Source organism: Oceanobacter sp. 5_MG-2023 (assembly GCF_030548165.1).
Lineage (GTDB): Bacteria > Pseudomonadota > Gammaproteobacteria > Pseudomonadales > Oceanobacteraceae > Oceanobacter.
The window spans coordinates 1-56,666 of record NZ_JAUORS010000018.1; the positions used below are offsets into that span (position 1 = coordinate 1).

At 55.5% G+C, this 56,666-nt stretch carries 56 protein-coding genes (1 of these 56 running past the window's edge); 28 read left to right on the forward strand and 28 right to left on the reverse strand.

Annotated elements, in window-relative coordinates; all coding sequences use genetic code 11:
• Positions 1–87 precede the first annotated feature (87 nt).
• A complete protein-coding gene (locus Q4551_RS12190; protein ID WP_303434192.1) occupies positions 88–702 on the forward strand; it encodes a hybrid sensor histidine kinase/response regulator in 615 nt (204 codons plus the stop codon).
• A gap of 58 nt (positions 703–760) precedes the next feature.
• On the opposite strand, the gene Q4551_RS12195 is transcribed toward Q4551_RS12190, so the two are convergent.
• Entirely contained in the window at positions 761–1,375 is a 615-nt protein-coding gene (locus tag Q4551_RS12195; RefSeq protein ID WP_303434119.1) for a response regulator transcription factor, read from the reverse strand.
• A 439-nt stretch (positions 1,376–1,814) separates the two neighbouring features.
• Here Q4551_RS12195 and Q4551_RS12200 point away from each other — a divergent pair, with 439 nt between their 5' ends.
• The gene (locus Q4551_RS12200) at positions 1,815–2,909 is read left to right on the forward strand and encodes a DcaP family trimeric outer membrane transporter (RefSeq protein WP_303434120.1); all 1,095 of its coding nucleotides are present in this window, start codon (positions 1,815–1,817) and stop codon (positions 2,907–2,909) included.
• A 111-nt stretch (positions 2,910–3,020) separates the two neighbouring features.
• Here the strand turns inward: Q4551_RS12200 and Q4551_RS12205 are convergent, their stop codons facing one another.
• A complete protein-coding gene (locus tag Q4551_RS12205; protein WP_303434121.1) occupies positions 3,021–4,466 on the reverse strand; it encodes a gamma-aminobutyraldehyde dehydrogenase in 1,446 nt (481 codons plus the stop codon).
• 21 nt (positions 4,467–4,487) lie between these two features.
• Positions 4,488–5,405 (reverse strand): LysR family transcriptional regulator, encoded by a 918-nt coding sequence (locus Q4551_RS12210; protein ID WP_303434122.1) that lies wholly within the window; start codon positions 5,403–5,405, stop codon positions 4,488–4,490.
• 432 nt (positions 5,406–5,837) lie between these two features.
• Here Q4551_RS12210 and Q4551_RS12215 point away from each other — a divergent pair, with 432 nt between their 5' ends.
• The 5 genes from Q4551_RS12215 to Q4551_RS12235 all read left to right on the forward strand — a co-directional run bounded on the left by Q4551_RS12215 (position 5,838) and on the right by Q4551_RS12235 (position 11,398).
• On the forward strand, positions 5,838–6,971 hold the full coding sequence (locus Q4551_RS12215) for an ABC transporter substrate-binding protein (RefSeq protein ID WP_303434123.1): 1,134 nt from the start codon (positions 5,838–5,840) through the stop codon (positions 6,969–6,971).
• A gap of 87 nt (positions 6,972–7,058) precedes the next feature.
• A complete protein-coding gene (locus tag Q4551_RS12220) occupies positions 7,059–8,108 on the forward strand; it encodes an ABC transporter ATP-binding protein (RefSeq protein ID WP_303434124.1) in 1,050 nt (349 codons plus the stop codon).
• 1 nt (position 8,109) lies between these two features.
• Complete coding sequence (locus tag Q4551_RS12225; RefSeq protein WP_303434193.1) at positions 8,110–9,078, forward strand: ABC transporter permease; 969 nt, start codon at positions 8,110–8,112, stop codon at positions 9,076–9,078.
• A complete protein-coding gene (locus Q4551_RS12230; RefSeq protein ID WP_303434125.1) occupies positions 9,068–9,877 on the forward strand; it encodes an ABC transporter permease in 810 nt (269 codons plus the stop codon). The genes Q4551_RS12225 and Q4551_RS12230 overlap by 11 nt, the downstream gene beginning before the upstream one ends.
• Before the next feature lie 84 nt (positions 9,878–9,961).
• The gene (locus Q4551_RS12235; RefSeq protein ID WP_303434126.1) at positions 9,962–11,398 is read left to right on the forward strand and encodes a gamma-aminobutyraldehyde dehydrogenase; all 1,437 of its coding nucleotides are present in this window, start codon (positions 9,962–9,964) and stop codon (positions 11,396–11,398) included.
• 129 nt (positions 11,399–11,527) lie between these two features.
• Here Q4551_RS12235 and Q4551_RS12240 read toward each other — a convergent pair whose 3' ends face one another.
• The gene (locus Q4551_RS12240) at positions 11,528–11,758 is read right to left on the reverse strand and encodes a hypothetical protein (protein WP_303434127.1); all 231 of its coding nucleotides are present in this window, start codon (positions 11,756–11,758) and stop codon (positions 11,528–11,530) included.
• Between the two features lie 19 nt (positions 11,759–11,777).
• Between Q4551_RS12240 and Q4551_RS12245 the strand changes: the two genes are divergently transcribed.
• The 4 genes from Q4551_RS12245 (at position 11,778) to Q4551_RS12260 (ending at position 14,015) form a co-directional block, all read left to right on the forward strand.
• Entirely contained in the window at positions 11,778–12,425 is a 648-nt protein-coding gene (locus Q4551_RS12245; protein WP_303434128.1) for a cysteine hydrolase family protein, read from the forward strand.
• 45 nt (positions 12,426–12,470) lie between these two features.
• Complete coding sequence (gene rarD / locus Q4551_RS12250) at positions 12,471–13,373, forward strand: EamA family transporter RarD (RefSeq protein WP_303434129.1); 903 nt, start codon at positions 12,471–12,473, stop codon at positions 13,371–13,373.
• A 131-nt stretch (positions 13,374–13,504) separates the two neighbouring features.
• Positions 13,505–13,759: a type II toxin-antitoxin system Phd/YefM family antitoxin gene (locus Q4551_RS12255; RefSeq protein WP_303434130.1), complete on the forward strand. Its 255-nt coding sequence runs from the start codon at positions 13,505–13,507 to the stop codon at positions 13,757–13,759.
• A complete protein-coding gene (locus Q4551_RS12260) occupies positions 13,752–14,015 on the forward strand; it encodes a Txe/YoeB family addiction module toxin (RefSeq protein WP_303434131.1) in 264 nt (87 codons plus the stop codon). Before Q4551_RS12255 ends, Q4551_RS12260 begins: the two co-directional genes overlap by 8 nt.
• 156 nt (positions 14,016–14,171) lie before the next feature.
• Here the strand turns inward: Q4551_RS12260 and Q4551_RS12265 are convergent, their stop codons facing one another.
• Both Q4551_RS12265 and Q4551_RS12270 read right to left on the reverse strand, forming a co-directional pair.
• Positions 14,172–15,509, reverse strand: coding sequence for an aminotransferase (locus tag Q4551_RS12265; protein ID WP_303434132.1), 1,338 nt, complete (start codon positions 15,507–15,509; stop codon positions 14,172–14,174).
• 200 nt (positions 15,510–15,709) lie between these two features.
• Positions 15,710–17,170 (reverse strand): NAD-dependent succinate-semialdehyde dehydrogenase, encoded by a 1,461-nt coding sequence (locus Q4551_RS12270; RefSeq protein WP_303434133.1) that lies wholly within the window; start codon positions 17,168–17,170, stop codon positions 15,710–15,712.
• Positions 17,171–17,470: 300 nt separating this feature from the next.
• On the opposite strand from Q4551_RS12270, the gene Q4551_RS12275 reads away from it, so the two are divergent.
• Positions 17,471–18,751, forward strand: a complete 1,281-nt coding sequence (locus tag Q4551_RS12275; protein WP_303434134.1) for an FAD-binding oxidoreductase — start codon at positions 17,471–17,473, stop codon at positions 18,749–18,751.
• A gap of 48 nt (positions 18,752–18,799) precedes the next feature.
• On the opposite strand, the gene Q4551_RS12280 is transcribed toward Q4551_RS12275, so the two are convergent.
• Positions 18,800–19,021, reverse strand: a complete 222-nt coding sequence (locus Q4551_RS12280) for a hypothetical protein (RefSeq protein ID WP_303434135.1) — start codon at positions 19,019–19,021, stop codon at positions 18,800–18,802.
• 296 nt (positions 19,022–19,317) lie between these two features.
• Here Q4551_RS12280 and Q4551_RS12285 point away from each other — a divergent pair, with 296 nt between their 5' ends.
• From Q4551_RS12285 to Q4551_RS12300, 4 genes are all read left to right on the forward strand, one after another.
• A complete protein-coding gene (locus Q4551_RS12285; protein WP_303434136.1) occupies positions 19,318–20,697 on the forward strand; it encodes an NAD(P)-binding domain-containing protein in 1,380 nt (459 codons plus the stop codon).
• Between the two features lie 113 nt (positions 20,698–20,810).
• Complete coding sequence (locus tag Q4551_RS12290) at positions 20,811–21,158, forward strand: cupin domain-containing protein (protein WP_303434137.1); 348 nt, start codon at positions 20,811–20,813, stop codon at positions 21,156–21,158.
• Positions 21,159–21,608: 450 nt separating this feature from the next.
• The gene (locus tag Q4551_RS12295) at positions 21,609–22,646 is read left to right on the forward strand and encodes a BMP family ABC transporter substrate-binding protein (protein ID WP_303434194.1); all 1,038 of its coding nucleotides are present in this window, start codon (positions 21,609–21,611) and stop codon (positions 22,644–22,646) included.
• Positions 22,647–22,793: 147 nt separating this feature from the next.
• The gene (locus Q4551_RS12300; RefSeq protein ID WP_303434138.1) at positions 22,794–23,753 is read left to right on the forward strand and encodes an isopenicillin N synthase family oxygenase; all 960 of its coding nucleotides are present in this window, start codon (positions 22,794–22,796) and stop codon (positions 23,751–23,753) included.
• Between the two features lie 72 nt (positions 23,754–23,825).
• Here the strand turns inward: Q4551_RS12300 and alc are convergent, their stop codons facing one another.
• Together alc and puuE are read right to left on the reverse strand one after the other, a co-directional pair.
• Positions 23,826–24,815 (reverse strand): allantoicase, encoded by a 990-nt coding sequence (gene alc / locus Q4551_RS12305; RefSeq protein ID WP_303434139.1) that lies wholly within the window; start codon positions 24,813–24,815, stop codon positions 23,826–23,828.
• A gap of 11 nt (positions 24,816–24,826) precedes the next feature.
• Complete coding sequence (puuE, locus tag Q4551_RS12310) at positions 24,827–25,741, reverse strand: allantoinase PuuE (RefSeq protein ID WP_303434140.1); 915 nt, start codon at positions 25,739–25,741, stop codon at positions 24,827–24,829.
• A 245-nt stretch (positions 25,742–25,986) separates the two neighbouring features.
• Here puuE and Q4551_RS12315 point away from each other — a divergent pair, with 245 nt between their 5' ends.
• Together Q4551_RS12315 and Q4551_RS12320 are read left to right on the forward strand one after the other, a co-directional pair.
• Positions 25,987–26,709, forward strand: coding sequence for a GntR family transcriptional regulator (locus Q4551_RS12315; protein ID WP_303434141.1), 723 nt, complete (start codon positions 25,987–25,989; stop codon positions 26,707–26,709).
• Between the two features lie 33 nt (positions 26,710–26,742).
• Complete coding sequence (locus Q4551_RS12320; protein ID WP_303434142.1) at positions 26,743–27,240, forward strand: ureidoglycolate lyase; 498 nt, start codon at positions 26,743–26,745, stop codon at positions 27,238–27,240.
• A 111-nt stretch (positions 27,241–27,351) separates the two neighbouring features.
• Here the strand turns inward: Q4551_RS12320 and Q4551_RS12325 are convergent, their stop codons facing one another.
• A complete protein-coding gene (locus Q4551_RS12325; protein ID WP_303434143.1) occupies positions 27,352–27,927 on the reverse strand; it encodes a HugZ family protein in 576 nt (191 codons plus the stop codon).
• A 128-nt stretch (positions 27,928–28,055) separates the two neighbouring features.
• Here Q4551_RS12325 and Q4551_RS12330 point away from each other — a divergent pair, with 128 nt between their 5' ends.
• Complete coding sequence (locus Q4551_RS12330) at positions 28,056–28,220, forward strand: hypothetical protein (RefSeq protein WP_303434144.1); 165 nt, start codon at positions 28,056–28,058, stop codon at positions 28,218–28,220.
• 5 nt (positions 28,221–28,225) lie between these two features.
• Here Q4551_RS12330 and Q4551_RS12335 read toward each other — a convergent pair whose 3' ends face one another.
• Together Q4551_RS12335 and pip are read right to left on the reverse strand one after the other, a co-directional pair.
• Positions 28,226–28,384, reverse strand: coding sequence for a hypothetical protein (locus Q4551_RS12335; RefSeq protein WP_303434145.1), 159 nt, complete (start codon positions 28,382–28,384; stop codon positions 28,226–28,228).
• 72 nt (positions 28,385–28,456) lie between these two features.
• Complete coding sequence (gene pip / locus Q4551_RS12340) at positions 28,457–29,425, reverse strand: prolyl aminopeptidase (protein WP_303434146.1); 969 nt, start codon at positions 29,423–29,425, stop codon at positions 28,457–28,459.
• Positions 29,426–29,898: 473 nt separating this feature from the next.
• Between pip and Q4551_RS12345 the strand changes: the two genes are divergently transcribed.
• Both Q4551_RS12345 and Q4551_RS12350 read left to right on the forward strand, forming a co-directional pair.
• Positions 29,899–31,296 (forward strand): uracil-xanthine permease family protein, encoded by a 1,398-nt coding sequence (locus Q4551_RS12345; protein WP_303434147.1) that lies wholly within the window; start codon positions 29,899–29,901, stop codon positions 31,294–31,296.
• Between the two features lie 115 nt (positions 31,297–31,411).
• On the forward strand, positions 31,412–32,146 hold the full coding sequence (locus Q4551_RS12350; RefSeq protein WP_303434148.1) for a TetR/AcrR family transcriptional regulator: 735 nt from the start codon (positions 31,412–31,414) through the stop codon (positions 32,144–32,146).
• Here the strand turns inward: Q4551_RS12350 and Q4551_RS12355 are convergent.
• The 9 genes from Q4551_RS12355 to xdhA form a co-directional block, all read right to left on the reverse strand.
• Complete coding sequence (locus tag Q4551_RS12355) at positions 32,088–33,908, reverse strand: hybrid sensor histidine kinase/response regulator (protein ID WP_303434149.1); 1,821 nt, start codon at positions 33,906–33,908, stop codon at positions 32,088–32,090. The genes Q4551_RS12350 and Q4551_RS12355 overlap by 59 nt on opposite strands.
• A 2-nt stretch (positions 33,909–33,910) precedes the next feature.
• Complete coding sequence (locus Q4551_RS12360; RefSeq protein WP_303434150.1) at positions 33,911–34,543, reverse strand: response regulator transcription factor; 633 nt, start codon at positions 34,541–34,543, stop codon at positions 33,911–33,913.
• Positions 34,544–34,767: 224 nt separating this feature from the next.
• On the reverse strand, positions 34,768–35,955 hold the full coding sequence (locus Q4551_RS12365; protein WP_303434151.1) for a urate hydroxylase PuuD: 1,188 nt from the start codon (positions 35,953–35,955) through the stop codon (positions 34,768–34,770).
• 1 nt (position 35,956) lies between these two features.
• On the reverse strand, positions 35,957–37,282 hold the full coding sequence (gene guaD / locus Q4551_RS12370) for a guanine deaminase (protein WP_303434152.1): 1,326 nt from the start codon (positions 37,280–37,282) through the stop codon (positions 35,957–35,959).
• Position 37,283: 1 nt separating this feature from the next.
• Positions 37,284–37,619, reverse strand: a complete 336-nt coding sequence (uraH, locus tag Q4551_RS12375) for a hydroxyisourate hydrolase (protein ID WP_303434153.1) — start codon at positions 37,617–37,619, stop codon at positions 37,284–37,286.
• Positions 37,620–37,646: 27 nt separating this feature from the next.
• Complete coding sequence (gene uraD / locus Q4551_RS12380) at positions 37,647–38,171, reverse strand: 2-oxo-4-hydroxy-4-carboxy-5-ureidoimidazoline decarboxylase (RefSeq protein ID WP_303434154.1); 525 nt, start codon at positions 38,169–38,171, stop codon at positions 37,647–37,649.
• On the reverse strand, positions 38,168–39,079 hold the full coding sequence (gene xdhC / locus Q4551_RS12385) for a xanthine dehydrogenase accessory protein XdhC (protein WP_303434155.1): 912 nt from the start codon (positions 39,077–39,079) through the stop codon (positions 38,168–38,170). The genes uraD and xdhC overlap by 4 nt, the downstream gene beginning before the upstream one ends.
• The gene (xdhB, locus tag Q4551_RS12390; RefSeq protein WP_303434156.1) at positions 39,076–41,475 is read right to left on the reverse strand and encodes a xanthine dehydrogenase molybdopterin binding subunit; all 2,400 of its coding nucleotides are present in this window, start codon (positions 41,473–41,475) and stop codon (positions 39,076–39,078) included. The genes xdhC and xdhB overlap by 4 nt, the downstream gene beginning before the upstream one ends.
• Entirely contained in the window at positions 41,468–43,021 is a 1,554-nt protein-coding gene (gene xdhA / locus Q4551_RS12395; protein WP_303434157.1) for a xanthine dehydrogenase small subunit, read from the reverse strand. Before xdhA ends, xdhB begins: the two co-directional genes overlap by 8 nt.
• Before the next feature lie 441 nt (positions 43,022–43,462).
• On the opposite strand from xdhA, the gene Q4551_RS12400 reads away from it, so the two are divergent.
• The 4 genes from Q4551_RS12400 to Q4551_RS12415 are packed head-to-tail and all read left to right on the forward strand — an operon-like array spanning position 43,463 to position 48,434.
• The gene (locus Q4551_RS12400) at positions 43,463–45,028 is read left to right on the forward strand and encodes an ABC transporter ATP-binding protein (protein ID WP_303434158.1); all 1,566 of its coding nucleotides are present in this window, start codon (positions 43,463–43,465) and stop codon (positions 45,026–45,028) included.
• Complete coding sequence (locus Q4551_RS12405; RefSeq protein ID WP_303434159.1) at positions 45,025–46,128, forward strand: ABC transporter permease; 1,104 nt, start codon at positions 45,025–45,027, stop codon at positions 46,126–46,128. The genes Q4551_RS12400 and Q4551_RS12405 overlap by 4 nt, the downstream gene beginning before the upstream one ends.
• Before the next feature lie 4 nt (positions 46,129–46,132).
• Positions 46,133–47,059, forward strand: a complete 927-nt coding sequence (locus tag Q4551_RS12410) for an ABC transporter permease (RefSeq protein WP_303434160.1) — start codon at positions 46,133–46,135, stop codon at positions 47,057–47,059.
• 7 nt (positions 47,060–47,066) lie between these two features.
• On the forward strand, positions 47,067–48,434 hold the full coding sequence (locus Q4551_RS12415; protein ID WP_303434161.1) for an 8-oxoguanine deaminase: 1,368 nt from the start codon (positions 47,067–47,069) through the stop codon (positions 48,432–48,434).
• A 126-nt stretch (positions 48,435–48,560) separates the two neighbouring features.
• On the opposite strand, the gene Q4551_RS12420 is transcribed toward Q4551_RS12415, so the two are convergent.
• On the reverse strand, positions 48,561–48,734 hold the full coding sequence (locus Q4551_RS12420) for a hypothetical protein (RefSeq protein ID WP_303434162.1): 174 nt from the start codon (positions 48,732–48,734) through the stop codon (positions 48,561–48,563).
• On the opposite strand from Q4551_RS12420, the gene Q4551_RS12425 reads away from it, so the two are divergent.
• On the forward strand, positions 48,733–49,029 hold the full coding sequence (locus tag Q4551_RS12425; protein ID WP_303434163.1) for a hypothetical protein: 297 nt from the start codon (positions 48,733–48,735) through the stop codon (positions 49,027–49,029). The two genes, Q4551_RS12420 and Q4551_RS12425, sit on opposite strands and share 2 nt — an antisense overlap.
• A gap of 210 nt (positions 49,030–49,239) precedes the next feature.
• On the forward strand, positions 49,240–50,853 hold the full coding sequence (locus Q4551_RS12430) for a BCCT family transporter (protein WP_303434164.1): 1,614 nt from the start codon (positions 49,240–49,242) through the stop codon (positions 50,851–50,853).
• Between the two features lie 163 nt (positions 50,854–51,016).
• Here the strand turns inward: Q4551_RS12430 and Q4551_RS12435 are convergent, their stop codons facing one another.
• A complete protein-coding gene (locus tag Q4551_RS12435; RefSeq protein ID WP_303434165.1) occupies positions 51,017–51,307 on the reverse strand; it encodes a DUF1330 domain-containing protein in 291 nt (96 codons plus the stop codon).
• An 89-nt stretch (positions 51,308–51,396) separates the two neighbouring features.
• On the opposite strand from Q4551_RS12435, the gene ribBA reads away from it, so the two are divergent.
• A complete protein-coding gene (gene ribBA / locus Q4551_RS12440; protein WP_303434166.1) occupies positions 51,397–52,503 on the forward strand; it encodes a bifunctional 3,4-dihydroxy-2-butanone-4-phosphate synthase/GTP cyclohydrolase II in 1,107 nt (368 codons plus the stop codon).
• 69 nt (positions 52,504–52,572) lie between these two features.
• On the opposite strand, the gene Q4551_RS12445 is transcribed toward ribBA, so the two are convergent.
• The 5 genes from Q4551_RS12445 to Q4551_RS12465 all read right to left on the reverse strand — a co-directional run.
• Positions 52,573–53,307 carry a GntR family transcriptional regulator gene (locus Q4551_RS12445; protein WP_303434167.1) on the reverse strand — a complete coding sequence of 245 codons (735 nt, stop codon included), beginning with the start codon at positions 53,305–53,307 and terminating at the stop codon, positions 52,573–52,575.
• Positions 53,308–53,383: 76 nt separating this feature from the next.
• On the reverse strand, positions 53,384–53,803 hold the full coding sequence (gene pcaC / locus Q4551_RS12450) for a 4-carboxymuconolactone decarboxylase (RefSeq protein WP_303434168.1): 420 nt from the start codon (positions 53,801–53,803) through the stop codon (positions 53,384–53,386).
• A 70-nt stretch (positions 53,804–53,873) separates the two neighbouring features.
• Positions 53,874–55,322 carry an NAD-dependent succinate-semialdehyde dehydrogenase gene (locus tag Q4551_RS12455; RefSeq protein WP_303434169.1) on the reverse strand — a complete coding sequence of 483 codons (1,449 nt, stop codon included), beginning with the start codon at positions 55,320–55,322 and terminating at the stop codon, positions 53,874–53,876.
• Entirely contained in the window at positions 55,322–55,828 is a 507-nt protein-coding gene (locus Q4551_RS12460; protein ID WP_303434170.1) for a flavin reductase family protein, read from the reverse strand. Before Q4551_RS12460 ends, Q4551_RS12455 begins: the two co-directional genes overlap by 1 nt.
• Before the next feature lie 11 nt (positions 55,829–55,839).
• Positions 55,840–56,666, reverse strand: partial view of an aldehyde dehydrogenase gene (locus Q4551_RS12465; RefSeq protein ID WP_303434171.1) — the 3' portion only. It continues 652 nt past the right edge of the window; 827 of the gene's 1,479 nt are visible here — the last part of the coding sequence; its start codon lies off the right edge, out of view; its stop codon occupies positions 55,840–55,842.

The window sequence follows — 56,666 nt, forward strand, 5'->3', positions numbered from 1 at the left end:
AGGCCGGATTCTGGTCGGCAGTCGTCGCCGGCAACAGCAGGTATTAATACAGGTGTTAGATACTGGCATTGGTATCCGGCCCATGAACTGGATATGATTTTTGAGGAATTTCACCGGTTGGCAGCCGAACGCACAGGTGCAGACACCGACATACACACCCCCGCCAACACCAAAGGGCTAGGGCTGGGGCTATCGATTGTACGGCGTTTGTGTTTACTGCTGGATCATCCGATACAGGTTATCTCAGAACCGGGCCGAGGCAGCTGTTTCAGCGTATCCATTCCGACAACCATCGCCCCATTGGCATCCATCACACCAGAAGAAAACACCCAGAATACCCGTGGCTCCGGATTGATACTGTGTGTCGATAACGAGCAGCAAATCATCGACGGCATGGCAATGCTACTGGGAGACTGGGGCTATCAGGTGGTTACAGCCAGTAGCTTTAACAGAGCACGCAAAGCGTTAGCCGGGGAAATCCCGGATCTGGTGATTATCGATTACCACCTGGACCAGGGAGTGACCGGGCTGGACGTGATGGCCGGTTTCAGCCAGGTATGGCAGCAACCAGTACCCTGTCTGGTTATTACTGCCGACTATACCGATGAGGTAAAACAGGGCATTGAGGAGCTGGGCTTTATGCTATTGCGAAAACCGGTAAAACCAATGGCATTACGGGCCTTGTTACATAAAATGTTGTAGCAGACCGTGACTTTATGGTTATGGCTTATTGCCAGAACCCGTTTGCTGTCGATCTCGATCAGTCTGGTATTTCCAGCTGCTGTACAATAAGTGCTGCCTGGGTGCGATTATTGATATTAAGCTTTCGAAATATATCGCTGATATGAGATTTGACAGTTGTTTCCTTGATATTAAGAGTGTAGCCAATTTGTTTGTTTAATGCCCCCTCAGCAATCAGTTGTAATACGCGCAGCTGCTGTGGTGTCATTTGGCTCAGGCGGGCCGTTGTATCATCTTGCGGTTGACCGGTAAATTCCGGAAAACTCAGTTTACCTTCCATAACCTGTGCCAGCGCCTGGCTGATACCGGCGATGGTTGACGACTTCTGGATATAACCCAGTGCCCCCAGCTGGCGTACCTGCTCGATCACCATCCGGTCCTCGCTGGCACTGACAATCACAATCGCCAGTTGTGGAAACTCCGCCCGCAGCCGCATCAAGCCCATCAGACCGGTATTTCCCGGCATTCGCAGATCCAGCAACAGAAGGTCAATGGCTTGCTGCCCTACGGTCTGCAGCACCTGGTAAAAGTCCTCGCATTCACTGCTGCTACAGGCAATGCCGGTTTCATCCAGAGCATCGCTCAGCGCTCGACGGAAGAGCGGGTGATCATCGGCAATCAGAACCTGATACATGGGTTTATCCCTGTTTTTATCGTTATGCGCTCGAATCTACTCCCGGCTTTCCAGATCAAGCAAGTGTTTACCGCCTCAAAGTGCCCCTTCACCTACTAAAGTAGGGCGACTATAGCAGGACGACCATTGCAGGATAAACTCAGAAACTATTCATATTAACAAATCAACCACCGGGCTATTAATAAACAAAACCAAACAATATACCAGCAATCAGTACTTTGGCAGGGGATTTGATTATCCAGCACCCGCCATCGCAGCCACTATCGCAACCACCAATACAAACAGATCATATTCCTGGTTTTATTCCTACTATTTTACGGGATACCCATTGCAAGCCCTTGGATATAGTTTTTTAACCCTTGTAGCGCTGGCATGGCCAGAACGACCAATATCTGCAACGGCAATAAAAAATATAAAATAACCAACAGCAGGACATATCATGCACAAACACAACAAGAGTGGATGGCTCCCGGTAACCGTCTTGGCCACAGCCGCCATGGCAGTATCACCCCTGACTCAGGCTGATATCGACAGTAGCAACAGTTTCAGCGGCTATGTCAAAACCGATATTTTGTTTGATGCCGAAAACGATGCGTCTGCCAGCCACACCCGTAACCAATCACTGATTACCCTGAACGAAAACGAGGCAGAAAACGAAGAAGGCGACCTGAATATGTCATCGCTGGAATCCCGCCTCAAATTTGCCCACACCAGCACAGGTACTCCCGTTGGGAATCTTAAAGCCGTCATCGAGGGCGATTTTTTCTCTGGGTCCTCCAGTGTTTTTAACCTGCGCCACGCTTATCTGCAGCAGGATAATCTGACCATTGGCCGCACCTGGAGCACCTTTATGGATCTTGGTGCCCTGGCCGAAACCGCCGACTTTGGTGGCCCGGCCGCGCGGATCTTCTCGCGTAAATCACTGGTTCGATACGCCATCCCCATGGGCAACAACACGCTGGAACTGGCCGCTGAACAGCCAATAAACTCCGAAGACCCGGATGTTCCGGACCTGGTCGCAAAATACACCACCAAAACCGGGTTTGGGCACCTGAGTGCTGGCGTTCTGATGCAAAAAATCAATGTTGGTGACGAAGTCAAGGACGACAGCGCCATGGCGTTTGCTGGCCGATTCTCTGGCCGCATCAATATCGCCGACGATAACCTCAAGTTTTCCCTGATTTCAGGTAGCGGCCTTGGTGGCTATATGAACTTTGGCGACGTGGCCGCCTACGATTTCAGTGGCGACAGCCTGGAGTTATCCAAACAGACCGGCGTCAAACTGGCCTATCAGCATGTATTCTCTCCTTCTCTGCGCTCAACACTGCGGCTAGCCAAAACCACAGCAAGCCTCGATGGCAACGACATGGGCGACTTCTCATCCATGCACCTGAATCTGGTTTACAACGCCTACCAGCCGCTGAAGTACGGTGTTGAACTCATCAAGGCGACCAAGAAACAGGCAGAAGGGAATACCTTTACTGAAGACCTGAAACTGAATCGCTTGCATATGTTTGCCAAACTGGCGTTCTGAAGCCTGCCGGAAATAACCGCGATATAGCCCCCACACCCGTGGGGGTGTTGCCAATATACCAACCCTTTTGCCGTCACCACACGGCTTGTCGCAGAGTAGCCAAACTATCCATCACGACCGATGACTCAGCATGATATGGCGGGCCACGGAAAACTCTTCCAGTGCGCTGGCGGAGAGGTCTTTGCCATAACCGGAGCTTTTCAGGCCGCCGTGGGGCATTTCGCTGGGGAGTATAAAGTGGTTATTGATCCAGGTGGTGCCGTATTCGAGCTGACTGGCGGTGGCCATGGCGCGGCCGATATGCCCGGACCAGACCGATGAGGCCAGGGCGTATTCGGAATCGTTGGCCCAGTCGATGGCTTGTTGTGTGGTTGGGCAAGAGGTGACGGAGACCACTGGGCCGAAGACTTCCCGGCGGACTATTTCATCGTCGTGGCGAGCACCGGCCAGCAAGGTCGGCTGGTAATAAAAGCCGAGGCCTTCGGGTATCTGTCCACCTGCCAGCAGCTGGATATGGGGTTGTTCGAGCGCCCGTTCGACAAAACTGGCGACGCTGTTGCGCTGGCGCTGGCTGATCAGCGGGCCAAGATCATTGCAACGGTCGTCGGCCTGGTTAAAGGTCAGCGAGGCGACTTTCTCTGCCAGTGCTTCAATCAGCGGCTGATAAATACGGGCGTCAGCGTAAATATGGCAAGCGGCGGTGCAGTCTTGCCCGGCGTTGTAGTAGCCATAGCGCCCCACTCCTTCAACCACCGCATCGAGGTTGGCGTCTGCCAGCACAATCACCGGGGCTTTGCCGCCCAGTTCCAGATGCGTGCGTTTGATTGAGCGCCGCGCCGCCTGCAAGACTTTTTGTCCGGTAGAGATATCACCGGTCAGAGATACCATGCGGACATGTCGGTGGTTGATCAGCTGGCTGCCGACGCTGTCGCCGCGCCCCAACACTATATTGACGACACCGGGCGGCAGTACCGCATCCAGAATATCGGCCAGGACCAGCGCCGTCAGTGGCGTTTGTTCCGACGGTTTGAATACCATGGTGTTGCCTGCGGCGATCACCGGGGCAATTTTCCAGGCGGCCATCATCAGCGGATAGTTCCAGGGGGCGATGGCCGCCACCACACCAATCGGGTCACGGCGAATCATGCTGGTGTGGCCGGGCAGGTATTCACCGGCAGCCGGGGCGGACTGGCAACGTACCGCTGCGGCAAAAAAGCGGAACACATCGGCAGTGGCCAGTACGTCGTCTTCGGCCACCTGATGCAAGGGTTTGCCACAATTCAGCGCTTCCAGTTGCACCAGTTCCGTGGCGCGGGCATCGATACCGGCGGCGATGGCCAGCAACATGGCCGCCCGTTCGCCGGGGCTGGTCTGGCGCCATATCCTGGCAGCCTGACGGGCAGCGGCTACAGCAGCATCAACCTGCTCGGCAGATGCCTGTGGCAAGTTGATCAATAACTCACCGCTACGCGGGTTGATGACGGCTTCAGCCTCTCCATCTCCGGCCATACGCTGGCCCTGTATCAGGATATTGGTCGGCAGCTTGTTGGCATTCATGGCTTCTCTCCCGGCTGGTCGTCAGCTGTTGGCGTGGTTATGGCGTACCGGCAGGGATTCCCGGGCCACTGGCAGGAACAGGTCAATCAGTGGATTACGGGCACCTCCGCGCCGCCAGGCCAGTCCGATATCGAGGGTTTCTGATACTTCGGTGATACGACGGGCCTCGACGGTATCACCTTCGACTGACCACGGCCGGTAGGTCATATCAGGCATCAGCGCCACTCCCATACCCGCAGATACCAGACTGCGCACCGCTTCTACCGAGGCGCTGCGCAGGCTGACGGTGGGCTTGCTGTCGGCCTGCGCCCAGAGGTTACGAATACGTTGTTCCATCTCATCGACGTTAAGCAGAATCAGCGGCTCATGCAGTAAATCCTTGAAGCCAATGCTGTCGAGCTGCAGCAGTTCGTGATCGGGCGGCAACCAGAGGCGGTAATGGGAAAAGGTCAGTACTTCGGTATTCAGGGCGCTGAGGTATTTGAGATTCGACAGGATCAACACCCCGACATCGATCTCACCACTGACTAACAGATGCTCGATATAGTCCCGGTCATCTTCAACCACCCGTAACTTGACGCGGTGATAAATGCGCTGGAAGCGCGCCAGCAGATCAGCCAGATAATATCCGGCGACCAGACTGGTCACGCCGATGGTCAATTCACCGGTTACGGTTTCGGTACTTTGTTGCAGGCTGCGCCGGGCGTTGTCTACCGATGCCAGCACCAGATGTGCCTGACGCAAAAACTGGTGGCCCTGGTGCGTCAGCTCCATGCCCTTGGCGTGCCGACTGAACAGGGTGACGCCGAGGTCATCTTCCAGCTGTTTGATGGCGGTGGTGAGGGTCGACTGGGAAATCGGCACCGCCTGGGCCGCCGCCGATACCGACCCGGTTTCGGCAATGGCTATAAAGTATCGGATCTGGCGCAGGCTCATCATGGTAAAACAGGTGCTCCGCGAGGTGTTGTCCAAGGGCTGTCATGGTTGCGTTGGGCATATTTTCTGTACATGTCTTCCGGGCATATATTCATTGTTAGCAATGTCACTCACACCCGCGATAGCTGCCGGGTCCTGATGGCGGTGACTAACGTCCGTCCGTCATCTGCGCCAGACAAGGGTTTTCCTGTAAATACCGGGGCTTACGCCAGTATTAACAATCTGTTTTGGATATACCACTGCTAAGTTTTTCGTAGCTATCGTTTTTTCAGAAGGCTTCTTTCTTAATTAACAATTGGAGCCAGATAAACCCCTCGCTTTAGCCTGAGGCTCTCGTTGCATCCCGTTCCACAGCTTCCGCCATCCGTAGCGGCGCTCGGGACACGACGCTAAACCGGCGCAAGCCTTCCATACGTTCAGGCAGAGGAAAACCCCATGGCAACACGTCATCTGATACTCAGCACCTTGTTGGCTGGCAGCGCACTGACTGCGCTGGCTGGCTCCCAGGGAGAAGGCCGCGTCGATATTATCGCCTGGCCCGGCTACATTGAACGCGGCGATACCGACCCCGCCTATGACTGGGTCAGCGGCTTTGAGCAGTCCACCGGTTGTTCCGTCAATGTCAAAACCGCAGCGACCTCGGACGAAATGGTCAGCCTGATGGCCAAGGGCGGTTACGATCTGGTAACGGCATCCGGTGATGCTTCGTTACGACTGATTTACGGCAAGCGGGTACAACCAATCGACACCAGCAAGATCAAGGCCTGGAGCAGTATCGACCCACGGCTGCAAAACGCGCCCTGGTTTACCCTTGATGGCAAACACTACGGTGTGCCCTTCCAGTGGGGTCCCAACCTGATGATGTACAACACCGATGTATTCAAACAGGCACCGGACAGCTGGAGTGTGGTGTTTGAAGCCACGACCCTGCCCGATGGCCAGTCCAACAAGGGTCGGGTGCAGGCCTATGACGGTGCCATCTATCTGGCCGATGCCGCGCTGTACCTGAAGTCTGCCCGCCCGGAACTGGGTATCAAGGACCCGTACGAACTGAACGAAACCCAGTACAGCGCGGTACTGGCGCTATTACGCACGCAACACAGCCTGATCCATCGTTACTGGCACGACTACAACGTGCAGATGAGCGATTTCAAGAACGAAGGCGTTGTGGCCTCCAGCAGCTGGCCTTTTATGGCCAATATCCTGATCGCAGAAGGTGCCCCGGTAGCCACGGCGTTTCCGCAGGAAGGGGTAACTGGCTGGGCTGACACCACCATGTTGGCTACGGATGCGGCCCATCCGAACTGTGCTTACGAGTGGCTCAACTGGTCGATCACCCCCAAGTTGCAAGGTGACCTGGCGTCCTGGTTTGGTTCCGTTCCGGCGGTGCCCGCCGCCTGTGATAACAATGCACTGCTGGGTGCCGAAGGTTGCACAACCAATGGGATGGACAACTTCGACCAGGTGTTTTTCTGGAAAACGCCAACCTCCAACTGCAGCAGTCAGGGCAGCTGTGTTTCCTACAGCCGCTGGACCCGGGATTACATCGCCATTATGGGCGGCCGCTGAGCCTGCGCAGTACAAGCGCTGTATGAATACAGGTTGACTGCCGGGCCTGCTGGCCCGGCAATGCGTTCACAGGACACGATATATTTTATGAATACCGCTGTTGAGTTTTGCCAAACCAGCCGCTGCTTCGGCGATGTCCGGGCAGTTGATCAGGTCTCGCTGAAAATTGCAGAAGGCGAGTTTTTTTCCATGCTGGGGCCTTCGGGTTCCGGCAAAACCACCTGCCTGCGGCTGATTGCCGGGTTCGAGCAACCGGACGATGGCCATGTCATCATTCATGGCCGCGACGCTACCGGGCTTCCGCCGTACCAGCGTAACGTCAATACGGTGTTTCAGGACTACGCCCTGTTTCCCCATATGAACGTGCTCGACAACATTGCCTATGGGCTGATGGTCAAGGGCGTCAATAAAAAAGAGCGCCAGCATCGCGCCGCCGAAGCGCTGGATATGGTGGCGCTGGGGCAGTATGGCCAACGCAAGCCGGCGCAACTGTCTGGTGGTCAGCGTCAGCGGATTGCATTGGCCCGGGCATTGGTCAATCGCCCCAAGGTGCTGCTGCTGGACGAGCCGCTGGGGGCACTGGATCTGAAATTACGCGAGCAAATGCAAGGGGAACTGAAACGGCTGCAACGCCAGCTCGGTATCACTTTTGTGTTTGTTACCCACGACCAGACCGAGGCGCTGTCGATGTCGGATCGCGTGGCGGTGTTTAACCAGGGCCGGATTGAGCAACTGGATTCACCCCGTAATCTGTACAACCAGCCGCAAACGGCGTTTGTGGCCGGTTTTGTCGGTTCTTCCAATGTCTTGCACGGTGCACTGGCGCAGCAATTGTCGGGAAAATCCGCCGCGCTGGCGATTCGCCCGGAATATATTTCGATCAGACACTCCGGCTCCGCTGCTCCATCAGACACGGCATCCACCGAGCTCATCAACCTGCCCGGGGTGATTAAAGACGTGCAATATCAGGGCTCAAACACCCGTATTGAAGTGGAGCTGGAACCCGGTGTCAGCATCGCCGCCTCCGAGGCCAACAGCCTGTTGTCGAACCACACCGCACGGTTGCCGGGGCAATCGGTTCAGGTCAGCTGGAGCCGTCAGGCCATGGTGTCTTTGCGGGATAACGCGAGTGTCTGACATGACTTCAAAATCGTCACTGCCAGCGGCTGACAACAGCCCTGTTTTCACGCCGCCATCCGGGCTGCTGTATCGGGCGGCGGATCGGCTTTATCGTCGCCCCAATCTGCTGCTGGCCTTGCTGCTGCTACCGCCGCTGCTGTGGTTTGGCTCGGTGTATATTGCCTCGCTGCTGGCGCTGTTATGGCAAGGGCTGTACACCTTCGACGACTTCACCATGCTGGTGAACCATACCCTGACGCTGGAAAACTATGCCCGGCTGTTTGATCCCGCCAACTTCGACATCATCCTGCGTACCCTGCTGATGGCGCTGGCGGTCTCGGCGTTCAGTGCGATATTGGCTTTCCCGGTGGCGTATTATATGGCGCGTTACGCCAGTGGTCGTATCAAGGCCTTTTTCTATCTTGCCGTGATGCTGCCGATGTGGACCAGTTACATCGTCAAGGCTTATGCCTGGACGCTGCTGCTGGCGCAGGAAGGGGTGTCGCAGTGGTTTGTTCATCTGCTCGGTCTGACACCGTTGCTGGATGCGCTACTGGCGCTTCCCGGTGTGGGAGGCAATACGCTATCGACTTCCAGTCTCGGGCGTTTTCTGGTGTTCACCTACATCTGGTTGCCTTTTATGATTCTGCCGATTCAGGCATCGCTGGAACGCCTGCCACCGTCGCTGTTGCAGGCCTCTTCCGACCTCGGCGCTACTCCGTTCAGAACCTTCCGCCACGTTATTCTGCCGTTGTCGGTACCGGGAATTGCCGCCGGTTCCATCTTTACCTTTTCTCTGACTCTGGGGGATTACATTGTGCCGCAGCTGGTGGGACCGCCAGGCCTTTTCCTTGGCAGTATGGTGTACGTACAACAAGGGTCGATTGGCAACATGCCAATGGCCGCCGCATTTACGCTGGTGCCGATTGTGCTGATTGCGATTTATCTGTCGATTGTGAAACGTATGGGAGCTTTTGATGCACTCTGATCAACACGCCAGTGTATGGCTGAAATGCGCCGCCTGGGGCGGTCTGGTGTTCCTGCACTTCCCCATTGTGATTATTGCGATGTATGCCTTTAACACCGAGGAGTCGGCTTTCAGCTTTCCACCCAAGGGATTTACCCTGCACTGGTTCAGCGTCGCTTTCGGACGGGCTGATGTGCTGGAGTCGATTGGCCTGTCGCTGAAAATTGCCAGCCTTGCCACTGCGATTGCCATGGTGCTGGGCACGCTGGCAGCGGCGGCCATGTATCGCCGTTCGTTTTTCGGTAAAGACAGCATCACCCTGATGTTGATTCTGCCAATTGCCCTGCCCGGTATTATCACCGGTCTGGCACTGTTGCAGGCATTCCAGGCCATGGATATCCAGCCCGGTATCCTTACCATTGTTGTCGGCCATGCCACCTTTTGTGTGGTGATTGTTTACAACAATGTGGTGGCGCGTTTTCGGCGCACTTCCGGCAGCCTGATCGAAGCCTCGATGGATCTTGGCGCGGATGGCTGGCAGACCTTTCGCTATATCCTGTTGCCAAATCTGGGCACCGCCATGCTGGCCGGTGGCATGCTGGCGTTTGCGCTGTCGTTTGATGAACTGATTGTTACCACCTTTACTGCCGGTCACGAAAAACCTCTGCCGATCTGGCTGCTGAACCAGCTGACCCGACCACGGGATGTGCCAGTCACCAACGTGGTTGCCCTGATGGTAATGCTCGCCACCATGGTGCCGGTTTTTCTGGCTTACCTCCTTACCAAGGGTGGCGATGACGTTGCCGGTAGCGGCAAATAACGAGGCAATCTTTCATGAGCACTGACCTATCCACTTTATCTGACACCTGTCCGACCTATCGTCTGAACCAAGAGGCCCAATACCATGCCCACTACCATGATTAATAAAATGCTGATCAACGGCGAACTGATTGCTGGCGAAGGCAAGCAACTGGAAGTATTTAATCCGGCCACTGGCGAGGTACTGTGCCTGATTGCCGAAGCCACCGACGCCCAGGTCAACACCGCCGTCAGTGCCGCTGATGACGCTTTCGACAGCTGGAGCCAGCAAGCGCCCAAAGACCGCGCTTACCTGCTGCTGCAATTGGCCGATCGTATTGAAGCCATGGGCGAAGAGCTTGCCCGCCTCGAATGTAACGACACCGGCAAACCCTTTGCCGCCATGCAGGACGACGAAATCCCGGCTGTTGCGGATGTCTTCCGCTTTTTTGCCGGTGCCTCCCGTTGTCTCAGTGGTTCCGCAGCGGCCGAATACCTGCCCGGTTTTACTTCCATGATTCGCCGTGATCCGCTCGGTGTTGTGGCTTCCATCGCGCCCTGGAATTACCCCTTGATGATGGCTTCCTGGAAGCTGGCACCCGCGCTCGCCGCCGGTAACTGTGTGGTACTCAAGCCATCGGAGCTAACCCCGCTGACCACTCTCAAGCTGGGTGAAATAATGCAGGAGATTTTCCCGGCGGGCGTCGTCAACACGGTGTTTGGCGGCGGTGCCAGCGTCGGAGCCACGCTGACCACTCACCCGGGAGTGCGTATGGTGTCGCTGACCGGCTCGATCGCCACCGGCCAGAAAATCGTGCAATCCAGCACGGAAGATATGAAACGCACCCATATGGAACTGGGTGGCAAGGCACCGGTACTGATTTTTGATGATGCGGATATCGACGACGCCGTCGAAGGTTTGCGGGCCTTCGGCTACTACAACGCCGGACAGGACTGCACCGCCGCCTGTCGCATCTACGCCCAGAAAGGTGTGTACCAGCAGCTGGTCGATAAACTGACCGCGGCCGTCTCCACCATCAAAATCGGCAGCCAGTACGAAGACGGCACGGAAATGGGGCCGCTGGTTTCCCAGGCTCACCTCGAACGGGTGGCCGGTTTTGTGGATCGCGCCCGCGAACAACCGCATATCACCATCGCCACCGGTGGCAAGATTGCCGATCGCGCAGGCTATTTCTACGAGCCGACCCTGATTGTTGGTGCCCGGCAGGAAGATGAAATCGTCCGCCGTGAAGTCTTTGGCCCGGTGGTCTCGATCACCGAATTCGACACCGAAGCCCAGGCTCTGGCCTGGGCCAACGACTCCGATTACGGCCTCGCCTCATCCCTCTGGACCGCTGACACCGGTCGTGCAGCCCGCCTCAGCGCCCGCTTGCAATACGGCTGCACCTGGGTCAATACCCATTTTATGCTGACCAGCGAAATGCCCCATGGCGGCATGAAAATGTCGGGTTATGGCAAGGATATGTCGATGTACGGCCTGGAAGACTACACCACCGTCCGTCATGTAATGATCAAGCATTGAGTTGACCAACATCCGCAGGGTTGTCCGGTGTGATGCCCTGCGAGCATTCCGATACGATCACTCCTGCTTGGCAGCGGAGGATTGATGCGAGGTTCGGCCGCGGTCACGGCATCACCTTCCCTGCCGCCATTATGCCACCACCAGAACCCGCAGGCGGTCTGCCAACACGCCTTGCCACACCCCGCCTTGCCACACACCCTGCCTTACCGCATCACCAGCGCGGATCAGCACCCAGAGATGGCCGGTTAGTACGCCCTTGCTGTCAAAGCGGATGCCAACCCGGTTCGTTTTCATGTCATGGTAGCCATCGCCGTCGTGGTAAACATGGCTGCAATGCCGAATACCAGTAATCAGTAACATAGAAAGAGGTCAGCGAACCATGTTGAAAAAAGTTGAATGGGCCATTAACCCCCGGCGCACAGCGCTGATTATTGTTGATATGCAAAAGATTTTTTGCGAGCAGGACGGTGCCTTGTTTGTGCCGTCAAGCAGGGCCATTATTGCGCCCATCAAACGCCTGTCCGAATACATGCGTGCCGCGGCCATGCCAGTAATTTATTTACGCCATGTAGTGCGGGGAGATGGCTCTGACACCGGGCGTTTCCGCGACTTGTATCCGGATGCCGATGCCCAGTTTGCGCGTTCCAACCCGGCCATTGAAGTGATCGATGAGCTGCAGCCACAAGACGGTGACATTGTCGTCGACAAGTTGTTTTACAGTGGTTTTCATAACACCGATCTCGACATGATCCTGCGGATGAAAGACATCGATACCCTGATTGTCTGCGGCACGGTGACCAATGTCTGCTGTGAAACGACCATGCGGGATGGTGTACACCGCGAATACCGGATGATTGCGCTAAGCGATGCCAATGCGGCCATGCCCTATCCGGATATGGGGTTTGGTGAGGTGTCGGCAGACGAGGTACAACGCATTGCCCTGACGGCGATGGCCTACGAATTTGGTGAAGTCACCAATACTGCCGATCTGATGCAGCGCATCCATAACGCGCTGCAAAACGAATGATTAACGTCTGATACGCCCTCTGCCGACAGCGGGCATGGGAGTTTTATGTTGTTTACAGGCGTTCTGCTGTCCATTGCGGCCTCCGTGTTGTTTGGCCTGCTGTCGTATTACAGTGTGTTGTTATCGCCTCTGGATGGGCCGTCGGTCTTCGGCTGGCGGATCATTTTTTCACTGCTGATCTTTGCTTTGCTAGTGCTGTTTAGCCGCAGCAGCCAGCGTGTTTGGACCGATATCCGACGTTTGTTTGGCCGCCCCGGCAATGGCTTCTCGACCTTGCTCTGTAGCGGCCTGATTGCAATGCAACTCGCGCTGTTTGGCTGGGCACCGATGAACGGTGAAGGTCAGGCGCTGGCGATGGGGTATTTTCTGCTGCCTCTGCTTATGGTGGTGATCGGGCGCTTTCTGTATCACGAAACTATCCGTCCATTACAAGCACTGGCGGTGACTCTGGCGCTGGCCGGGGTGCTGGCCGGATTGATATTGCATGGCCACTTTTCACCGGTATCCCTGATTGTAATGCTGGGTTTTCCACCCTATTTCATGCTCAGGAAACGGCTGGCCCTGAAAGGGTTGAGTGGTATTTTTATCGAGCATCTGGTGATGCTGCCCCCGGCCTTGATCATATTGTTTATGTGGGACTTTAATGCCGATTTTTTTGTGGCGCGGGAGGCGTCATCCTGGCCGGTACTGATCGGGCTTGGTCTACTCAGCAGTACGGCGCTGTTTTGTTATCTGGGAGCCGGGCAACGCCTGCCTTTTGCTCTGTTTGGTATGTTGGGTTATGTCGAACCGCTGTTGCTGTTTGTGGTGGCCTTGCTGTTGGGTGAGCCCTTTGTTGCAGCGGATCTGTGGATGTATGTCCCTATCTGGCTGGCGGTGCTGTTGCTGGTGCTTCATGGCGTCCGGCAGCTGGGCCGACAGCCACGGCCTGCACTACCTCGCTTCTGAAAAGCTGGATCTTTACAAAGCCGCACGGACTGAGGGCGTGAACTGCCAAGACGAAGTTATGCACAACATTCTGTACATGTATTTATCTTCAAGCTAGACTTGTGCTATATCCTGTACAGGTGAGATGCAAAATGAGAATTGTCTCTTTTACTGAAGCCCGAAATGGTCTAAAAGCCGTCTTGGACAATGTTATTAACGATGCGGATACTACTGTAATCACTCGTCGTGACTCTGAAGATGCTGTTGTAATGTCATTGGATTACTACAACAGCCTTATGGAAACTGTACATTTACTTCGCTCACCAGCGAACGCCGAACACTTAAATCGTTCAATTACGCAGTTTAAAACGGGTAAAACGACTCAGCGAGATCTTATTGATGAGTGACAGGTTATTATCATGGACTGATGAAGCCTGGAATAGTTACGTTTATTGGCAGACTCAAGACAAGAAAACCTTGAAACGCATCAATACCTTGATTACCGATGTTCAGCGTTCTCCGTTTGATGGAATTGGAAAACCGGAAGCCCTTAAAGAAAACCTTTCAGGCTTCTGGTCTCGCAGAATAGATGATACCAATCGTTTGGTATACGCCGTGGATGATACGGCAATTATTGTTATCTCGTGTCGCTACCATTACTAATAAGTGGCAGCTAACAATCAAATGTTGGGGACACAAACACGTGGGCTGCTTCGCAGGATACCCCACGCAGCCACAAAAAAGCCCCCGCAAGCGGAGGCAAATGCTTCTGCCAGATGCCGGAGCATTGGCAACCAGGCAAGGGAATCGATGAACGATTCAGCCCTGTTTTTGTACAAACGCCAGCGTGTCGTCCAGAGCCCGGCCCATTTTGTCGATGATTTCGTCGATCTGGGCTTCGGTCGTGATCAGTGGCGGACACAGCGCCAGTGATGACCCTGCCACCGGGCGACTGATCAACCCATGCTCCTGACAGGCGTTAGCTCCAAAGTAACCAACCTTGCCATCCGGGAAAGCAGCCTTGGTTTCCTTGTCCGCCACCATTTCAATGGCAGCGATCATGCCGGTACCACGCACTTCGCCCACTAACGGGTGGTCGTTGAATTCACGCAGCCGGGTTTGCAGGTAGTCACCGGTGGCTGCGGCTTTGGCAAAGAGGTTGTCGCGCTGATAGATTTCCAGGGTTTTTAATGCCACGGCACAGGCCAGCGGGTGGGCGGAATAGGTGTAGCCATGGCCAAATACGCCCAGCTTGTTGCAAGGGTCGATCATGGCTTCGTACATATCACCCCGGATCACGGAAGCTGAAATCGGCACATAAGCGGATGACAGCTGTTTGGCAAAACTCATCATATCGGGCTTGATGCCCATGGTGGTGGAGCCAAAGTCGTTGCCGGTACGGCCAAAGCCGGTGATCACTTCGTCGGCCCAGAACAGGATGTCGTATTTGTTCAGGATGGCCTGTACTTTTTCATAATAACCGGCAGGCGGTACGATCACGCCGGAGGCACCGGTAATCGGTTCAGCAATAAAGGCAGCGATGGTTTCCGGGCCTTCACGCACAATCATGGCTTCCAGATTGGCGACTATACGGTCAACAAACTGGCTTTCGCTTTCGCCGTCCAGCTTGCCGCGCAGGTAATGCGGTGCATCGGTGCGCAGAATCCCCATGGCCTCGACCGGCAGGTCAAAGTTGGCCTGGTTGATGGGCAACCCGGTCAGACAGGCGGCCGCAACGGTGACACCATGGTAAGAACGTTCACGGGCGATGATCTTGCGTTTTTCCGGCTTGCCGATGGCAGCAAAGTAGTAACGCAGCAGCTTGATCTGGGTGTCGTTGGCATCGGAACCGGAGCTGCCAAAAAAGACGCGGGCATTGTCGACCGGCACCATGGCGGTCAGTGTGTCTGCCAGCTGCATGCCGACATCGTGGGTTTTGCCGCTGAACATATGGGCAAACGACAGGGTTTCCATCTGTTTGGCAGCGGCTTCGATCAGTTCGGCATTATTGTAACCCAGTGAAGCGCACCACAATCCCGACATACCTTCGAGGTATTGCTTGCCCTGGTCGTCGTACACGTAGATACCGTCACCCCGAGCGATGTTCATCGTTTCGGTAGCGGCGAAGTTGGTGGTGGGGTAAATCATGTGAGACATAGCAACCTCGATATTCGTCACCCGGCTTGGCGGGATGGATGGGTAATAAGGGCGAGTTCTGCGGCAGGGCTCGTCCGCTGGTATATTGTTGTGCCTGGTTTATTGCGCCTGGTTGGATAACCGGGTCAGTGCTGGTGCTGATCCAGCGCCGGTATGGCGACGGCTGGATAACCGTCGCCAATCGGGTCTTCAATCCGCTGTTACAGCCCGCCGAGGCAGATCAGTTTGGTTTCGAGATAATCATCCAGCCCATACTTCGAGCCTTCGCGGCCCTGACCGGATTCTTTCACGCCGCCAAAAGGAATGGCTTCTGAGCTGATGGCGGTTTCGTTGACACCCACCATGCCAAAATCAATGGCTTCTGAAACCCGCCAGATACGGCTCAGGTTCTGGGTAAACACATACGCTGCCAGGCCATATTCGGTGCTGTTGGCCAATGCAATCGCTTCGTCATCGGTTTCAAAGCGGAAGACGGGGGCAACCGGGCCAAAGATTTCTTCGCGGAAAACACGCATATCCGGCGTGGCATCGGCCAGAATGGTCGGTTGATAGAAGCGGCTTCCCTGCTCCGCAGGCGCACCACCAATCACTACCCGTGCCCCTTGGGCAACGGCATCTTTGACTTTTTCATCCACCCCTTGGGCGGCCTTGTCGGTAATCAACGGGCCATGGGTGGTATTGCTATCCTGACCGGCACCCAGACGGAATTCACTCACGGCCTCTGACAGACGTTCGATAAAACGGTCGTAAATACCGGACTGTACCAACAGGCGATTGGAACAGATGCAGGTCTGACCGGAATTGCGGAATTTGGAAATCAACGCGCCGTTAATGGCCTGATCCAGATCGGCATCATCAAAGATGATAATAGGGGCATTACCCCCCAGCTCCATGGAAGTGCGCTTGACGGTATCGGCGCATTGTTTCATCAGCAGCTTGCCCACCGGGGTTGAGCCGGTAAAGGTTACCTTGCGCACCAGAGGGCTACTGGTCAGTTCGTTCCCAATGGCGGGGGCATCGGAGCCGACAACCATATTGATCACCCCGGCCGGGACGCCGGCCTGTTGCGCCAGCACGCCCAGCGCCAATGCCGACAGCGGGGTTTCCGCTGCCGGTTTGCAGACGATGGTACAACCCGCGGCCAAGGCCGGAGCCATTTTGCGTGCCAGCATGGCGCTGGGGAAATTCCACGGTGTAATGGCGGCCACAACCCCCACCGGTTGCTTGATCACGATATTGCGGCGATCGGCTTGTGCCGCCGGAATCACATCACCATAAATACGTCGTGCTTCTTCTGCGAACCACTTGATATAGGAAGCACCATAAAGCACCTCGCCCTTGGCTTCTGCCAGCGGTTTGCCTTGTTCTGCAGTCAGGATCGACGCCAGTTCATCCACATGCTGAACCACCAGGTCGTACCAGGCTTCCAGAATCCGGCTGCGTTTGGTGGCACTGGTGGCCGACCAGCCGGGTAAAGCGGTATGAGCTGCATCAATGGCGCGGCGGGTTTCTGCCGCGCCCATATCCGCTACCGAGACCAGCGCGTCACCGGTTGCCGGATTATCGACCACCAGCGTGGTGTGCTGGTCGGCATCGACCCATGCGCCATTAATCAGTCCCTGTGTTTTTACCAGCAGGCTGTTTTGGAGTAACACATTCATAGTTTCTCGACCTGTTATTCGACTTTACGTTGTTATAGCGTGCAGAAATCTGCCAATAAATACAGCCAGATCATCGCTTATGTTGATAAAACCTTACGTATTATCGTCGCTGGGGAGTCCGGCCAGAAGCTGAGCCGCAAACCAGACCGCTCTGAAAGCTCCGGCCCATGCCTGTGGTGCTATCAAATCACTCTGGCTAACAGCAGGATATATCCCCCGGTGGGTATGGCGACCAGACAGCCGTCGCCCTATCTTGGGAGCATCGGGCCAGCCCCTCAATCCGCCCCAGAGAGACCTACGATGACAGCCACCTATCCTTCTTCATATTATGCTGCCTCGGCCAATCCACAGCCGCAACGTCCAGCCCTGCATGACCATATCACCGCTGATGTCTGCGTCATTGGTGCGGGTTACACCGGCCTGTCGACAGCGTTACATCTGGCTGAGCGCGGCTTTTCCGTTGTGGTTCTGGAAGCCAGCCGTATCGGCTTTGGGGCCTCCGGTCGTAACGGCGGCCAGATTGTTCACAGCTATAGCCGCGACATGGATTTTATTGCCCAGCATTACGGCCAGAAAACGGCCAATGCCATGGGCAAGATGGCGTTTGAGGGTGGGCAGATTATTCGCCGTCTGGTCAAGCAGTACGATATTCAGTGTGATCTCAAGGACGGCGGTATTTTTGCGGCCTGCAACCCGAAACAACTGCGCGAACTGGAAGCCAAAAAAGCCCTCTGGGAGCAGCACGGTCATCAACAGATGGAGATGCTCGATGCGCACCAGGTGCAGGAATATGTTGGTACCGAGCGCTACACCGGGGCCTTGCTGGATCATAGTGGTGGCCATATTCATCCGCTGAATCTGGCGCTGGGTGAGGCGGCGGCGATTGAATCAATGGGGGGCCGGCTCTTTGAAGACTCGCCAGTGATTGATGTCCAGCAAGGCAACCCGGCGGTGGTCAAAACCGCACGAGGGCAGGTAACGGCCAATTTTGTGATGGTGGCAGGCAATGCCTATCTCAATGGCCTGCTGCCGAAGCTGCAACAAAAAGCCATGCCCTGTGGCACCCAGGTGATTACCACAGCACCACTCAGTCCGGCGTTGCAGCGTCAGCTGTTGCCGGGGGATCACTGTGTTGAAGACTGCAATTATCTGCTGGATTATTTCCGCCTCAGTGGTGATGGCCGACTGATTTATGGCGGTGGTGTCACCTATGGCGCGCGGGAGCCTGACAAGGTGGAAGCGTTGATTCGCCCCAAAATGCTGAAAACCTTTCCGATGCTGAAAGACGTCAAGATTGACTATGCCTGGACCGGTAACTTCCTGTTGACGCTGATGCGGCTGCCGCAATTTGGTCGAATTGGCGACAATGTCTACTACGCTCAAGGCTACAGCGGCCATGGCGTTACCTCGACACACCTTGCCGGAGAATTGATCGCCAGTGCGATTCAGGGTCAGGCAGAACGTTTTGATGTGATGGCCAGCTTGCCGCAATACCCGTTCCCGGGCGGCCGTCTGATGCGCATTCCTTACACCGCCATGGGTGCCTTTTATTACGACATGCGAGACAAACTGGGGATCTAGCGACTCCAAACCACTGCCGCCCATTCAGCGGCAGTGGGCGGGTAATGCTTAATAACTTGAATTAGGCGCAGAGTCCGGATTGATTTCCCCATCCACTTCGTCTGGATCCACTCCGTTTTCCAGCAATATCTCCCTGACAGCCGCGATTTGATCCAGCACTATCTGGTAGCGATCGCCGTATTCATACTTTGTAACCTCTATGGCTTTTGGCATATAGGTAAAGGCTATCTTGAACGCATACAGTGCCGGTTCACTCATTTTATCGCTCATACAACATACCTCTTCAAATCCATTGTCATGTCTGCGGCTACCCGTATTGCCGCTGCAGACGTTACCTGGCACGGTCAGTCTGCTACCCTGAACGTCCTGTTAATGACAATACGCTCAAAATACTAAAGCAATATCATCAGCAACTACAACAGCAAAACGGCGACTTTTGCCCGTCACTTACCCCAACCTAACCCTGACCTAACCCCTTTTGCGTACCCTCACGGGGGAATACCCCTGATGCATCAATCGTCATAAATTTTTCCCCACAATAATTTTTCTGTAGCAGGAGAAAAGACATGACTCAACGCGTTGCGATTATTGGCGCTGGCCCAAGCGGCCTGGCCCAACTCCGAGCCTTTCAGTCCGCCCAGTCCAAAGGTGCCGACATTCCTGAACTGGTTTGTTTCGAAAAACAATCCGACTGGGGCGGCCAGTGGAACTACACCTGGCGCACCGGTCTGGATGAGAACGGCGAACCCGTGCCCAGCTCCATGTACCGCTATCTGTGGTCCAATGGCCCGAAAGAAGCACTGGAATTTGCCGACTACAGCTTTGATGAACACTTTGGCAAACCCATTGCCTCCTACCCACCACGTGAAGTGCTGTGGGACTACATCAAGGGTCGAGTGGAAAAAGCCGATGTCCGCAAGTACATCCGTTTCAACTCCCCGGTTCGTCATATTGAATACAACAAAGCCGACGACAACTTCACTGTCTCGGTTCACGACCACAATAACGACACCGTATACGAAGAAGTTTTTGACTTTGTGGTAGTGGCCAGCGGTCACTTCTCAACCCCATTTGTACCGGAATACCCAGGCTTCGAAAGTTTTGGCGGCCGTATTCTGCACGCTCATGACTTCCGTGATGCACTGGAATTCAAAGACAAGGACATCCTTGTTGTTGGCTCCAGCTACTCTGCTGAAGACATCGGTTCCCAGTGTTACAAATACGGCGCTCGCTCTATTACTTCCTGCTACCGCAGTGCGCCGATGGGTTACAAATGGCCAGCCAACTGGGAAGAAAAACCGGCCATGACCCACGTTGAAGGCAACACCGTGTTCTTTTCTGATGGCAGCAGCAAACAGGTCGATGCCATTATTCTGTGTACCGGTTACCTGCACTCGTTCCCGTTCCTGCCAGAAGAGCTGCGCCTGAAAACCAACAACCGCCTGTGGCCTCTGGGTCTCTACAAAGGCGTCGTCTGGGAAGAAAACACCAAGTTGTTCTACCTCGGCATGCAAGACCAGTGGTACAGCTTCAATATGTTTGATGCCCAGGCCTGGTACACCCGTGACGTCATCATGGGCCGTATTCCTTTACCATCGAAAGCAGAGATGGAAGCACACAGTGCCCAGTGGCGTGAAAACGAGCTCAAGCTGGAAACCGACAAGGAAAACTACGAGTTCCAGGGTGCCTATATTCAGGATCTGATCGACGATACCGATTACCCGAGCTTTGATATTCCGGCGGTGAACGAGACGTTCCTGATCTGGAAGAAACACAAGAAGCAAGACATCATGACCTTCCGTGATTATTCCTTCCCGTCAGTAATGACCGGCACGCCGTCTCCGGCTCACCACACGCCGTGGTTGTATGCCCTGGACGACTCCCTTGAGGCTTACCTCAACGACGAACCCAAGCCCGAAGAAATCAAGCGCGCCGCTGGGGAATAATTCCTCAGCTTGCCCTCTCTGGCACCACGGTGGCAGAGAGGATTTGCCCAAGCCGTTTGTTCTATCCCTGCGCGCCATGCGCATCTTTGTCAGATTCCATCGAGGCCCATACCATGACTGTTACCAAGATTCCTGCACCTTCCGTTGAGGTAATCACCGACGACCTGGCCGGTTGGTCCAAGGTCGAAGGCAATCCCACCATGAAAACCTGGATTGAATACACCTCCCCGGATGAATCCATGATCGCCGGTTGGTGGGAAGCCACCCCGGGCACCTATTACGCTGAATACGCTGGCTGGGAATTTATCCACGTCATTGAAGGCAAGGCCATCATCACCCCGGATGGCGGTGAAGCGGTTGAAATCGGCGCTGGTGATGCCGTGACTCTGGAGGCCAATTTCAAAGGCCATTGGAAAATCATTGAGCCGATCAAGAAGCACTTCACCATCAAACTGAAGTAACGCCCCACCGTACGTATCCCCGCCAATCCGGCCCTCTGGCCCGATATGGATTAGCGGGGATCGCCAGCCCATCCCGCTTTCCTGTCTCTTGCCTGCCTCTTGCCTGATTATTCCCTGCCTCTTCCCACCCTCGGATCGTCTCTGCTACATTTGAGTGCCTGATCAATAACCCCATGCACCACTGCCAAGCATGCTCGACCGAACCCGGTTCCACCCTGGCGCTTTTGCATCCCGAACGACCTGATATTCCACACTCAAACGCCCATAATACCGGGGAATAAAATAAAACCGGGTTATCTCTCTCAGTTGGTCAGAATTTTGCTTATCTAAAATACTGTCCAAACGGTCAATTTTTTTAAACCGGCAATGTCACTTGCCACTACAGGAGAAGGACGGATGAAACGACGTCAATTTCACAAGCTGATCAGCGGTCTGGCCGCCGGAACCCTGATGGCTGCTCTTTCTATTCCCGCCGCGATGGCAGCTGATCCGTTTAAGGTTGGTTTTGTGTATGTCGGCCCAATCGGCGACCACGGCTGGTCTTATCAGCACGATCAGGGCCGCCTGTCGGTTGAAGAGTATTATGGTGACAAGGTTGAAACCACTTACGTTGAAAACGTAGCCGAAGGTGCGGACGCCGAGCGTGTGATTCGCAACCTCGCCAAAACCGGCCATGACCTGATCTTCACCACCTCGTTCGGCTTTATGAACCCGACCCTCAAAGTCGCCAAACAATTTCCCAAAGTAAAGTTTGAACACGCTACCGGTTACAAAACGTCCAAAAACATGGGCACTTACGTTTCCACCACTTACGAAGGCCGTTACATTGCTGGCTACGTGGCATCCCAGGTCACCAAGTCCAACAAGGTCGGCTACATTGCCTCGTTCCCGATTCCGGAAGTCATCCGTGATATCAACACCGTGCAACTCGCACTGAGCAAATACAACCCGGAAGCTGAGTTGAAAATCATCTGGGTCAACAGCTGGTTCGATCCGGGTAAAGAAGCGGATGCTGCCAACGCCATGATGGACCAGGGTGTGGATGTCATTCTGCAGCACACCGATTCACCTGCCGCCATGCAGGCTGCTGAACGTCGCGGCAAATACGCCGTTGGCCAGGCATCCGATATGTCCTCGTTTGGACCTAAGGCTCACCTGATGTCGGTCGTTGACGAATGGGGCCCGCACTACATCAATACCGTTAAAGCCGTTATGGATGGCACCTGGACAGCTTCTGCCCACGTCGAAGGCATGAAAGAAGGCGCGATTGTGGTACCTGGCTTCAACAAAAGCATTCCTGCCGATGTCGTCACTCATGCTGAAGAACTGATCGCAGGCATCAAGGATGGCAGTGTTTATCCTTTCACTGGCCCTCTGAAAGACAACAAGGGCGAATTGAAAGTACCGGCTGGTACCAAAATGACCTTCGCCGATCTGGAAAAAATGAACTGGTATGTTGAAGGCATCAAAGCCGACATTCCGAAGTAATACACCGGGTAACGGCCATCATGACACCTTCACCATGATGGCCGGTCGGGCCCAACCGCAAAGAATACCGCTCGGTTAGCTGGTATTACCTGTCCTCTCTTATCACCAGACAAGAGGCGGACAGGTTTTTTTATTGGATCTCCGCTTATGAATATTCCCCTGATTGATATCTCCCCTCTGTACCAGCAAGACCATGACGGCAAGGTACAGGTTGCCAACGCCATCGACCATGCCTGCCAGCACAGCGGTTTTTTCTATATCACCGGCCACCCCATCAGCCGTGAACGTATGGCTGACATGCGCCAACTGGCGGAAGAATTCTTCGCTCTCCCCGCCGCAGAAAAACTCAAGATCAATATTCGCTTGTCCGCCAACCACCGTGGTTATGGCGAAACCGCCGCCGAACAGCTTGATCCAAGCCATCCCGGCGACTGGAAAGAATCCTTTGATATGGGCCTCAACCTGCCCGCCGATCATCCTCTGATCGGCCCGGAACGCCCCTTGTATGGCCCCAACCAATACCCGGATGCCATTGAAGGTTTTCAGGCCAAAATGGAAGCTCATTACTGGGATATGCTGGCGCTGGGCAAAAATATTCTCAGTGCCCTCGCCATCGCACTGGAGCTGGATGAAACGTTTTTCGACGACAAGTTCGACCACCCGCTCAGCGTGCTGCGTTTTTTACACTACCCTGAACGGCCAGACACAACAGCACAAGCAGCCATGGGCGCAGGTGCCCACAGCGACTACGGCTGTATTACCATTCTTTGGCAAGATGAGATTGGCGGCTTACAGGTACAGGACGTCAACGGCCACTGGGTTGATGCCCCACCGATTGCAGATACCTTTGTGATCAACATCGGCAATATGATGGCGCGCTGGAGTAACGACCGTTACAAATCGACGCCACACCGGGTATACAGTCCATCCGGAGCCGAGCGTTATTCCATGCCGTTTTTTGTTGAACCGGATTTTGATACCGACGTCAGCTGCCTGCCAAACTGCTGCAGCGAAGGCGAAACGCCCAAATACGAGCCGATTTCTGCCGGAGACTGGATGATTTATTGCTTCAACAGCACCTACGCCTATCGAGCGGAAGAAAGCTGAGTCCGTCCGCCCGTATCCGCCCGGAGCAGTTATCCGGGTGGATACGTCTTGCGGGCGGGATTGACGACGTTATTACTGACTGATTTTACCGAATGCCCGCACGCGGCTGATGCCACCATCCGGGAAGATATTGACCCGGATATGTGTCACGGCTCCCAGCCCCTGCAACTGTTCCTTGAACGTATGTTCCTGGTTCATCTGCAATTTCTGCGATGGCAACAGCTCCTGCCAGTACAGGCTTTGTGCTTCGATCTGGTCATCAGAACCACCGGTGACACAGGCAGCCTGAATCGAGCAGCTATCCGGGTAGTTACCCTTGAAGTGCAGGGTATCGATGATCAATTCCTCGATTGTGCCCTTGTGGCCCAGGGCCAGAATCACCCAGTCAAAACCCGGAGTACGGCGACGGGCCGTTTCCCAGCCATCCCCCATATTGATACCACGACCCGGTGCAATCAGATTGCTCATATGGCCAAAGTGCTGGTCATTACACGCCAGCGCCCGCCCTCCGTTAAGAGCCGCAGCAAGATCGATCGATTCATCCGCAGACTGGGTCGACCAGTCCCGGTACGGCACACCGTAAACCTTCAAACGCGCCACACCACCATCAGGAAAGATATTCAGGCGCAAATGCGTCCAGGGTTGGTCGGACGCAATCGGGTGCACATGCTGGCTGTTGCCCTGCAATGACACCGACGGCAACACCTCTTGCCAGACCGTATCGTTATTCGGGTCCCCTTCGGGACAAAAACAACCCTCCAAAGACGCCGACGGCGGATAGTTGCCGGTAAAGTAACGGGTATCGATATCCACCGCCTTGATCACGCCCGCCACCCCCAGGCGCACAACCGCATGGTCATAACCCGGCCCGCGTTTACGGCGTGACTCCCAGCCGTCCATCCATTTGCCGTTGTCGTCATAGACACCTTCCTGCCAGACCGGCTCTTCCGGGTTCAGCATCCGATCGGCGGCGGCAAACCAATCGTCGGTCACGGCGATTACTTTGGCACCCAGGCGGGCGCTGGCGAGGTTAACGTATTGACGCAGTTGTTCTGTATTCATGCTGTTGGGGCCTACTTGGAATGGGGAGGGAAGTGTTCATGCCAATGCCGGGCGATATCGACCCGACGGCAGAACCAGACGTCTTCGTGGCTGCTGGCGTATTCAATAAAACGCTGCAGCGATGCCAATCGGCCAGGTCGGCCAATCAGGCGGCAGTGCAATCCGATCGACAGCATTTTGGGGGCGCTTTCGCCTTCGGCGTACAGCACATCAAAGCTGTCTTTCAGGTACTGATAAAACTGCTCTCCGCAGTTAAATCCTTGTGGAGTGGCAAACCGCATATCGTTACTGTCGAGGGTATAAGGAATCACCAGATGCGGTTTTTCCGGGCCATCGACCCAATACGGCAGGTCGTCGTCGTACGCGTCGGAGTCGTACAGAAAGCCACCTTCTTCCATCACGACGTCGCGGCTGTTGGGGCCGGTACGCCCGGTGTACCAGCCTAACGGCCGTTCGCCGGTAATATTGGTCAGAATCTCGATGGCTTTTTGCAGGTGCTCGGCCTCTTCGGTCTTGTCCATGTACTGATAATCGATCCAGCGGTAACCATGGCTACAAATCTCATGACCGGCTGCCACCATCGCCTTGATGACTTCAGGGTGACGCTCAGCGGCCATCGCCACGGCAAAAATCGTCAGCGGAATATTATTCCGTTCAAACAGTTTCAATACCCGCCAGACACCAGCCCGGCTGCCGTATTCATAGATCGATTCCATGCTCATGTGTCGTACCCCGGCTAACGCCTGGGCACCGGGCATTTCCGACAGAAAGGCTTCGGACTCTTTATCGCCATGCAAGACACAGCGCTCGCCACCTTCTTCGTAGTTGAGCACAAACGACAACGCCAGGCGGGCCTTGTTGGGCCACTGTGGATGGGGTGGCTGGTCGCCATAACCGATCAGGTCGCGGGGATAATCCGAATTCATGATGCCTCCTGAGTGCCGCCGCCGGTGGCTGCGACAGGTGTAAACTGAACACAATAACCAAAAACATTGTATACAATATTTTCATCAAGACTAGCTTAATTAGCCGTAAATAAACACTATAGAATCAAAAAACTGCTCTAAAAAAGCCAACAACTGGTTTATAACCCATCATCTTTGTATACAATTTATTGAAATGTTAGTATCCAGTCTCAGCGATTTGCCAGCAGTGGAATTCAAAACACCTCATGATCACCGAACAACAGCCTCAGACCAGCCACCGCGGGGTACAGGATGCCCGGATTTACCAATCCATCTTTGAAGCCATCCTCGAACAACGTTTGCTGCCTGGCACCAAGCTGAACGAAGCAGCACTGGCCGAGGTATTCAGCGTCAGCCGCACGATTATCCGCCGCGCCCTGGCCCGACTGGCACAAGACGGCGTGATTGAGCTGATTCCGAACAAAGGGGCGACCGTTGCCAGCCCGACCCCCGAACAGGCTAACGACACCCTGGTGGCCCGCCAACTGGTCGAAGAAGCGGTCTTGAAACTGGTGTTGGCTATCCCGCCATCCCCGGCCAAAAGCAAAGGGATTAAACAGCTGCGCAAGCTGATAGCACGGGAACAACGTGCCTTTGAAACCGGCGACAAAGGCAACGGCCTGCGGTTGTCTGGGGAGTTTCACCTGTTGTTGGCCGAGATGGCCAACAATCAGGCACTGGCCGGATTCCTGTCACGCCTGGTATCACAAACCTCTCTGATCATTGCCACCTACGAATCACCACACCAGCACCGCCATTGCTCATACGAAGAACATATGTCATTAGTAGATGCCATTGAGTCCGGTCAGACTGCCGAGGCTATCCAGCTGATGAATCATCATATGGAACATATTCAGCTCAAGTTGCAGTTAAGCCGCGATCTGAGCACCCCAGACCTGCACCGGATATTTGCCAGCCAGACCAGCTGACGTATTCACCTGCCCCTAGCCAGAGGAATTGCCATGCCCGTCACACTTGAGCCGATCCCCCTCACCCGAGCAGCCTTCCAGGCCTTTGGTGATGTGATTGAAACCGCCGATCGCGACCATTTTGCTATTAACGATGGGTATGCCGACCGTTTTCATAACCTCGCAGATCTCGATCTGACCGAGCAACAGGGCAAACCGTTGGTGAGTATCTTCCGGGCGCGGCCCCGACCACGACCGATTGCAGTGGATATGATGGAACGCCACCCACTCTCCAGCCAGGCTTTTATTCCGCTGTGTCAAACGCCGTTTCTGGTCCTGGTGGCACCTGCGGGAGAGCCACCCCATCCCGACAACCTGACGCTGTTTAGAACCAATGGGGCTCAGGGGGTGAATTTTCATCGCGGGGTCTGGCACTTTCCATTACTGGTGGAAAAAGAAAATCAGCAATTTCTGATTATTGACCGTGGCGGCGAGGAGAAAAACTGCGACCTGCATTATTTTGCCGACGATATCCGCGGTGAAATTGCATAACCGCTGTGTGTTTGCGCCAGGTAACCAGTAGCCAGCCGGGTAAAACAAACAGCTGGAGCAGCACCAGATGTCTTCCAACACTGGAACACGGTGCTGATCCAACCTGCCCAATCACCCTTGTTTATCCACACGGGGCTTGCCCTGATGCACCACTTGCCGTAATCCTTCGCCCTCCAGTCGATAGGCCTTGGCAAAGCCAGTGATATAACTTCCATGCTGCGGCATCAGCCGGAACAGATGGAAGTCTCCCAATCCGCGTAACACCTGCAAGGTCGGGCCGAGATGTTGCGCCATGGCATCCAGAATGATGTTCCGCTCACTGGAGGCAAGGTCGGCATCCCCACGATCAGCCTGTTCCACCACCTCGGCACAGGCATATACCGTGGCCCGGGTACGGGCAAAGATATTACGGGCGCGCTCTTCCGGCTCGATCCAGAACAGACTGACGTTCGGGTTGGCTTGCAGATTCCGGGTGTGGCTGGCCAACTCGGACAGAAAGACGTAAAAACAGCCGTCCTGCTGGATAAACGGCGCATAACTGGTTTCCGGCTCGCCGCTGGCGTTAACCGTCGCCATGGTCAGGCTGTTAAAACCGGCAATAAAGGCGTGGAAATCATCGCTGATTGACACCAGCGTTTCTTCCCCAGAGTCTTCCGGGTTAGCCGTGGTGGGATTATTGTTGTTCATTGTGCTTTTCCTGACGTCAAAGTGGCCATCTTCAGGTTTATCCTGTATCCGTTGTCAGCTGGCTCCCAGGCATGCAATATCATCCGGGAAGCAGCTGAGCTATACCTGAAATGATCAGGAGATTGATTATGAAAAAACGATCCAAAGATAATCGTCCACCGTTAAACAAAGATGCTGTACGTCGTTCAGTGGCCAGTTCAACCGCGATTGAGACAGGTGAAAGTAGCTTCAAGATTGAAGCCAGACTGAAATCGGGTGAACGCCGCTTTCCAGACCTGACGCTGGCCAACTGAAATAACTAGGGTTTTCCGGAGACACAACAAAAGGGAAGTCTCTCTTCAATTGCTCTGTTGCCAATTTCATCTTTAAGCGTCAGGCCACGAAGATTCTTTAATACGCCAGCCTCTGCACCAGGCTGCCATACACCTTCATCGGTGCTGATTTCATATTTACTCATTAAGCCGCTACTCCCGATATATAACGGAGTTAATCATGGTGTTACGGGCGGCGCAGGCCCGCCCGTATTCTGCTATTCGGCAAACCGGTCCGTGGCCTGAATCAGCTGATCCAGAATACCGGGTTCCGTCATGGCATGTCCGGCAGCTTCCACAATGTGTAATTCCGCCTCCGGCCAGGCCTTCGCCAGCTGCCAGGCATATTTCAATGGGCATGGCATATCAAAGCGGCCATGGACAATAACGCCGGGAATGCCGTGGAGTTTGTCGGCATCACGCAGCAGCTGGCCGTCGTCCAGCCAGCCTTTGTTGCTAAAGAAGTGATTTTCAATGCGGGCAAAAGCCAGCGCAAACTGGTCGCCGCCGAAGTCATCGACCAAATCTGCGTCGGGCCGCAGGGTAACGGTGCCGCCTTCCCATTGGCTCCAGGCTTTGGCGCAGGCAATTTTTTCGGCGGCGTTGTCGCCGGTCAGGCGCTGGTGATACGCCAGCATCATATTGCTGCGTTCCGCTTCCGGAATGGGGGCCTGGAATTTCTCGAATTTTTCCGGGTGCATTTCCGACACGCCATACTGGTAGTACCAATCCAGCTCGGCTTGAGTCAGCGTATAAATGCCGCGTAATACCAGTTCAGACACCCGCTCAGGATGGGTTTCAGCATAGGCCAGTGCCAGGGTCGATCCCCAGCTGCCACCAAACACCTGCCACGTTTTAATGCCGAATGTTGCTCGCAGCCGCTCGATATCAGCAACCAGATGCCAGGTAGTATTGGCTTCCAGACACGCATGAGGGGTGGAGCGTCCGCAACCACGCTGGTCGAACAGCAGCACGTCGTATTTGGCCGGATCAAACACCCGACGATGGTGATCACTGCAGCCTCCACCCGGCCCACCATGCAGAAACACCGCCGGTTTTGCCCCTGGTGTCCCCACCCGCTCCCAATAAATCTGATGGCCATCACCGACGTCGAGCATGCCGCTGTCATAGGGTGCAATGGCGGGGTAATAGCCGCGCAAGCTGTTGTTTGCCGCAGAGGTGGTCATAGTCGTCCTTCCGTTGGGGTCAGCAGGCTAAACCTGACATGGCCGGAGGTTACAAAAAAAGGCCCGGCAAGATGTCTGGCATCGATGCTGCAAGCCCTGGTACTTACAAGATTACCGCAGCCAGCGGCCCCAGCCAAAGCGGCGAGGTCATATGAAACCACGGCCCAAAGCCCATTTCTGTGCGCTTTTGGGGACAGTGTCTTCTCTCAGGGCATAGTGCGGAAGATCAGCCTGTATGTCTGCGGATACGCGGTTCTTGCCGGGTGCGGCAATATTTTGCTAACTGATTGTTTTTAATGAAATAAATGATTTTTACCCACAATTCTGACCGATTGGCCAGTTTTTTGCTTTTTATTCAGCAACTTGACCGATTGGTCAGCAAAGTATTCCGACAGTATGCATCTTTACCAACATCTGCTCCTTCAGCCCGGTTCTGCCAATGGCTGACGGCAATCATCCTCAGGGAGATAACCATGTCCGACCATCAATCCAATGATCTACTGTATCCACTGGATGCCAGGCCTGGCGCTCTGGAATCCAGCTTCGCCGCCATCCAGCATGTACTGGCCAGTTTTGTCGGTATTATCACGCCAACGCTGATTGTCGGTGGTGTTTTGGGGCTGGGTGAACATATTCCGTACCTGATCAGTATGGCGCTGATGGTGTCCGGCGTTGCCACGGTGATCCAGGCACGTCGCCCATTCGGTATTGGTGCGGGCATGATCTGTGTACAGGGAACCAGTTTTGCGTTTTTAAGCTCGGTACTGGCGGCCGGTTTTATTGCCAAGGGCAAGGGCGGCGGCCCGGAAGAGATTCTGTCGCTGATTTTTGGCGTGTGTTTCCTTGGTGCCTTTGTTGAAATTTTCCTGAGCCAGTTCTTGCACAAGCTGAAGTCGGTGATTACGCCGCTGGTGACGGGGATTGTTATTACCATCATTGGTGTCAGCCTGATCAAGGTTGGCATGACGGATTTGGCCGGTGGCTTCAAATCACCGGATTTCGGTAGCCCGGCGAACCTGGCATTGGGTGGACTGGTGCTGCTGAGTATTATTGTGCTGAACCGCTCTTCCAACAGCTGGATTCGCTTGTCGTCTATTGTAATCGGCCTGGTTATCGGGTTTGTCGCCGCCGCATTTATGGGCAAAATCAGCTTCGACAACCTGGCCAGCCTGCCGGCTTTCAGTATTCCGGTACCGTTCAAATATGGCTTCTCATTCGACTGGACGGCGTTTGCTCCTATCGCACTGATTTATCTGATCACCGCCATTGAATCCACCGGCGACCTGACCGCCAACTGCATTGTGTCGCATCAGCCTATCAAGGGTGAGAGCTACATCCAGCGAGTCAAGGGCGGCGTCCTGGCCGATGGTATTAACTCCTTGCTGGCAGCTCTTTTTAACAGCATGCCCAACACCACTTTCAGCCAGAACAATGGCGTGATCCAGCTGACCGGTGTTGCCAGTCGCTACATTGGTTATTACATCGGTGCGGTACTGTTTATTCTGGGTATGTTCCCGATTATTGGGGGCGTACTGCAGAATATTCCCAAGCCGGTACTGGGTGGCGCTACGCTGGTGATGTTTGGCACCGTGGCTGCCGCAGGGGTCAAGATTCTCGCCACCGAACACCTGGATCGCCGCAAAATGCTGATCATGGCAGTTTCGTTTGGCATGGGTCTGGGCGTGATCATGACACCTAACCTGCTGGCTGAAATGCCCAAACTGGTGCAGAGCATCTTTGGTTCTGCCATCACCACAGGTGGTCTGGCCGCAATTATCATGAGCGCCCTGCTGCCGGAAGAGAAAACCACCGCTGCAGCGCAAGCCACCATGACAACCGCAACAGAGAAAACCGCTGGCACTGTGTCCTGATTCGAAGATATCGACGACATGGACTGTTAAGATAAGGCCGCCTCTGGGCGGCTTTTTCAGCTCTGCCGCATTTCAGGCTACAATGCCGACACTTTCGATAGAATCAGATAATCTCATGTCTTTAAATATTACGTCCCACGGCCATGAAAAAACCGCCGGTGACATCCGCCAGCGTAACGAGAAAATGATCCTCGCCGCCGCCGAGCAAGAATTTGCTGCTTTCGGTTTCAAAGGCGCCAGCATGCGCGAAATAGCCAATCGTGCCGAGCTACCCAAGGCCAATATTCACTATTATTTCAAAAACAAACTGGGCCTGTATCTGGCGGTCCTGAGTGACATCATCGATCTTTGGGATGGCACCTTCAGCAAAACCATGAATGCCGACGATAACCCGGCCGAAGCGTTGCCAAACTATATCCGCAAGAAAATCGAGTTTTCCTACCAGTATCCACTGGCGTCCAGAATATTCGCCACCGAGATCATCAGCGGCGGCCCCAATCTCGAAGATTATTTCAGCAACGGCTATGCTGAATGGTTTGAATCCAGGGTGGAAGTGTTTCGGGAATGGCAACGACGCGGCAAAATAAGCGCCAATATCGACCCGGCGCATCTGATCTTTTTACTCTGGTCCAGCACCCAACACTACGCTGATTTCCATATCCAGATCGCCTCGGCCCTGGGTAAAAGCGAACTCACCCCGGCCGACTTTGATGCCGCAACCGATACCCTGACGCATATTATTCTGACAGGTTGCGGGGTCAGCGAGCCGGGAACAGCCACACTGGGCAAGGTCAGTCTTCCTGCTGGGCCAGCCGTTCCTGATGCCGTGCCAACACCCGGGATGCCTTGATTCTCAGCCTTGGCGGTTTGATTGGCTTGTGCAGAAAATCCAGCTGTTGCCAGATAATCTCCTGGGCCACTTCCTCACTGGTATCGCCAGTGATAATCAGTGCGGCAACCCCGGGCAAGGTTTGCCAAACCCGCTGTACCAGCTCACAACCGCTGTATGACCCAGGCATCCGGTAATCAACCAGCATTAACGCAGGCTGATAACCCTGCTCGATGGCTGCCAGGGCATCCTCTGTCGTCACAAAACCGGAACAGTCACTGCCCCAGGATTGCAGCAAATCGGTCATGGCATTAACAATGGCGGCCTCGTTATCCACCACCATAACCGCCAGCCCCTTGAACACATCCTGATTCAGAGCACTGGATTCGCGGTTCTGATCCAGCACTGCGTCTTCCGGTAACGACTCCGCCAGCGGCAGCGTTACCACAAACTCCGTCCCGGCACCCAGTACCGAGTGCACCTTTACTGGCAGTTCCAGCAATAACAGAATCCGCCGGACAATCGCCAACCCCAGCCCCAGGCCTTGATGCCGGTCGCGCTCCTGATTGTGTACCTGAAAAAATTCATCAAAAATGCGGCGGCAATTCTCGGCGGTAATACCGATGCCGGTATCCCGGACATGTAACTGCAAGTGATCTTCTGGCCCAAGGGTACAATAGATATCGACCTTGCCCTGTTCGGTATAACGGAACGCATTCACCAGCAAGTTGGTTAATACCCGCTCCAGTAAAACCGGATCGGTCCTGACGGCACAATGGCGACAACCAATCTGGAACGCCAGGCCCCGGATCTGCGCCTCAAGCTGGAACTGGGGTTCCATCCTTGCCAATAATTCATCGAGATAAAATACCACCGGATTGACTGCCACCACCCCGGCATCAAAACGGGAAACGTCAAACAAGGCATCCAGCAACTCATGCAAGGAAGCCACCCCCTTCTGGATATTGGCCAGCCCTTGCTGCTGCTGTGGGGTAGTAACCAGAGCAGCCAGCGATTCACTGTACAGACTGACCGCCTGCAGGGGCTGGCGCAAATCGTGACTGGCAGCGGCAAAAAAATGGGACTTCTCGCGGTTGGCGGTATTGGCGCGCTCGGTTTCCTGCTGCAGGTCTTCGATCAGATCAAGGTTTTCGTATTTCAGCTGGATCGACTGATCAATCACCCGGTGAACAGTGCTGCTGAAGCTGAACGTTGCCAGCAGGTAAACGATCCCGCCAAACCCCATCCAGCCGTAAAACCATTCGTCCTCCAGAAACATGCGCCCCAATAACGGCAGCATCAGAGGGGAGGCGAACAAGCGGTAAGACACTGGCCGCGATGACAGCGACACCAGACTGCCTGCAATCATGCTGACAAACGTCAGAATCAGAAATGCGACATTCTTGATCTCCGTGCCATCAAAAAAATGCCAGCCCCCGGCACCCCAGATACAGCCTGTCAGAAAGATCAGCAGCATTTGCTGACGGTCGTAATTCCTCAGTCTCTGGCTATTGCTATTGACCTTGTCCGGCTTGTACAAGCCAAAATGCAGCAGCCGAATCGCCAGGATCGCAACCAGGGCGCTTTCCCACAGCAGTAGTGAATTACTCTGGCGGTCGGCCCAGAAAATAAGTAGCAAGGGCATGCTGCCGAACAGGTTGCCGATCAGAATCATCGGCGTGTTACGCCGGACGATCAGAATTTTTTCGGCTTCAACTTTGATGTTGGGTGCGTTGTCGTTGTTTTCGGCATCATCGACAAAGGGATGGGTGTGGAAAAACATGTCTAGTCCAGGCCCAGTTGTTGAGCCTTCTTGATGGATTCGGAACGGCTTTTGGCACCCAGCGCCATAAAAATAGCGCTGATATGGCTTTTGATGGTGGCCACACTCAGACTCAATTGAGCAGCGATTTCGATATTGGAAAGCCCCTTGCACACCAGTCGCAAGACCTCGAGTTGACGTGGTGTCAGGTTGTGCAGCGAGGCCCATTGTTGATCCGACAGCGAGGCCAGATCCTGTTCGGCATCGATCTCGGTGCAGTACACCAGCTTGCCATCGAGCACATCCTGGATGGTTTCGATGATTTTTTTGCCCGAAGAGGATTTTGAAATAAAGCTCATTGCTCCCAGCTGTTTGGCCCGCTGGATATCTGCCGGGTCTCGGGAAGCGGAAACAATAATAACGGGGGTCAGGTTGCTCTGGTCCCGCAGGGCTTGCAGCAGATCAAAGCCATCAATAATGGGTAAGCGCAGATCAATCAGGGCAATATCGTAATCCCCCTTGCGCAAGTATTTAAGGGCATCCTGACCATTGTGCACTGACTCAACATCGGCCTGCAGATCCGAACCCATCAAGACACTCTTGAGTCCGTCCACAAACATTTGATGATCATCAACCAGAAGGATTTTTATACTCATATATTATAATTTTTACCCATGAGTACAACATTATGGGGCATTTGCTCGCTGAAGAACGGTATTGGCGGTCACTTTAAACATAACAAGCGGGAAAATGAACAGAGTGCTCAATGTTGCGAGCCATTGCAGAGGCGACAAACAAAGGCACAACAAGGCAACAACGACACCCATGCCGAAGCACAGGTGTCGGTTTGTGCCAGTTTGTACCAGACTGATCAAGCCCGTTATTGCTGCTCCAGCCAGCGTCCCAGTACTTCCCGTTCGGCATCGGTCATCCCGCTTTTGTTCATAAACGGCATATCGTGGGTATGCACCGCCCGCGCCAGGATCCGGTCTTTCATGGCCTTGATCTGGTCGAGGTTATCGAACATCACTCCTCCCGGTGATACCTTGAAAATATCATCGCTCGGGTTGGCAGCATGACACGCGGTACAGTGCTGTCCGACAATGCCTAACGCCTGTACGTCGGTGACCGCTGGCCCTCCGGTTCCGGCACTGACACTCTGTTCAGAAGGCTTGCTTACCCAGGCAATGACCATACAGCCAGCCAGGGCCGACACCAGAATCATCGGTTTCACCACACCGTGATGGCGCAGGTTGAAAAAGTGTCTGGCCCAGGCACCCATCAGGGCCAGCCCTCCCAGGATCAACCAGCCGTATTCGTGGCCATAGGTCATCGGGAAGTGGTTGCTGAGCATGATAAACAGCACCGGAATAGTGGCGTAGTTGTTATGGGTAGAGCGCAATTTGGCCTTGTAGCCATATATCGGATCCGGCGACTGCCCTTTCTCTGCCGCCGCTACCATGGCCCGTTGTGAGGGCATGATGGTGGTAAAAACGTTGGCCGCCATACAGGTACCGATCAATGCCCCGACATGGATATAAGCCGCACGATCCCCCAGTACCTGGCTCAAGGCCCAGGCCATTGCCGTCAACAAGACCAGCATCACCAGACCAAAGATCAGCCCGTTTTTGATCAGCGGAGTACGGCAGGCGACTTCGTAAATGGCAAAACCGATCAGCAGTGAACTGACGCCAATACCAATGGCCTGCCAGCTGCTCAGGTCGGCTTTGTTGCTGTCGATCAGATAACTTTGTGCACCCACGTAGAACACCACAATCAGCAGCAGCATGCCGGTGATCCAGGTGGAATAAGCTTCCCATTTGAACCAGTGCAGGGTTTTGGGCAGGGTTTCCGGAGCGTTGCGATACTTGGCGACTTCGTAAAAACCACCGCCATGAATCGCCCACAGGTCACCCTTGATGCCTTTGTCGAGTTTCCACTGCGGCGGATTTTCCAGCGAGTTATCCAGCCAGACAAAATAGAACGATGCGCCAATCCAGGCGATGGCGGTCAGCACGTGCAGAAAACGTATCAGCAGATGTAACCAGTCGATGATGTAAGCATCCATATCAGTTTTCCCCTTGAGGCACGTGATCCGAATCTCGTTGATGAGCCAGTTGGCCCAGAATATAAGTAGCGGCAATCACCCGATCGTCGCCCAGGGTGTTAAGCACAAACAGCTGCTCTTTCAAGTTGCGACAGTGCTGGCTGCGAAAAGACAGAAAGTCGGTCGCGTGTGGGTCCATCACGATAAAATCGGCCTCCATACCAGGCTGGAAGCTGCCGATCCTGTCATCCAGCGACAGCGCTCTGGCACCGCCCAGCGTGGCCAGATACAAGGCCCGGAACGGGTCAAGGTTGTGCTGGTTCAGTTGCTGGATCTTGTAGGCATCGGCGAGGGAATCAAACGCAGAGAAACTGCTCCCTCCCCCGACATCCGAGCCAATGCCGACCCGGATACCACAGGCGTCCATTTTTTTCAGATCAAACAGGCCGGAACCCAGGAACAGGTTGGACGATGGGCAATGGGCGATTACCGAATCGCTGTTGGCCATCCGCTGGCATTCGTCGTCACAGAGGTGAATACCGTGAGCAAAGACACTGCGTTTGCCCAACAACCCGGCTTGATCGTACACATCGAGATAATGCTCAGAATCCGGAAACAGGCTCTGGACCCAGGCCAGTTCATCGCGGTTTTCCGACAAATGCGTATGCAGATACACACCGGGAAACTCCTGCAGCAAACGTCCCGCCTGCTGTAGCTGCTCTGGGGTACTGGTGGGGGCAAAACGAGGCGTCACAGCGTAGCTGAGACGGTCAACGCCGTGCCATTTTTCAATCAGGGTTTTGGACTCCTGATAGCTACTGGATGCGGTATCGAGCACCGCATCCGGCGCGTTCCTGTCCATCATCACCTTACCGGCAATCATGCGTAGCTGGCGTTGCTGCGCCACGGTAAAAAAGGCATCTACCGATTGCGGGTGCACAGTGCCAAACACCAGAGCGGTGGTGGTGCCATTACGCAGCAATTCGGTGACAAAACGCTCGGCAATCCTGACGCCGTAGTCGTAATCCACAAACTGGCTTTCCACCGGAAAGGTATGGGTCTCCAGCCAGTCCAGCAGTTGTGTACCGTAGGCGGCGATCATCTCGGTTTGGGGGTAATGAATATGGCAATCAACAAAGCCCGGCATCAGAATCTTGCCACGGTAGTCGACGACGTTTGCGCCATCATCCCAAAGCCCGGGCAACTCGGAATACGCCCCGGCCTGAGTGATCAGCCCGGCATCGTCCACGGCCAGTAGCCCGTCGTCGATATATTGCCAGGCGTCCTCTCCGGCAAACTGCGGGTCGGCGGTAAAAAACAGCAGCGAGCCACGAAATACTGTGCTCATATCAGGAACCCCGGTACGTCGAGTAACTGAACGGACTCAGCAGCAGCGGAATATGAAAATGCTGCGCCGGGTCTTCAACGCGGAAAACGATTTCCGCAAAAGGGTAAAACGCGCTCTGCGACTGGCGGGCAAAGTAGTCGTCAAGCTCAAAACGTATACGGTAAACGCCCGCGACCAGAGCCGGTTTGTCGTCCAGCCAGCCGGGAATACGGCCGTCGTCGTTGGTCTGCCCTGCACTAACGGGTGTCCAGTTATCTTGTTCCTGACGACTCAGTGTGACCGGAATGGCGATACCCGGCTTGCCCAGCGCGGTATCCAGTACATGGGTGGTAATCATGATGTTGAATCCTGTTCGGTGTCTTGGTTAGTCGGTCAGGCCGAGTAATTTGTTAATTCGTAGCCGGGTAATCTTGGCTTGTTCATCCGCGGCATTCTGAATCTCGGTCCCGCGGTCGTTGTGCAAGCGGGCCTGTAACAAGGCCAGCATCTCGGCCGCACTTTTGCCGCTGGCACAGACGATAAAAATAAATCCATAACGGTCTTCATAAGCCTGGTTGCCACTGGCCAATGCGTTGATCACGCTGTCGTCGGCCTCGTCAACCCGGGATTGCTCCCCGGCGGCCAGGGTTTTGGTGCTGGCGTATTTCTGTTTCAGTGAGCTGACGTCACCGATTTTTGGGTGGCCTTCGAAGGCTTGCAGATAGTCGGCTTCTTCCAGCCCTTGCCAGTGATCGGCAGCAACCTGATGCAGCTGCTCGACGGTGGCAAAGGGACGGCTGGCGACCATGGCATCCATCCAGCGGGCGGCCACACAGCACTGGGCAAAGGCCAGCCGGGCGTCAGCGGCAGGTAACCTGTTCAGTTCGGTCAGGGTCAGTGTCTTGCTCATTTGCTCGGTGCCTCATTGGGTGCCAGGGGCGTCAGAACGGTCACATCCTGCGTCTGTTTGTCCTTGCGCATCAGTTGCTTGAGGGTCGACAGTGGCACACCGGTGGCCCGTGTGTTCGGGCGTTGCCCGGTCTGCAGGTCTGTCTGGTACTGCTGAATCAGCTGCCCCGCAATCGACACCGCCACTTCCATGGGTAACTTGCCAGCCACTTCCGCCAGCCCGACCGGGCATTGCATGATTTCCAGCTGTTGTTCCGTCATGCCGCTGTGTGTCAGGCGATAACGGAAGCGGTTGGCCTTGGTTGCCGAGCCAATCACCCCGATGGAAGCGCAATAGCCAAGCCGCAGGGCCGTCTCGGCCAGCCGGTAGTCCAGCGCGTGATCATGGGTCAGAATCAGTATCCGGCTGCCAGCGGGGGCATCGACCAGCAAGGCTTCCGGGGTGTCTGCGACCACGCATTCGATATGGGGGGCCAGACTGTCAGCCGCCGGAAACAGCTCCGGGCGGTTATCGATCCAGCGGGTTGGCAACGGCAGCTGCTGCACTATCTGCATCAGTGCCTTGGCCACATGACCAGCACCAAACACCCAGAGTTCGGCTGCGCGGGCGGGATAACTTTCAAACAGCAAGGTGGCGTAACCACCACAGCACTGGCCGGCATCGGCTCCCAGCAAAACCTGCCGGATAACCTGCTGTTGCTCTGTTTCCTGCAACAGCGCCCGGGCCTGTTGCAGCGCCTGATACTCCAACTGGCCACCACCAATGGTGTCGATACTGCTATCCGCCAGCACCAGCATTTTGCTGCCGGCGGCTCGGGGAGTAGAGCCGCCGGTGCTGATTACCGTGACCAGCACATGGGGCTGGCCGCTGCGCTGGCATTCCGCCAGCGATTCCGACCAGTGTTTCATGGCTGATCCCCTGTGCCAGCTTGTAATGCCATAACCGCATCCAGTACCCGTTCCGGTGTCGCCGGGGTGTCGAGGTCAGGGCTGAGCTGGTAATCACTGAGGCTGCTGATGGCGTCGCGCAGTGCTGACCAGACCGAGATTGCCAGCATAAACGGAGGCTCTCCCACCGCTTTGGAGTTGTACACCGTGGCTTCGTTGTTGGCCTGCTCAAACAGACTGACGTTAAACACCGGCGGGGTGTCACCAATAGCGGGAATCTTGTAGGTCGCAGGAGAGTTACTGAGCAAACGGCCGTCGTCGTGCCAGACCAGTTCCTCGGTGGTAAGCCAGCCCATACCCTGGATAAAACCGCCTTCAATCTGGCCGCGATCAATGGCCGGGTTAATGCTCTGGCCGACGTCATGCAGGATATCCACCTGACAAACCTTGTATTCCCCGGTCAGGGTATCGATCACCACTTCTGATACTGCCGCCCCATTGGCGAAGTAAAAAAACGGCCGACCGGAGGCGGTATGGCGGTCGTAGTGAATTTTGGGGGTGCGGTAATAACCGGTGGTCGAGAGTGACACCCGGCTGACATAGGCAGCCTCAGCCAGCTCGGCAAAACTCATCGACATGCCCTCAGCCCAGAACACCTGGCCATTGGCAAACACAATCGCCTCAGCCGGTACGCCCTTGTCGGCGGCAAGAAAGTCCACCAGCCGCTGCTTGAGAATCAGCGCGGCATTTTGCGCCGCCTTGCCGTTCAGGTCGGTGCCACTGGAAGCCGCCGTCGGTGAGGTATTCGGTACCTTGTCGGTGCGCGTGGCGGTCACCTGAATGCTGTCGAGGCTGACACCCAGCGTCTGGGCAACAATCTGGCCGACCTTGGTGTGCAAGCCCTGGCCCATCTCGGTGCCACCGTGGTTTACCTGTATCGAACCGTCGGTGTAGATATGTATCAGCGCACCGGCCTGGTTGAGGTGCTGCAAGGTAAAGGAAATACCGAACTTCACCGGCGTCAGCGCCAGACCACGTTTCAGCACCGGACTGGTCTTGTTCCATGCGGTTATGGCACTGCGGCGCTGCCAGTAATCGCTGCTCTGTTCCAGCTGCTCAATAATGTCTGGCAGGCTGTTGTGCTCAACCGTCTGGTGATATGGCGTCACGGTGCAGTCGGGCTTGTGCTCCGGGGTGCCATACAGGTTACGTTTACGAATGGTCAGCGGGTCCTGGCCAACCTTGCGGGCAATATCGTCCATCGCCCGTTCGATAATCATCATGCCTTGTGGGCCACCAAAACCGCGATACGCGGTGTGGGATACCTGATTGCTGAAGGCCCGGTGGCCGTCGATCTGGGCGGCGGGCAGATAATAGGCGTTATCGGCGTGGAACATGGCACGGTCGACAATGGCATCCGACAAATCGGCCGAGTTGCCGCAGTTACCGATCACTTCCAGCTCTGCCGCCAGCAGTTGGCCATCCGGGTCGATGCCGATGCGATAGCGGTTGGCAAACGGATGACGCTTGCCGGTCATTACCATATCGTCCTGGCGCGGCAAGCGCATTTTAACGGCACGACCGGTACGGGTTGCCAGCAATGCGGCCAGACACGCCCATTGACCGGCCTGGCTTTCCTTGCCACCAAAACCACCCCCCATCCGGCGCATATCGACCGTGATGCGGTTCAGCGGCACGTCCAGCACCTCAGCCACCAGCTTCTGGACTTCGCTGGGGTGTTGGCTGGAGGTGTACACCAGCATGCCGCCGTCTTCCGCTGGCATTGCCAGGGAAACCTGGCCTTCGAGGTAAAAGTGCTCCTGACCGCCCACGGCTTGCTCGGCTTCCAGAATATGGCTTGCGGAAGCCATGGCGGCCGCCAGGTCTCCGCGCTTCATGCTGTGGCTCGGGCGCACCAGTCGCGACTGCGCCAGCGCCTCACGCGGATCAAGCAGCGGGGTTTGCTGCTGGTATTCCACCACCGCCAGCTGTGCCGCCCGGCGGGCGGCCAGTTCGGTGGTTGCCGCCACCACGGCGATACATTGACCCATAAACTTGACCTCGGTCGAGGTCATCAGTGGGTCGCCCGGGAACACCGGGCCAATGTCGGTGTGGCCGATCACATCTTCGACGGTCATCACCGCCACCACTCCCGGGCTGTTGCGCACGGCGGCAAGATCCAGCCGGGTAATCTGTCCAGCGGCAATGGTGCTGCGGATCACCGCGGCATGCAGGCAGTTGCCCGGTTCGATCATGTCATCCACATAACGGGCGCTGCCGCTGACGTGGGCCACGGCACTTTCATGGCGGGACGGTTTGCCAACACCACCGGTAACGATATCCAGCCCGGCCTGACCGTTCTGGGTCGGTGCTTGTGCTGTCGCGGTATTGTGTTCGGGAAGTGTCACATTACGCATAGTCGACGACCTCCAGCGTGGTTTCAGGTTGGTTGTATTCCAGTACTGCCCGCGCCAACAGGTTCTGGACCAGTTGCAGGCGGTAGCGGGCACTGGCACGGACATCGGTCAGCGGCGTCAGGCTTTGTTGCAATACCGCCTGCGCGGCCCGGATCCCCTCCAGGGTCGGCGGCTGGCCAATCAGGGCCTGCTCGGCAGCGGGTACGCGTAACGGCGTCGCGGCGACCCCGCCAAAGGCCAGCCGGGCCGCACAAATCTGGCCGTTCTCAACCTTGAACATCAGCGCTGCCAGTACGGCGGAAATATCGTCTTCCTGACGCTTCGAAACCTTGAATACCCGGCGGTGCCAGTCCTGTTTATCAAGTGGAATCTCGATCCCGCTGATCACGCCCCCGGTTGGCAAGCAGGTCTGGCGATAACCAGTGAAGAAGTCGTTAATGGCAATCTGTTCGGCTCCGGCGGGGCTGTCGATATGCAGAATGGCATCCAGCGCCAGCAAGACCGGCGGTGTATCTCCGATCGGTGAGGCGTTGGCAACATTGCCGGCCATCGTGCCCTGATTACGTACTTGCAACGCACCAAGGCGGGTCATCATGGTGGCGAATTCTGGCAAGTGCTGCGCGATGGTGCTCATGGCGTCGCTGTAATTCACCCCGCCACCGATTATCAGGGCGCTGTCTGAAACCTCGATATGCTTGAGTTCAGCGACCTGGCCGGTATAGATCAGCACGTCCAGCGGCTTGAGCTGCTGGGTGTATTCCAGTGCCAGATCGGTGCCTCCGGCCACCAGACGTGACTCGGGGTACTGGCGGCGTAAATCAACCAGTTGTTGCACGCTGGTAGGAACAAAGAAGTGACGATCGCCCTGTGTCAGTCCGTCGATGGTGGTGCTGGCCCGGGATTGTTCTGCCAGCGTTATCAGCCGCTGCCAGGTCTCGGCTTCAGCCGCGCTGAAGGCGTCCTGGCGCTCCCCTGCCAGCACCTGTCCGGCCGCCTCAATAATCGGCCGATACCCGGTACAGCGGCAGAGATTGCCGCCCAGAGCCAGATCGATCTCGTGGCGGGTATGGGCATCCGGGTTGGCCGGATCAAATTCGTTGACGGTCTGCACCGGGGCATTTTTGCCCAGCGCAAACAATGACATTACAAATCCAGGGGTGCAGAAACCGCATTGGGAACCATGGCAATCCACCATCGCTTGCTGGGCAATATGCAGCGCGGGTGCCGGGCTGCCCGCTGCGTCTGCAGGCGCCGTGTGCGACTCAGGGGCGGGCGCTACGGGCTTCAGTGCTTCAACGGTGATCAGCTGTTTACCCTGCAAACTGCCCACAAAGGTAATGCAGCTATTCACGCTTTTATAGCGTAATCTGCCTTGAGTCGTATCCGGTTCTGCCACCACCACCGTGCAGGCACCGCAGTCGCCGGAGGCGCAACCTTCCTTGGTTCCACGTTGCACTTCGACGGTGCGTAAATACTCCAAGATGGTCAGGTCTGGAGCAAGATCATCTACTTCGCGCAGTTGATCATTGAATAAAAAGCGAATCAATGTTCCTTCCTCCGGTGAGCTATCCTTGTCGGCAGATAACTTTATAACTTTATGATTTTTAAAGGAATTTACGATTAAATCAGCACATTCCCCGAATTTGTTGGCAGAATTTCCAGAGTAGGCTTCAAGGCCCCGAAAAACCTGACCGATCGGTCATATTAAGCATTTACTATACCAGCCACTCTGACGACATAACAAAAAAATTCTGACCAGTTGGCCAGCTTTTTGCTGGCTCGTTAAAGATTCGTAACCATACCTGCAACCGGAAGGGAGTCCCTGGCCAATATTTGTCAATCGCTCAAGCCTGTGAATACTCTGCCAATATGTCCCCAAACACCCCTCTGGCGATGTCCGCCATTCGTTGTTTGAAGCCATATTCAGACCAATACCGCAGCGCCTGACGTTTTCCAGTGTTTGCCAGGCTCCACAGAGGAACAGCCCGTGCCCAAGCAACCCGTACCCCCCAGGCTCAGCCTGCGCGGCATTACCAAGCAGTACCCAGGCTGCATTGCTAATGACGACGTACACCTGAGCATCGCGCCCGCCGAAATTCATGCCCTGTTGGGAGAAAATGGCGCCGGTAAAAGCACCCTGATGAAAGTGATCTACGGTCTGGTCAAGCCCGATCGTGGTGAACTGCTCTGGGATGGCTTGCCATTGGAAGTCAAGGACCCTGCCCACGCCCGTAAAATGGGGATTGGCATGGTGTTCCAGCATTTTTCCCTGTTCGATACCCTGACCGTCACGGAAAACATCGCCCTCGCACTGGGAGACGATGCCGGAGAATTGGGGCCACTGGCCGAAAAAATCCGCACCGTTTCGGAAAAATACGGCATGGCCATCAACCCCGAGCGTGAAATCCACACACTGTCGGTGGGTGAGCGTCAGCGGGTCGAGATTGTCCGCTGCCTGGTACAGGACATCCGATTGCTCATTCTCGATGAGCCAACCTCGGTGCTGACACCGCAAGAAGTTGAGGTACTGTTTGTCACCCTGCGCCAGCTCGCCAGTGAAGGCTGTTCAATCCTGTTTATCAGCCACAAGCTGAACGAGGTCAAAGCCCTCTGCCACAAGGCCACCGTATTACGTGGCGGACGTGTATCCGGTGCCTGTATTCCGTCGGAACAAGACACCACCAGCATGGCCAAGATGATGGTGGGGGACGATACTCCGGTCAGCACCACCTACCCGAAGGTACTGGGCGACAAGCCCGTGCTGGAAATCACCCAGCTGGATCAGCCCAGTCATGATCCCTTTGGTGTCCATCTGAAAAACCTTGACCTGACCGTCAATGCCGGGGAAATCGTTGGCATCGCCGGTGTCGCCGGTAATGGTCAGGAAGAACTGCTGGCCAGCCTCAGCGGCGAAGCGTTGAGCAAAGCAGGGACGGTATTTTTTAACACCAGCAGCGCCGGTAAAACCGATGTGGCACTGTTGCCACCAGACCAGCGCCGCGCGCTGGGGCTGGGTTTTGTCCCGGAAGAACGCCTCGGCCGCGGCGCTGTACCGGAAATGAGCCTGACTGAAAACGCCTTGCTCACCGGCTTTCTGACCGGACTGGTCAAACAGGGAATGGTCGGCTGGCAAAAAACCGAAGCCTTTGCAGATAAGATCATCAAGGACTACAAGGTCAAAACCGCAGGCCGTCACGCCCAGGCGGACAGCCTCTCTGGTGGTAATTTGCAAAAATTCATTATTGGCCGGGAAATCCTGCAAGATCCCAAAATCCTGATTGCTGCCCACCCCACCTGGGGCGTGGATATCGGTGCCGCCACGGCGATCCACAAAGCCCTGATTACGCTACGGGATCAGGGTGCTGCCATTCTGGTGGTGTCGGAAGACATTGATGAGCTGTTCCTGATTTCCGACCGCATCGGCGCGATTTGTGACGGCGAGCTGTCACCGATCAAGCCCACCCCCCAATCCTCCATTGAAGAACTGGGCCGCATGATGGCAGGCGACTTCAGTCCCCAAGTACAGCCCGCAACCGAGGGAACTCACGCATGATCAAACTGGAACCTCGGGGCGAGCGCTCCAAACGGATGGCCTATTTGTCGCCGGTACTGGCGGCGGTTCTGACCATGCTGACCGGCGTTATCCTGTTCACCTTGCTGGGGGTTGATCCCTGGGAAGCGCTGGTGACGATCTTATACGTGCCGATTTCGGATACGTATGGCATTGCCGAACTGTGCGTTAAAGCCACGCCGATTCTCTTGTGTGCCATTGGTCTGTCGGTGGTGTTCAAGGCCCAGATCTGGAACATCGGCGCAGAAGGCCAGCTGTTGATCGGCGGTCTGTTTGGCAGCTATATGGCGCTGCAACTGATTGACGTTGAGTCCGCCTGGGTATTGCCGACGGTACTGGTCTTTGGTGCTCTGGGTGGCCTGGTATGGGCCGGTATTGCCGCACTGCTGAAAGTGCAGTTCAACACCAATGAAATCCTGACCACCATCATGATGAACTACATTGCCCTCAATATTCTGCTGTGGGCGGTGCACGGGCCATTAAAAGACCCCGATGGCTACAACTTCCCGGAATCCGCCATGTTTTCCGATTCGTCGCTGTTGCCACTGCTGATTGAAGATACCCGGATTCACTTTGGTCTGGCGCTGGCGCTGCTGGCGGTCGTGGCCATCTGGGTACTGATGAGCCGCAGTTTTTACGGCTTCCAGATCAAGGTAATGGGGCTGGACGCCAGTGCCGCACGACTGTCCGGTTTCAAGGAAAAACGGCTGGCCTATTTTGCGCTGATGCTCAGTGGTGCTCTGGCAGGGCTGGCTGGCGTCAGTGAAGTGACCGGCCCGATCGGACAATTGATTCCCAATATCTCACCCGGTTATGGCTACGCTGCCATTATTGTGGCCTTTTTGGGCCGCCTGCATCCTGTCGGCATTCTGTTGGCCTCACTGTTGATGGCACTGTTGTATATGGGTGGTGAAATGGCGCAAATCAGCCTCGGCTTGCCACTGGCACTAACCGGCCTGTTCCAGGGCATGTTGCTGTTTTACCTGCTCGCCTGTGACGTATTGATCAGCTTCCGTGTGCGCTGGATCAGTCGCCAACCCACCACCGCTCCTATCCAACCCACCACCAATACACAGGGATAACACCATGGATATCGATCTGATCAGTAATATTCTTTATGCCATGGTCCGTACCGGCACCCCACTGTTGATTGTGGCGCTGGGCGAACTGATTTGTGAAAAAAGCGGTGTGCTGAACCTCGGCCAGGAAGGCATGATGCTGATGGGTGCGGTGGTCGGTTTTGTCGTCGCCTTGCTGTCCGGCAGCCTGTTGCTGGGCTTTATGCTGGCCATTGTCGCCGGTATGTTGATGTCGATAATCTTTGCCGTTATCACCATGGAGCTCAGCGCCAACCAGGTCGCTACCGGGCTGGCACTAACCATTTTTGGTACCGGACTATCCGCCTTTGTCGGTGCCGATTTTGTTGGTAAACCGATTGATGGCCTGGACCCGGTTTTTATCCCGGTGTTGACCGACTTGCCCATTATTGGCCGTATGTTGTTTGGCCAGGACTTGATTGTTTACCTGTCGTTCGTGCTGTTTGGCGGCGTTTACTGGTTTATCAAATACTCCCGTCCCGGCCTGATTCTGAAGGCGGTTGGGGAAAACCCGCACTCCGCCAATGCCATTGGCCTGCCGGTTTTAAAAACCCGCTATCTGGCCATTATCTTTGGTGGTGCCATGGCCGGATTGGCAGGCAGCTATCTGTCACTGGCCTATACGCCACTGTGGGCAGAAAACATGTCCGCCGGACGTGGCTGGATTGCACTGGCGCTGGTGGTTTTCGCCAGCTGGAAAGCAGAGCGGGTATTACTGGGTGCCTGGTTGTTTGGCCTGGCCAGCATTCTGCATCTGGTTTTCCAGGGGCTTGGCTTCTCGGTATCGCCGAACCTGCTGGCCATCCTGCCATACCTCGCCACGGTAGTCGTACTGGTGATATTGTCCAGCAACCAAAGCCGTAGCCGCCTTGTCGCGCCGATGTCTCTCGGCAAACCTTTCTACGCCAAAAGTTAATCTGACCATGAACAGCACCACGACACCTGCACGACTCTGGATCGCCAACCCGTTGGCGATCCAGACCAACAGCCCGGAAGACGCCCGTGGCGGACTGGTTATCCAGTCCGGCACGATCGTCGAAGTGGTCGCCGCCGGGCAACAGCCCGAGCGGTACGACCAGCTCTTCGACGCCAGCCGTCATGTGCTGATTCCGGGCCTGATCAATACCCATCACCACTTTTACCAGACCCTTACCCGTGCCTTGCCTGCGGCCCTGAACAAAGAGCTGTTCCCCTGGCTGCAGACTCTTTATCCCGTCTGGGCCGGTTTGCAGCCGGACATGCTGCATCAGGCCACCCGTCTGGCTCTGACCGAGCTGTTGTTGTCTGGCTGCACCACGGCGGCCGATCATCACTACCTGTTTCCACAAACCCTGACCGATGCCATTGATGTACAGGCCGACGCCGCCGCTGATGTCGGCTTGCGCGTCACCCTGACCCGAGGCTCCATGAGTCTGGGACAGGACGACGGCGGCTTGCCGCCGCAATCGGTGGTGCAAAGCGAAGCAACGATTCTGGCCGACAGCGAACGGCTGATCCGTCGTTATCACGACGCTGCCCCCGGCTCGATGATGCAAGTCGCACTGGCCCCCTGCTCTCCCTTTTCGGTTACTCGCGACATCATGATCGCCAGTGCCGAGCTGGCTGCCCGGCATCAGGTGCGTTTGCACACGCATCTGGCCGAAACGCTCGACGAAGAAGCCTTCTGCCAGAAAATGTTCGGCTTGCGTACGGTCGACTATCTGGAAAGTGTCAACTGGCTACATAACCGCACCTGGCTGGCTCATGGCATTCATTTTGATGCCAATGAAATCCAGCGACTGGGAACGGCGGGGGTCGGTATCTGTCACTGCCCAACCTCCAACATGATGCTGGCGTCCGGTATCTGTCCGGTGCAGGATCTCGAAGCGGCCGGTAGCCCGGTGGGCATTGGTGTGGATGGTTCAGCCTCGAACGACTGTTCGAACATGATTCAGGAAACGCGCCAGGCCATGTATCTGCAACGACTGAAATACGGCTCTTCCAAAGTAACGCATCAGGATGCGCTGCGTTGGGCCACCCAGGGTTCCGCCAACGTATTGGGCCGTGATGACATCGGCACCCTCGCGGTGGGCAAACAGGCCGACCTGGCTTTGTTTGGCCTCGACGAACTGCGTTTCTCCGGCAGTCATGATCCGTTAGCCGCACTGCTGCTGTGTGGCGCCCATCAGGCGGACTATGTGATGGTGGCGGGACAATGGAAGGTCGAAAAAGGAGAAGTGGCAGGGGTCGATATTGGCGAGCTGCGTCATAGCCACCAGCAGGCCGCCAACGCCCTGGCAGCACTGGCATAACCACAGCTCCGTTGATAACGATGGAGTGATCGCCTCAGGCGCATGTCCCCAGGCTGGCCAGACAAGCGCCAGATACAATCAGGGAGTCAATCAGTGCGTTTTGACTGTCGTTACCGGTATCGGGCTTTATTCTGCCACTGACGCCATGCCGGTGGTCGGCGTGGTGGCCGGTTTTGCCATCCTGGCTGCTATCATGGCGACTATTCCAATCGCTATCACAGCAGCCATCCCTATCAATATTACAGCGATTATCACAACCACTATCTGAACGGTCGCCAGCAGGATGATGGTTATATCCATGGCGATGGTTCTTGATACGGCAATCCACCATTGCTCTCCTCTTTTTTCAGCTCAAACAACTTTTCAGCTCAAACAACTTTTCAGCTCAAACAATGCGGACAACGTCAGGCGTAGCAACGCAGGGTGTCTGGTCGCTATTTCAAATATGTCTGGATGCGTCGGCCAGAACGACCAAGACATCAGGCTTCTAAATCAATACAACATCGCTGCTCTCTACGCTAAAGGATTCTGCCAGGCCGTCTTGCTACAGCAGCGCCATCTGATGACGTTATCGCGCCCTTTAGGGCAATTGTGACATCTATAAACCGGGCACTGAAAAGCATTGTCGGCATCGATGTATCAATAGCGGACAAACAAGCCAAATGGCATTGAACCCTTATCATGTAAGTTGGTATACCATAATACACAACATCGCCAAGCGTATATTCATGAGCCTGGAAGAAATAACCGACAGGGCCTCATGAATGATTCCGTCACTCTTCACATATCAAGGGAGCATGAAATAATGCAACCCAAGAAAATGTTAGTCAGCAAGGGCCTGTTCGCCGGGATACATCCAGGAATGGGTATTGCCTCAAAAGCGATGATTCTGGCCTTCGTTCTGTTCACGGTTCTGAATGTCGATCTGGCCAACGGTGTATACACCGATGTCAAAAGCTGGATTCAGACCACTCTGAACTGGTACTACGTTATGGTCGTCAGCGTGGTGCTGTTTTTCTGCGTATGGATGGCTTTCAGCCGCCATGGATCGATCCGGCTGGGTGCTGATGATGAACGCCCCGCGTTCAGTTTCTTTGTCTGGTTTTCCATGCTGTTCAGCTGCGCCATTGGTGTTGGCATTCTGTTCTGGAGTATTGCCGAGCCGATATTCCACCTGCAGGGCAACCCCTTTATCGAGATGGCCGGTATTGAACCCGGCAGTGCCGAGGCGGCCCAGGTTGCCTTGCGGATTACCCTGTTCCACTGGGGCTTGCATGGCTGGGCGGTGTATATCGCGACCGGAATGATGATTGCGTATTTCGCCTGTCGTCGAGGTTTGCCGATGACCATTCGCTCAACACTGTATCCGCTGCTGGGGGATCGTATTTATGGGCCTCTGGGTCATGCTGTCGACTTGCTGGCCATTTTCAGCACCCTGTTTGGTACTGCAACCGCCCTCGGCCTTGGGGTATCCCAGATCAATGCGGGACTGAACTATCTGTTTGGGGTCGAAATATCCACCACCGTCCAGGTCGTGTTGATTGCGGTGATTTCCATTATTGCCACCCTCTCGACCATGTCCGGTCTGGAACGGGGAATTCGCTGGTTAAGCGTCTGGAATATCCGTATCAGCCTGGTACTGATCGGCTTCTTTGTGATCGCCGGGCCAACCGTGTATTTATTGGGTATGTTCACCACCAGCGTGGGGGATTACGTCTGGCATATGATTCCCATGGGCTTCTGGACCGATCCGAACCCTGAAGGTCAATGGCAGGGCTGGTGGACGCTGTTCTACTGGGGCTGGTGGTTGTCCTGGGGTCCTTTGGTGGGGCTGTTTATTGCCCGTATTTCCCGTGGCCGTACCATCCGTGAATTCCTGCTCAGCGCTCTGATCATCCCTCCCCTGGGTGGCTTTATCTGGATTATTGCCATGGGTGGTACCGCACTGCATATCGAACTGTACGGGGCTGGCGGTATTGTTGAAGCCGTCAATGCTGACATGACCATGGCGCTGTATCACACCATTGAAGCCATCGGGGTCGACTCCCTCACCTGGCCAATGTCCTTGTTGGCGACCATCATGATTATTACTTGGTTTGTCACTTCGGCAGACTCCGGCACCCTGGTGATTTCCACCATCCTGTCGATGGGCAGTGAGCCTTCGTTAGCCATTCGTGGCATCTGGGGCACCATTCTGGGTGCCGTCGCGGCGGTACTGCTGCTGGCCGGGGGACTGACGGCATTACAATCCGCCACCATCGCAGCAGCCCTGCCATTCTCCGTGGTGCTACTGCTGATGTGTGTGGCCCTGATAAAAGGGTTACGGGACGAACGGGACGGTATTTCTTACGGTCCGGGCGACCTGGCCCAGACCGGCAAGTCTGCCAGTTCCGACAAGCTGGCCCGCTCCACTTCCTGATAGCGCCCAAGCCTCCCGGCACTTGCCGGGGGTTTTCAAGCTGTTCTGTTCTGCTAAAGCCGCTCAGTACCGAGCGGCTTTTGTATTTCAAGCGGTCATGCAGACAAGGGCCTGTAAAGCCGTGCGACCGGTCAAGGCGGATAGATACACCACGCTTTGACCTTTATTGCCCCTTGAGTATCACGATATGGGCGCTGGCCACTTCCAGCCGATGCTGGCGAGCCTGCTGATAGGCATCAGAGTGATAACAGGCCAACGCCTGTTCATAACTGTCAAATTCAAACACCACCGCCCGGTCCGGGGTTTTATCAAAGCCTTCCAGTGCTGTCATTTCACTGCCCCGCGCCAGGATTCTGGCACCATATTGTTGCAGCGCTGTCGGTGACTGCTCCATATATCGGGCATATTGCCGGGGGTCATCAATATCAACAAAGGCAATCCAATAAGCTTTCATACAATTCTCCAAATTATTTGTGGTATACCATAATACAATATCGTATTTTAGAATGATTAAAAGATATTGAATAGCATGGGAGATGGGCGATGAACATCGATAGCACGGCGGATATTATCGAGGATATCCGTAACGGCAAAATGGTCATTCTGATGGATGACGAAGACCGTGAAAATGAAGGCGACCTGATCATCGCTGCGACAGCCGTAACACCGGAAGCGATTAATTTTATGGCGTCCAAAGCGCGTGGACTGATTTGCCTGACACTGGACGAACAGCGCTGTGAGCAACTGGGCTTGCACGCCATGGTTGCCGATAATGGCTGTACTTACGGCACCGCATTTACCGTTTCGATTGATGCGGCCCAGGGCATCTCAACCGGTATTTCTGCCGCCGACCGTGCCCACACCATCCAGCTAGCGGTAGCCGCCGATGCCCAACCTGCCGATCTGGTACAACCGGGTCATATCTTCCCGTTACGGGCGCGCAAGGGAGGGGTGTTAACCCGGGCAGGACATACCGAAGCCGGTTGCGACCTGGCACGACTGGCGGGCTTTGAAGCCGCGGCGGTCATTGTCGAGATCATGAATGAAGACGGCACCATGGCACGTCGTGACGACCTGCTGGCGTTTGCTGCCCAGCACGATTTGCGTATTGGCACCATCGCCGACCTGATCCAGCATCGGATGAATACCGAAACCACCGTTACCCGGATCGGCGAGCAACCCCTGCCCACCGTCCACGGCACCTTCCGGATGGTGACTTACGAAGACCGCCTGTCCAATGCCGTTCATATTGCTCTGGTGGCCGGTGATATCAATCCGGAACAGCCGGTTCTGGCGCGGGTTCATGGCATTGATCCTCTGCGCGACCTGATTGGTGCCAATTACCACGGCCCGACACACTGGAGCCTGTGGTCAGCACTGGAAGCCGTAGCCCGCGAGGGCACCGGGGTGGTGGTACTGGTGGATAACGAAACCTCTGCCAGCGCACTGCTGAATCGCGCACCACAGCTGATGGTGCCAAACACCAATAACCAGCGGGTGTTCAGCGACGTTGGCACCGGCGCGCAGATTTTACGGGATCTGGGTGTGCGGAAATTCCGGCATCTGGGAGCGTCCTGGCGCTTTGTCGGGCTGGAAGGCTATAACTTGCAGCTGATCGACAGCATTCCGTTCAACCCTTGCCAGGACTAAAAAAAAACCGCCAGAGACACGGGCATGTCTTTGGCGGTTGATGCCACCAGCAGATGGCCAATAACCGGTTCAGTTCGGGGCAATATATATGGCTTGCAAGGTTGCCGGGTCGACATCGTTCTGCTTGGCCATCACCGCCAAGGCCACGGTGGCGGCCTTGTGGATATGATCGATACTGGCTTTGCGCGCCCGCACCGGATCACGGGACTGGATCGCTTCAAAGATGGCCGCCATTTCCTCACTACTGTCGAGGTAACGATCATTCTGGCTGACTGTCGTCGCACGCAAAAAGCTGATCCGCGCCTGCAACTGGCGCAACAGGCTACACGCAGTATGGTTACCACAACCCTGAAACAGCACGTTGTAAAAATCACTGACAGCTTCCAGTATCAGCACCACATCGCCGCTTTTGAGCCGGGATTGCAGTTTGCGTAACGAGTATTCAAGGTCCAGCAACTGGTCTTCGCTGGCACGCACGGTAAACAGCTCCACCACCAGGCTTTCAAGCGAACAGCGCAGTTCGTAGATTTCCAGCGCCTGCTCCAGGGTGATGACCGAGACTCTCGGGCCTTTGCCATCGAGGTATTCAACCAGCCCTTCGGATTCCAGATGTCGCAGTGCTTCCCGGACGGAAGTCCGGCTTACCCCCAGCAGGTCGCACAAGTCCCGTTCTACCAGGCGGTCTCCAGGCAGGAACTTGAAGCTGAGAATGGCACTGCGCAAGGCGTCCAGTACCTTTTCCCGCAATGTTACGGAGGTTCGTTCTATCTTCCCCAGATCTTCTCGGGAGTGTTTCTTCAGCATACCCTTTATCCAACTGGTCAATCATGAACCGAGGCAAGCCCCGGTGGGGCGCCGCACAGTGTAACGACGATGGTTGTCAGGCAACCGGCGTTTGATCTTGCTGGTCGGCGTCGAGCTCGGCCAGCACTTCACGCGCAATTCTAAAGCTATCGATCGCTGCAGGCACACCACAATAGATCGCGGATTGTAAAAAAACCTCACGAATCTCTGCAATGGATACCCCGTTATTCAGCGCACCACGGACATGCACCCGGATCTCGTGGGGACGATTCAGGGCCGTTAACATGCCCAGATTGATCAGTGAGCGCTCCCGGCGGCTGAGTTCTTCCCGCGTCCAGATTTCGCCCCAGCAATATTCTGTCACCAGCTCCTGCATTGGCCAGGCGAATTCGTCCCGGTTGTTGTTCAGGCTCTGGTCGACGTAGGCGTCACCCAACACTTCACGGCGGACTTTCAATCCGGCATCAAAGCGGTTTTTTTCAGCAGAATCAGTCATAACATTCTCTCTATGCGTTGGCTTGTACTTTGACCTGTGCGTTAACCCGTACCTTGACCGGGCCAGTGTCTTAACGGCCCAGTCCGCCCATCATCATGTATTTGATTTCCAGATAATCATCCATGCCGAAGTGTGAGCCTTCACGCCCCAGCCCGGAGGTCTTGACCCCACCAAAGGGAGCTACCGCGGTAGAAATCAGCCCTTCGTTGATACCCACCATGCCATACTCCAGCGCTTCGCCTACGCGCCAGCAACGCGCCATATCCCGAGTATAGAGATACGCCGCCAGGCCAGAGTCGGTGTCATTGGCCAGGGCAACCGCCTCGTCTTCGTCATCAAAGGCAAACACCGCAGCCAGCGGGCCAAAGGTTTCTTCCTGGGCCACGGCCATGGTGCTGGTCATACCCGACAGCAGGGTGGGAGCAAAAAAGTTCTCACCGGCGGCGTGTGGTTCGCCACCACAATGCAAGGTCGCGCCCTTGTCCAGCGCGTCACGCACATGGCGCTGTACTGTGGTTAACGCTGCCTGGTTAATCAACGGTCCTTGATCGACACCGGCCAGCAAGCCATGACCAACCTGTAGTGCCTCAATCTGCTCTTGCAAGCGTCGCACAAAGACATCATGGATGCCACGCTGCACCAGAAAACGGTTGGTGCAGACACAGGTTTGCCCGGCGTTACGGAATTTGGAAATCATCGCTCCCTGAATCGCGGCGTCGATATCGGCGTCATTAAACACGATAAAAGGTGCGTTGCCTCCCAGCTCCAGCGAGACTTTTTTGACGGTATCTGCACACTGGCTTAATAGCAGTTTGCCGATCCGGGTCGAGCCGGTAAAACTCAGCTTGGCGACTTTCTGGCTGCTGGTCAGAACATTGCCGATGGCAATGGCATCACCAGTCACAACGTTAAAGACACCATCGGGAATACCGGCCTGTTGCGCCAGTGCTGCCAGCGCCAGCGCCGAAAACGGTGTATCCGGTGCCGGTTTGACGATAAAGCTGCAACCCGCTGCCAATGCCGGGCCACACTTGCGCGTAATCATGGCGCAGGGGAAATTCCATGGGGTAATCGCTGCCACAACACCGATCGGCTGTTTCACCACAACGATACGGGCATCCGGGTTAGGACTTGGAATCACCTCGCCGTACACCCGCTTGCCTTCTTCGGCAAACCATTCGATAAAACTGGCGCCATAAAGAATTTCACCGTGAGCTTCGGCCAATGGCTTGCCCTGCTCCATGGTCAAAATACGGGCCAGTTCATCGGCATGAGCCACAATCAGCTCATACCAGCGGTAGAGAATACGGCTGCGCTGTTGTGCCGTCATGGCAGCCCAGCCCTTGCGGGCCAACTCGGCGGCCAGAATAGCGGCATGGGTTTCGGCTTCCGCCATCAGCGGCACCGTACCAATCACATGGCCATTGGCCGGGTCATAAATGGTCTGGGTTTGCCCGTCATCGGCATCGCACCAGCGACCATTGATAAAAGCCTGTTGTCGGAACAATTGCGCCGTCATCAGCAAGCCTCCTCAATTACCGGCATTGGCCAGCTGCCCATATCCCCTCGGCAATACACCATTGGACTGCGACCGCTGTCATTGGCCATATGCTGCACTTCTCCCACCAGGATGGCGTGATCGCCGCCTTCGTATTGACGCCAGTGGCAGCATTCCATCACCGCCACGGTCGAGGCCAGTACCGGCACCCCGGTGACGCCTTGCTGGATATCCAGCTGCGCCAGTGCGGCAACCTTGTCGGCCCCTTTTTTGGCAAAAGCCCAGGCTTCCGCACCCTGATCCGCAGCCAGGATATTGACTGAAAAATGCGTGGCTTCACTGAGCACCTGATAGGATTCGGAGCGGTACTGCGGACACACCAGAATCAGCGGCGGATCCATCGACAGGGCACTGAATGCGCTGGCGGTCAGCCCGGTTACCCGGCCATCGCGATCGTAGGCCATCACCACGGTGACCCCGGACGGAAACGAACCCAGAGTGGCTTTATACAAATCTTGGTTAATCATGTTGCTGCTCCTCAACGCATCACAAAGGGGTCGCTCATTGGCTCGCTGGAGAGGTTGACCCAGACGGTTTTTTTCTCGGTATAGGAAAGCACGGCTTCGATACCGCCCTCGCGCCCGTAACCGCTGTCACCAAAACCACCAATCGGTGCCATGGCGGACACCACCCGATAGGTATTCACCCAGATAATGCCGCTGCGGACGGCCTTGGAGAGTCGATGGGCGCGGGCGATATCCCGCGTCCAGATACCCGCCGCCAGGCCGTAACGGGTGTCGTTGGCCAGCGCCAGTGCTTCAGCTTCCGTATGAAAACGAATTGCTGCCGTGACCGGACCAAACACTTCTTCCTGCATCAGGCTGTTCGACGATGAGTCACTTTCCAGCAAGGTCGGTTGGAAATACCAGCCGCCATTACATTCAACCCGCTGGCCGCCGTAGCGCAAGACGGCGCCTTCGCTGATCGCCTGCTGCACCATATTGTCGGCGATATCCAGCTGGGCCAGAGTCGTCATCGGTCCCATTTCGGTCTCTTCTGCCAGTGGATCACCAATACAGATACGGCTGGCGCGTTCACAAACCCTGGCGACCACTTCGTCGTAAATACTGTCGTGAATCAACAGCCGGGAACCGGCCACACAACTTTGCCCTGACGCGGCAAACACACCGGCAACAATGCCGTTAACAGCGCTGTCGATATCAGCATCCGGGAAAACGATTTGCGGCGACTTGCCCCCCAGTTCCAGCGACAAATGAGCGAAGTTTTCAGCACTGGAGCGCACGACATGGCGCGCGGTGGCGGCACCACCGGTAAAGGCAACATGGCGCACCAGCGGATGACGGG

What these genes read in the sequence shown, in the direction of transcription:
- Q4551_RS12195 (WP_303434119.1), bottom strand. Translation starts at nt 1,375, where the DNA reads ATGTATCAGGTTCTGATTGCCGATGATCACCCGCTCTTCCGTCGAGCG.
- Q4551_RS12200 (WP_303434120.1), top strand. Translation starts at nt 1,815, where the DNA reads ATGCACAAACACAACAAGAGTGGATGGCTCCCGGTAACCGTCTTGGCC.
- Q4551_RS12205 (WP_303434121.1), bottom strand. Translation starts at nt 4,466, where the DNA reads ATGAATGCCAACAAGCTGCCGACCAATATCCTGATACAGGGCCAGCGT.
- Q4551_RS12210 (WP_303434122.1), bottom strand. Translation starts at nt 5,405, where the DNA reads ATGATGAGCCTGCGCCAGATCCGATACTTTATAGCCATTGCCGAAACC.
- Q4551_RS12215 (WP_303434123.1), top strand. Translation starts at nt 5,838, where the DNA reads ATGGCAACACGTCATCTGATACTCAGCACCTTGTTGGCTGGCAGCGCA.
- Q4551_RS12220 (WP_303434124.1), top strand. Translation starts at nt 7,059, where the DNA reads ATGAATACCGCTGTTGAGTTTTGCCAAACCAGCCGCTGCTTCGGCGAT.
- Q4551_RS12225 (WP_303434193.1), top strand. Translation starts at nt 8,110, where the DNA reads ATGACTTCAAAATCGTCACTGCCAGCGGCTGACAACAGCCCTGTTTTC.
- Q4551_RS12230 (WP_303434125.1), top strand. Translation starts at nt 9,068, where the DNA reads ATGCACTCTGATCAACACGCCAGTGTATGGCTGAAATGCGCCGCCTGG.
- Q4551_RS12235 (WP_303434126.1), top strand. Translation starts at nt 9,962, where the DNA reads ATGCCCACTACCATGATTAATAAAATGCTGATCAACGGCGAACTGATT.
- Q4551_RS12240 (WP_303434127.1), bottom strand. Translation starts at nt 11,758, where the DNA reads ATGTTACTGATTACTGGTATTCGGCATTGCAGCCATGTTTACCACGAC.
- Q4551_RS12245 (WP_303434128.1), top strand. Translation starts at nt 11,778, where the DNA reads ATGTTGAAAAAAGTTGAATGGGCCATTAACCCCCGGCGCACAGCGCTG.
- rarD (WP_303434129.1), top strand. Translation starts at nt 12,471, where the DNA reads ATGTTGTTTACAGGCGTTCTGCTGTCCATTGCGGCCTCCGTGTTGTTT.
- Q4551_RS12255 (WP_303434130.1), top strand. Translation starts at nt 13,505, where the DNA reads ATGAGAATTGTCTCTTTTACTGAAGCCCGAAATGGTCTAAAAGCCGTC.
- Q4551_RS12260 (WP_303434131.1), top strand. Translation starts at nt 13,752, where the DNA reads ATGAGTGACAGGTTATTATCATGGACTGATGAAGCCTGGAATAGTTAC.
- Q4551_RS12265 (WP_303434132.1), bottom strand. Translation starts at nt 15,509, where the DNA reads ATGTCTCACATGATTTACCCCACCACCAACTTCGCCGCTACCGAAACG.
- Q4551_RS12270 (WP_303434133.1), bottom strand. Translation starts at nt 17,170, where the DNA reads ATGAATGTGTTACTCCAAAACAGCCTGCTGGTAAAAACACAGGGACTG.
- Q4551_RS12275 (WP_303434134.1), top strand. Translation starts at nt 17,471, where the DNA reads ATGACAGCCACCTATCCTTCTTCATATTATGCTGCCTCGGCCAATCCA.
- Q4551_RS12280 (WP_303434135.1), bottom strand. Translation starts at nt 19,021, where the DNA reads ATGAGCGATAAAATGAGTGAACCGGCACTGTATGCGTTCAAGATAGCC.
- Q4551_RS12285 (WP_303434136.1), top strand. Translation starts at nt 19,318, where the DNA reads ATGACTCAACGCGTTGCGATTATTGGCGCTGGCCCAAGCGGCCTGGCC.
- Q4551_RS12290 (WP_303434137.1), top strand. Translation starts at nt 20,811, where the DNA reads ATGACTGTTACCAAGATTCCTGCACCTTCCGTTGAGGTAATCACCGAC.
- Q4551_RS12295 (WP_303434194.1), top strand. Translation starts at nt 21,609, where the DNA reads ATGGCTGCTCTTTCTATTCCCGCCGCGATGGCAGCTGATCCGTTTAAG.
- Q4551_RS12300 (WP_303434138.1), top strand. Translation starts at nt 22,794, where the DNA reads ATGAATATTCCCCTGATTGATATCTCCCCTCTGTACCAGCAAGACCAT.
- alc (WP_303434139.1), bottom strand. Translation starts at nt 24,815, where the DNA reads ATGAATACAGAACAACTGCGTCAATACGTTAACCTCGCCAGCGCCCGC.
- puuE (WP_303434140.1), bottom strand. Translation starts at nt 25,741, where the DNA reads ATGAATTCGGATTATCCCCGCGACCTGATCGGTTATGGCGACCAGCCA.
- Q4551_RS12315 (WP_303434141.1), top strand. Translation starts at nt 25,987, where the DNA reads ATGATCACCGAACAACAGCCTCAGACCAGCCACCGCGGGGTACAGGAT.
- Q4551_RS12320 (WP_303434142.1), top strand. Translation starts at nt 26,743, where the DNA reads ATGCCCGTCACACTTGAGCCGATCCCCCTCACCCGAGCAGCCTTCCAG.
- Q4551_RS12325 (WP_303434143.1), bottom strand. Translation starts at nt 27,927, where the DNA reads ATGAACAACAATAATCCCACCACGGCTAACCCGGAAGACTCTGGGGAA.
- Q4551_RS12330 (WP_303434144.1), top strand. Translation starts at nt 28,056, where the DNA reads ATGAAAAAACGATCCAAAGATAATCGTCCACCGTTAAACAAAGATGCT.
- Q4551_RS12335 (WP_303434145.1), bottom strand. Translation starts at nt 28,384, where the DNA reads ATGAGTAAATATGAAATCAGCACCGATGAAGGTGTATGGCAGCCTGGT.
- pip (WP_303434146.1), bottom strand. Translation starts at nt 29,425, where the DNA reads ATGACCACCTCTGCGGCAAACAACAGCTTGCGCGGCTATTACCCCGCC.
- Q4551_RS12345 (WP_303434147.1), top strand. Translation starts at nt 29,899, where the DNA reads ATGTCCGACCATCAATCCAATGATCTACTGTATCCACTGGATGCCAGG.
- Q4551_RS12350 (WP_303434148.1), top strand. Translation starts at nt 31,412, where the DNA reads ATGTCTTTAAATATTACGTCCCACGGCCATGAAAAAACCGCCGGTGAC.
- Q4551_RS12355 (WP_303434149.1), bottom strand. Translation starts at nt 33,908, where the DNA reads ATGTTTTTCCACACCCATCCCTTTGTCGATGATGCCGAAAACAACGAC.
- Q4551_RS12360 (WP_303434150.1), bottom strand. Translation starts at nt 34,543, where the DNA reads ATGAGTATAAAAATCCTTCTGGTTGATGATCATCAAATGTTTGTGGAC.
- Q4551_RS12365 (WP_303434151.1), bottom strand. Translation starts at nt 35,955, where the DNA reads ATGGATGCTTACATCATCGACTGGTTACATCTGCTGATACGTTTTCTG.
- guaD (WP_303434152.1), bottom strand. Translation starts at nt 37,282, where the DNA reads ATGAGCACAGTATTTCGTGGCTCGCTGCTGTTTTTTACCGCCGACCCG.
- uraH (WP_303434153.1), bottom strand. Translation starts at nt 37,619, where the DNA reads ATGATTACCACCCATGTACTGGATACCGCGCTGGGCAAGCCGGGTATC.
- uraD (WP_303434154.1), bottom strand. Translation starts at nt 38,171, where the DNA reads ATGAGCAAGACACTGACCCTGACCGAACTGAACAGGTTACCTGCCGCT.
- xdhC (WP_303434155.1), bottom strand. Translation starts at nt 39,079, where the DNA reads ATGAAACACTGGTCGGAATCGCTGGCGGAATGCCAGCGCAGCGGCCAG.
- xdhB (WP_303434156.1), bottom strand. Translation starts at nt 41,475, where the DNA reads ATGCGTAATGTGACACTTCCCGAACACAATACCGCGACAGCACAAGCA.
- Q4551_RS12405 (WP_303434159.1), top strand. Translation starts at nt 45,025, where the DNA reads ATGATCAAACTGGAACCTCGGGGCGAGCGCTCCAAACGGATGGCCTAT.
- Q4551_RS12410 (WP_303434160.1), top strand. Translation starts at nt 46,133, where the DNA reads ATGGATATCGATCTGATCAGTAATATTCTTTATGCCATGGTCCGTACC.
- Q4551_RS12415 (WP_303434161.1), top strand. Translation starts at nt 47,067, where the DNA reads ATGAACAGCACCACGACACCTGCACGACTCTGGATCGCCAACCCGTTG.
- Q4551_RS12425 (WP_303434163.1), top strand. Translation starts at nt 48,733, where the DNA reads ATGGCGATGGTTCTTGATACGGCAATCCACCATTGCTCTCCTCTTTTT.
- Q4551_RS12420 (WP_303434162.1), bottom strand. Translation starts at nt 48,734, where the DNA reads ATGGATATAACCATCATCCTGCTGGCGACCGTTCAGATAGTGGTTGTG.
- Q4551_RS12430 (WP_303434164.1), top strand. Translation starts at nt 49,240, where the DNA reads ATGCAACCCAAGAAAATGTTAGTCAGCAAGGGCCTGTTCGCCGGGATA.
- Q4551_RS12435 (WP_303434165.1), bottom strand. Translation starts at nt 51,307, where the DNA reads ATGAAAGCTTATTGGATTGCCTTTGTTGATATTGATGACCCCCGGCAA.
- ribBA (WP_303434166.1), top strand. Translation starts at nt 51,397, where the DNA reads ATGAACATCGATAGCACGGCGGATATTATCGAGGATATCCGTAACGGC.
- Q4551_RS12445 (WP_303434167.1), bottom strand. Translation starts at nt 53,307, where the DNA reads ATGCTGAAGAAACACTCCCGAGAAGATCTGGGGAAGATAGAACGAACC.
- pcaC (WP_303434168.1), bottom strand. Translation starts at nt 53,803, where the DNA reads ATGACTGATTCTGCTGAAAAAAACCGCTTTGATGCCGGATTGAAAGTC.
- Q4551_RS12455 (WP_303434169.1), bottom strand. Translation starts at nt 55,322, where the DNA reads ATGACGGCGCAATTGTTCCGACAACAGGCTTTTATCAATGGTCGCTGG.
- Q4551_RS12460 (WP_303434170.1), bottom strand. Translation starts at nt 55,828, where the DNA reads ATGATTAACCAAGATTTGTATAAAGCCACTCTGGGTTCGTTTCCGTCC.